The organism is Parabacteroides caeci (genome assembly GCF_023656795.1).
GTDB classification, from domain to species: Bacteria; Bacteroidota; Bacteroidia; order Bacteroidales; family Tannerellaceae; genus Parabacteroides; species Parabacteroides segnis.
Genome location: NZ_JAMOKT010000009.1, coordinates 1 through 57,671, shown reverse-complemented (window position 1 = coordinate 57,671; position 57,671 = coordinate 1). Strand labels below are relative to the sequence as shown.

37 protein-coding genes (1 of these 37 running past the window's edge) are annotated in these 57,671 nt (G+C 43.1%); 11 read left to right on the top strand and 26 right to left on the bottom strand.

Going from position 1 to position 57,671, the window contains the following annotated elements; genetic code table 11:
- Positions 1 to 1,521 carry the 3' portion of a 2,3-bisphosphoglycerate-independent phosphoglycerate mutase gene (gpmI, locus tag NBH15_RS06530; protein ID WP_128132976.1) on the top strand. 3 nt of this gene lie to the left of the window's left edge, so the window shows 1,521 of its 1,524 coding nt (coding positions 4-1,524); its start codon lies beyond the left edge, outside the window; the stop codon is at positions 1,519 to 1,521.
- Positions 1,522 to 1,642: 121 nt separating this feature from the next.
- The gene (locus NBH15_RS06525; RefSeq protein ID WP_128132977.1) at positions 1,643 to 2,236 is read left to right on the top strand and encodes a DUF3109 family protein; all 594 of its coding nucleotides are present in this window, start codon (positions 1,643 to 1,645) and stop codon (positions 2,234 to 2,236) included.
- A 153-nt stretch (positions 2,237 to 2,389) separates the two neighbouring features.
- Here the strand turns inward: NBH15_RS06525 and glsB are convergent, their stop codons facing one another.
- Together glsB and glsA are read right to left on the bottom strand one after the other, a co-directional pair.
- Positions 2,390 to 3,355, bottom strand: coding sequence for a glycine N(alpha)-acyltransferase GlsB (glsB, locus tag NBH15_RS06520; protein ID WP_128132978.1), 966 nt, complete (start codon positions 3,353 to 3,355; stop codon positions 2,390 to 2,392).
- Positions 3,356 to 3,367: 12 nt separating this feature from the next.
- Positions 3,368 to 4,195 carry a lyso-glycine lipid O-acyltransferase GlsA gene (glsA, locus tag NBH15_RS06515; RefSeq protein WP_250822234.1) on the bottom strand — a complete coding sequence of 276 codons (828 nt, stop codon included), beginning with the start codon at positions 4,193 to 4,195 and terminating at the stop codon, positions 3,368 to 3,370.
- A gap of 453 nt (positions 4,196 to 4,648) precedes the next feature.
- Here glsA and NBH15_RS06510 point away from each other — a divergent pair, with 453 nt between their 5' ends.
- Both NBH15_RS06510 and rprY read left to right on the top strand, forming a co-directional pair.
- Positions 4,649 to 6,202, top strand: coding sequence for a sensor histidine kinase (locus NBH15_RS06510; RefSeq protein WP_009859905.1), 1,554 nt, complete (start codon positions 4,649 to 4,651; stop codon positions 6,200 to 6,202).
- Positions 6,203 to 6,204: 2 nt separating this feature from the next.
- Positions 6,205 to 6,936, top strand: coding sequence for a response regulator transcription factor RprY (rprY, locus tag NBH15_RS06505; RefSeq protein WP_244050621.1), 732 nt, complete (start codon positions 6,205 to 6,207; stop codon positions 6,934 to 6,936).
- A gap of 136 nt (positions 6,937 to 7,072) precedes the next feature.
- Here rprY and NBH15_RS06500 read toward each other — a convergent pair whose 3' ends face one another.
- From NBH15_RS06500 to NBH15_RS06395, 22 genes are all read right to left on the bottom strand, one after another.
- Positions 7,073 to 8,494, bottom strand: a complete 1,422-nt coding sequence (locus tag NBH15_RS06500; RefSeq protein WP_244050620.1) for a carbon starvation CstA family protein — start codon at positions 8,492 to 8,494, stop codon at positions 7,073 to 7,075.
- Between the two features lie 189 nt (positions 8,495 to 8,683).
- Positions 8,684 to 9,136, bottom strand: a complete 453-nt coding sequence (locus tag NBH15_RS06495) for a GatB/YqeY domain-containing protein (RefSeq protein ID WP_009859907.1) — start codon at positions 9,134 to 9,136, stop codon at positions 8,684 to 8,686.
- 21 nt (positions 9,137 to 9,157) lie between these two features.
- Entirely contained in the window at positions 9,158 to 10,525 is a 1,368-nt protein-coding gene (gene ftsZ, locus NBH15_RS06490; RefSeq protein ID WP_244050618.1) for a cell division protein FtsZ, read from the bottom strand.
- 30 nt (positions 10,526 to 10,555) lie between these two features.
- Positions 10,556 to 11,902 (bottom strand): cell division protein FtsA, encoded by a 1,347-nt coding sequence (gene ftsA / locus NBH15_RS06485; protein ID WP_244050617.1) that lies wholly within the window; start codon positions 11,900 to 11,902, stop codon positions 10,556 to 10,558.
- 5 nt (positions 11,903 to 11,907) lie between these two features.
- The gene (locus NBH15_RS06480; protein WP_186960626.1) at positions 11,908 to 12,636 is read right to left on the bottom strand and encodes a cell division protein FtsQ/DivIB; all 729 of its coding nucleotides are present in this window, start codon (positions 12,634 to 12,636) and stop codon (positions 11,908 to 11,910) included.
- Positions 12,633 to 14,018: a UDP-N-acetylmuramate--L-alanine ligase gene (murC, locus tag NBH15_RS06475; RefSeq protein WP_244050616.1), complete on the bottom strand. Its 1,386-nt coding sequence runs from the start codon at positions 14,016 to 14,018 to the stop codon at positions 12,633 to 12,635. The genes NBH15_RS06480 and murC overlap by 4 nt, the downstream gene beginning before the upstream one ends.
- Before the next feature lie 91 nt (positions 14,019 to 14,109).
- On the bottom strand, positions 14,110 to 15,222 hold the full coding sequence (gene murG, locus NBH15_RS06470; RefSeq protein ID WP_250822233.1) for an undecaprenyldiphospho-muramoylpentapeptide beta-N-acetylglucosaminyltransferase: 1,113 nt from the start codon (positions 15,220 to 15,222) through the stop codon (positions 14,110 to 14,112).
- Positions 15,219 to 16,523, bottom strand: a complete 1,305-nt coding sequence (locus NBH15_RS06465) for an FtsW/RodA/SpoVE family cell cycle protein (RefSeq protein WP_046146136.1) — start codon at positions 16,521 to 16,523, stop codon at positions 15,219 to 15,221. Before NBH15_RS06465 ends, murG begins: the two co-directional genes overlap by 4 nt.
- Positions 16,524 to 16,647: 124 nt before the next feature.
- Complete coding sequence (gene murD, locus NBH15_RS06460; RefSeq protein WP_244050614.1) at positions 16,648 to 17,982, bottom strand: UDP-N-acetylmuramoyl-L-alanine--D-glutamate ligase; 1,335 nt, start codon at positions 17,980 to 17,982, stop codon at positions 16,648 to 16,650.
- Between the two features lie 15 nt (positions 17,983 to 17,997).
- Positions 17,998 to 19,257 (bottom strand): phospho-N-acetylmuramoyl-pentapeptide-transferase, encoded by a 1,260-nt coding sequence (gene mraY, locus NBH15_RS06455; RefSeq protein WP_044215089.1) that lies wholly within the window; start codon positions 19,255 to 19,257, stop codon positions 17,998 to 18,000.
- Positions 19,258 to 19,348: 91 nt separating this feature from the next.
- On the bottom strand, positions 19,349 to 20,821 hold the full coding sequence (locus NBH15_RS06450) for a UDP-N-acetylmuramoyl-L-alanyl-D-glutamate--2,6-diaminopimelate ligase (RefSeq protein WP_244050613.1): 1,473 nt from the start codon (positions 20,819 to 20,821) through the stop codon (positions 19,349 to 19,351).
- Between the two features lie 43 nt (positions 20,822 to 20,864).
- Positions 20,865 to 23,033, bottom strand: coding sequence for a PASTA domain-containing penicillin-binding protein (locus NBH15_RS06445; RefSeq protein ID WP_244050612.1), 2,169 nt, complete (start codon positions 23,031 to 23,033; stop codon positions 20,865 to 20,867).
- A gap of 2 nt (positions 23,034 to 23,035) precedes the next feature.
- Entirely contained in the window at positions 23,036 to 23,389 is a 354-nt protein-coding gene (locus tag NBH15_RS06440) for an FtsL-like putative cell division protein (protein WP_009859918.1), read from the bottom strand.
- A 79-nt stretch (positions 23,390 to 23,468) separates the two neighbouring features.
- Positions 23,469 to 24,386 carry a 16S rRNA (cytosine(1402)-N(4))-methyltransferase RsmH gene (rsmH, locus tag NBH15_RS06435; protein WP_244050611.1) on the bottom strand — a complete coding sequence of 306 codons (918 nt, stop codon included), beginning with the start codon at positions 24,384 to 24,386 and terminating at the stop codon, positions 23,469 to 23,471.
- Between the two features lie 388 nt (positions 24,387 to 24,774).
- The gene (locus NBH15_RS06430; protein ID WP_244050610.1) at positions 24,775 to 26,778 is read right to left on the bottom strand and encodes a glucosidase family protein; all 2,004 of its coding nucleotides are present in this window, start codon (positions 26,776 to 26,778) and stop codon (positions 24,775 to 24,777) included.
- A gap of 136 nt (positions 26,779 to 26,914) precedes the next feature.
- Complete coding sequence (locus NBH15_RS06425) at positions 26,915 to 28,132, bottom strand: DUF2264 domain-containing protein (protein WP_250822232.1); 1,218 nt, start codon at positions 28,130 to 28,132, stop codon at positions 26,915 to 26,917.
- Positions 28,133 to 28,137: 5 nt separating this feature from the next.
- Positions 28,138 to 29,226: a glycoside hydrolase family 88/105 protein gene (locus tag NBH15_RS06420; RefSeq protein ID WP_250822231.1), complete on the bottom strand. Its 1,089-nt coding sequence runs from the start codon at positions 29,224 to 29,226 to the stop codon at positions 28,138 to 28,140.
- Positions 29,227 to 29,323: 97 nt separating this feature from the next.
- The gene (locus NBH15_RS06415; protein WP_244050607.1) at positions 29,324 to 31,252 is read right to left on the bottom strand and encodes a RagB/SusD family nutrient uptake outer membrane protein; all 1,929 of its coding nucleotides are present in this window, start codon (positions 31,250 to 31,252) and stop codon (positions 29,324 to 29,326) included.
- A 14-nt stretch (positions 31,253 to 31,266) separates the two neighbouring features.
- Entirely contained in the window at positions 31,267 to 34,641 is a 3,375-nt protein-coding gene (locus NBH15_RS06410) for a TonB-dependent receptor (RefSeq protein ID WP_250822230.1), read from the bottom strand.
- Between the two features lie 329 nt (positions 34,642 to 34,970).
- On the bottom strand, positions 34,971 to 36,005 hold the full coding sequence (locus tag NBH15_RS06405) for a FecR domain-containing protein (RefSeq protein ID WP_250822229.1): 1,035 nt from the start codon (positions 36,003 to 36,005) through the stop codon (positions 34,971 to 34,973).
- 62 nt (positions 36,006 to 36,067) lie between these two features.
- Positions 36,068 to 36,646 carry an RNA polymerase sigma-70 factor gene (locus tag NBH15_RS06400; RefSeq protein ID WP_250822228.1) on the bottom strand — a complete coding sequence of 193 codons (579 nt, stop codon included), beginning with the start codon at positions 36,644 to 36,646 and terminating at the stop codon, positions 36,068 to 36,070.
- Positions 36,647 to 37,124: 478 nt separating this feature from the next.
- A complete protein-coding gene (locus tag NBH15_RS06395; RefSeq protein ID WP_250822227.1) occupies positions 37,125 to 40,241 on the bottom strand; it encodes a DUF6383 domain-containing protein in 3,117 nt (1,038 codons plus the stop codon).
- Positions 40,242 to 40,902: 661 nt separating this feature from the next.
- Between NBH15_RS06395 and NBH15_RS06390 the strand changes: the two genes are divergently transcribed.
- The 7 genes from NBH15_RS06390 (at position 40,903) to NBH15_RS06360 (ending at position 52,770) form a co-directional block, all read left to right on the top strand.
- On the top strand, positions 40,903 to 41,544 hold the full coding sequence (locus tag NBH15_RS06390) for an HU family DNA-binding protein (RefSeq protein ID WP_250822226.1): 642 nt from the start codon (positions 40,903 to 40,905) through the stop codon (positions 41,542 to 41,544).
- Between the two features lies 1 nt (position 41,545).
- Positions 41,546 to 42,532: a GSCFA domain-containing protein gene (locus NBH15_RS06385; protein ID WP_250822225.1), complete on the top strand. Its 987-nt coding sequence runs from the start codon at positions 41,546 to 41,548 to the stop codon at positions 42,530 to 42,532.
- Positions 42,533 to 42,535: 3 nt separating this feature from the next.
- Positions 42,536 to 45,001, top strand: a complete 2,466-nt coding sequence (locus NBH15_RS06380) for a bifunctional UDP-N-acetylmuramoyl-tripeptide:D-alanyl-D-alanine ligase/alanine racemase (protein WP_250822224.1) — start codon at positions 42,536 to 42,538, stop codon at positions 44,999 to 45,001.
- 1,202 nt (positions 45,002 to 46,203) lie between these two features.
- A complete protein-coding gene (locus tag NBH15_RS06375) occupies positions 46,204 to 49,503 on the top strand; it encodes a SusC/RagA family TonB-linked outer membrane protein (protein ID WP_250822223.1) in 3,300 nt (1,099 codons plus the stop codon).
- A 12-nt stretch (positions 49,504 to 49,515) separates the two neighbouring features.
- Complete coding sequence (locus tag NBH15_RS06370; RefSeq protein WP_186961094.1) at positions 49,516 to 51,033, top strand: RagB/SusD family nutrient uptake outer membrane protein; 1,518 nt, start codon at positions 49,516 to 49,518, stop codon at positions 51,031 to 51,033.
- Between the two features lie 250 nt (positions 51,034 to 51,283).
- A complete protein-coding gene (locus NBH15_RS06365; protein ID WP_046146122.1) occupies positions 51,284 to 52,141 on the top strand; it encodes an enoyl-ACP reductase FabI in 858 nt (285 codons plus the stop codon).
- Between the two features lie 23 nt (positions 52,142 to 52,164).
- On the top strand, positions 52,165 to 52,770 hold the full coding sequence (locus NBH15_RS06360; RefSeq protein ID WP_048316542.1) for an L-threonylcarbamoyladenylate synthase: 606 nt from the start codon (positions 52,165 to 52,167) through the stop codon (positions 52,768 to 52,770).
- 68 nt (positions 52,771 to 52,838) lie between these two features.
- Here the strand turns inward: NBH15_RS06360 and NBH15_RS06355 are convergent, their stop codons facing one another.
- Together NBH15_RS06355 and NBH15_RS06350 are read right to left on the bottom strand one after the other, a co-directional pair.
- Positions 52,839 to 54,497, bottom strand: coding sequence for a SusD/RagB family nutrient-binding outer membrane lipoprotein (locus NBH15_RS06355; protein WP_244050600.1), 1,659 nt, complete (start codon positions 54,495 to 54,497; stop codon positions 52,839 to 52,841).
- Positions 54,498 to 54,509: 12 nt separating this feature from the next.
- Positions 54,510 to 57,548, bottom strand: a complete 3,039-nt coding sequence (locus NBH15_RS06350) for a SusC/RagA family TonB-linked outer membrane protein (protein WP_250822222.1) — start codon at positions 57,546 to 57,548, stop codon at positions 54,510 to 54,512.
- Positions 57,549 to 57,671: the final 123 nt, after the last annotated feature.

The window sequence follows — 57,671 nt, the reverse complement described above, 5'->3', positions numbered from 1 at the left end:
AGCAAGAAAGCACTTTTACTAATCTGCGATGGCTGGGGAATCGGCGACCGTGGTAAAGATGATGTAATCTACAACACTCCCACTCCTTACTGGGACGAACTGTTGAAAACATACCCAAACTCTCAGTTGCAGGCTTCCGGCGAAAACGTTGGTTTACCTGACGGACAGATGGGTAACTCGGAAGTTGGCCACCTTAATATCGGTGCCGGCCGCATCGTTTACCAGGATCTGGTGAAGATCAATATCGCATGCCGCCAGAACACAATCCTCGATAACCCGGAGATCAAACGTGCTTACAGCTACGCCAAAGAAAACGGCAAACAGATCCATTTCATGGGACTGGTTTCCGACGGTGGTGTACACAGCTCATTGGAACACCTGTTCAAACTGGCCGACATCGCCAAAGAATACGGAATCGACAAAGCATATGTTCATTGCTTTATGGACGGTCGCGACACGGACCCGAGAAGTGGTAAAGGCTTTATCGAACAGCTGGAAAACCACCTGCAAACAACAGGCGGAAAGATCGCTTCCATCATCGGCCGTTACTATGCAATGGACCGTGACAAACGTTGGGAACGCGTAAAAGAGGCTTACGACCTGATCGTGAACGGCACGGGTAAACCTTACGAAGATATGGTTCAAGCAATGGAAGAGTCATACGCAGAAGGTGTAACAGACGAATTTATCAAACCGATCGTACACGTAGAAAACGGTAAGCCGGTAGCGACTATCGAAGAAGGAGACGTTGTGATCTTCTTCAACTACCGTAACGACCGTGCCAAAGAACTGACAATCGTCCTGACTCAGCAGGATATGCCGGAAGCCGGAATGAAGACTATTCCGAACTTGCAGTATTTCTGTATGACTCCGTACGATGCAAGTTTCAAAGGTGTTCATATCCTGTTCGACAAAGACAATGTAGAAAATACACTGGGCGAATTCCTGGCATCAGTCGGCAAAACACAGCTGCACATCGCTGAAACAGAAAAATATGCACACGTTACTTTCTTCTTCAACGGCGGACGCGAAACTCCGTTCGAAGGTGAAGACCGTATCTTGGTTCCGTCTCCGAAAGTGGCCACTTACGACCTGAAACCGGAAATGAGTGCTTTCGAAGTAAAGGACAAACTGGTTGAAGCCATCTACACAAAGAAATATGACTATATCGTTTGTAACTATGCGAATGGCGACATGGTAGGCCACACCGGTATCTATTCTGCCATCGAAAAAGCTGTTGTTACTATCGACGCTTGCCTGAACGACACAGTCGAAGCAGCCAAAGCTAATGGTTACGAAGTAATCATCATTGCCGACCACGGTAATGCCGACCATGCTTTGAACGAAGACGACACACCCAACACTGCTCACTCTTTGAATCCTGTTCCATTCGTTTATGTAACAGAAAACAAAGACGCTAAAGTAGAAGACGGTATCCTGGCAGACGTTGCTCCTTCAATCCTTCATATCATGGGTCTGAAGCAACCGAAAGAAATGACAGGAAAATCATTGATCAAATAAGTATTGTAACCAATAGTAACTTTTCCCCTCTTGAGAGGGGGCAGAGGGTGTGTAAACTTTAACAACAAACCCTCATGTCCTCCCTGAAGAGGGGTATTTATTACCTCTCCCTGATAACAAAATGATCCAAATAGACGACACTCTGGTCAGCCTGGACCTGATCGAGGCAAATTTCATCTGCGACCTTGCCCAGTGCAAAGGTATCTGCTGTGTGGAAGGTGATTCCGGTGCCCCGCTGGAGAAAAGCGAGATTGCCAAACTGGAGAAAGCGCTTCCGGTCGTATGGAACGACCTGTCACCCGAAGCCCAAGCAATTATCAACAAACAAGGCGTAGCCTATATCGACTGCGAAGGTGATATCGTCACCTCCATCGTTAACAACAAAGATTGTGTATTTACCTGTTATGACAGCGACGGTACTTGTAAATGTGCTATCGAGAAAGCCTATCGTGAAGGGAAACTGTCCTTTTACAAGCCGGTATCCTGCCATCTCTATCCTGTCCGTGTAACCCAATACAAAGATTTCCGGGCTGTCAACTACGACCGCTGGAAAATATGTAAAGCGGCAGAAATATTAGGACAAAAAGAGAAACTACCCTTATATAAGTTCCTAAAAGAACCGCTTATCCGCAAGTTCGGCGAGAAATGGTATGAAAGCCTGGTCGAAGTAGCTGAGGAGTGGAGAAAACAAAAGGAACAGGAAAAATTGGGTTAGTGCCAATAATAGATGTGCCTGTTTATGGAACACGGATAACGTGTCTTCTGTCAGACTATAATAGTATAAAGACTGTTTTTGACGTCCTCATAAATATTCACGAGGGCGTCAAAAACATTTATGAGGCCCTCGTGAACAGAAATCATCCCTAGGTTATTCCGCTTTTCTTATCAGGTCAGCCGTCTGGCCTTCCTCTTTCAGATAAGTTTCTATATGACGCTTTTTCTTGTCTTCCAGGATCTCATTGATCGCAATCAGGATACCGGTCTCTTCCACATCCCCAAATTCATGGTTGATGGCCGTCCCGAACACGCGCATCTTCGGTGAAAGGCTCATATAGGCATTCACCAGCGGCGGCACATTGATACCGAATTTACGTACTTCCTGATTCAACACCTTATAATTGTCCTTGAAGTTATCATAACGGAACAACTCCTTCATCTTCTCGATATCCGTATCTGTCTCTAACGGATATACCGGAATCACCAGTTTATCCGCATCCGGAAAGTGCATCCCCAGAAAATAAAGAATCATATTACGTGCTTCCGTATTATACGTATTATACATCGTCACCTTCCCGAAATAATATTGCAAACTCGGATCGACTACCGATAAGGCTCCCAATCCATCCCACAAATTATCCAACACAAACAATCCTTTTGCGCCGGCACGTGTAGACTGATATTCCAGGGTAACGAAAGAACGGCCCAACTCGACCGTATAAGGAAGGAACTCTTTATTAAACTTTTCCGAAAAATTGAACAGATGCGAAGTAGCCAGCATCGGCTTCCCGTTCTCATCGAACTTGACATCCGAACCGCACAAGAAACGATAACCACCCAGGATCTGCTCATCTTCCGGACTCCAGACAATCAACTGCCGATAAGCGTCCTCCATCGTATCGAACTCGTCGATATCTACCGGGAACCCCGTTCCCCCACCATAGTAACGAAATGCGATTTCCCGCAGACGCCCGATCTCCTGCATCACGTGGGGAGCGTCGTGGGCTGTAACAATATATATTTCATTGTTTGACTTATTCGTGCTGCGAAGTTTCTTTTCTTTCGTCAACTCCGACTTCAGAAGAGCACGATCAATCGGCTTAATAATGTCTTGCATATATTATAGAGTCTATGTTTTCCTGAGATTATAAGCAAGCCCCTTCACCCACTCAGCCCATTCGGCCGGCTTCTTGCTGCTATCGAAAGTCTGCCACGGGACAGGCTTGCCAAAATGGATACGGAACGTTTTATGCTTAGACCGGAACATCTCATCCGGCAAATAAATCATTTCATAGTTCATCTTTATACCCAACCTCTTGCGCAGATTTGCCAACCGGTAGAAGAAATTAGAGTTTCTTCCTTCGAAATATACCGGAACGACATCCCGCTGATGTTCGACTGCCTTCTGGATAAACGATTTCTTCCAGTCGGTATCCTGTATCTGTCCGTTTATCTTACGCGAACAAAGTCCTGCGGGGAACGTCACGATCTGATTTTCGGAAGCATAAGCCTCGTCGATCAGCCGGGCATTGTTTTTACCCTGCGCACCATGTTTGTTGATAGGGACAAAGATGGACCTTAGATTTGACAAGTAGAGAAGCAGGTCATTGACCAGATAACGGATCTTTCCGTCATAATGCTGTCCGATCACTGCCGAGAGACAGATACCGTCAAGCCCTCCCAACGGATGGTTGGAAGCAAAAATATAGCGGCCTTCCGCCGGGATGTTCTCTTCGTTCACCAGTTCCAGGGTCAGGTCAAAATAACCGATCAGTTCCTGCATAAAATCAACCCCATCCTTATCATGATAACGGGTTAGGATATCATTCAGTTCGTCCTGATGAATGGTACGGATCAGATAATTGACAATAAAACCGGGTATTTTACCGACCACGGAGGGCGCTTTCTGTTGTAATACCTGTTTTACATCAATTTGTGTAATACCTTCTTGTGCCATCTTGCATAACTCTTGTCAGCAGCAAAGATATAGCTAATAATTAAATTTGAATGCATTCGGCAAAAGTTTTTAAGAAGTTTCAAGTACTTAGGCCATATGTTCTTTACTGCCGGATAAAATAAAAGGGTATCTGTATCCGTTATACATTATATTATCTATCCCGTATGCATGAATATGGAGATGCGAATTCTTCCATCTAAATTCATATTTTTTGCATAAGTTGAAACAAAATAATCAATAATTATGTTTTTATAAACAGGAATGAAGATGCAGATATATACACAGATAGATGTTAATGAGCATAAACGGTTGTTTTAAAAGCCAATAAGAAGAAAACGGGATCACCAGATAAACTATTTTTAATATAAACAGCCCGCTATTTTTACCTTTTTTGTGTAAATATTAAACTAAAATGAGCGTTATTTGTTCTGTTAAAAAGAGAAAGTATTTAGAATGAGGAAATCTACGATTTGGTTACTCGCAGTTGTGATGGCATTTGCTTTTGCTGGTTTGCTTTTCCTACAGGTTAAGTACGTGAGCATCATACTCAAAAAAAGCAGCGAGCAATTCAATGAAACAGTCAAAAGAAGCCTGCACCAGGTCTCAAAAAACCTGGAGTTGGATGAAACGCAGAGATATCTGGAAGAAGATCTTAAGCGTGACGAGAGTTATTATCTGCAAAATAACCAGGATCCCCAAGAGATTGCTCAGACAATCACCCAGCAGAAATTACAAATAAAGGACGCCAACGGTAATATACTGCAAATAGATCAGCTACACAGTTTCAGTCAGAAATTCGAACCGCTGTCATCGCTGGACAAAAAACAAACGTCCAATAATATTATCAGTACTTCCCAGGATCTGCAAAAAACACTTATGCGCCGTCTTAAATATCAGAATGCTTTGATGCAGGAAGTTTTGGTGAATATATTAAATACGGCAAACCTTAAACCGATTCAGGAGCGTGTCGATTTTAAGAAGTTGAACAATTACTTAAAATCAGAATTTATTAACAATGGTTTGAACCTGCCGTTCATATTTTTTGTTATAAACAAAGACGGGAAAACCGTGTACCAGAGTGGGGAAATAAAGAAGGAACCTATTGCGTCTGATATAATTACGTACGTATTGTTCCCGAACGATCCTCCCTCAAAGCTGAATTATCTGAAAGTATACTTCCCTACAAAAGGTGACTATATTTCAAGTTCTGTAACATTTATTGTACCGTCTGTTCTTTTCTCGCTGATACTGTTGGTAACATTTATCTTTACCATATATATTGTATTCCGCCAGAAGAGACTGTCAGAAATGAAGAACGACTTTATCAACAATATGACGCACGAGCTGAAAACTCCGGTTTCCACAATCTCGCTGGCGGCACAGATGCTGAAAGACTCGGATATAACGAAAAGCCCCGATGTATTCAAACATATATCAGGCGTGATAAATGATGAAACGAAGCGATTAGGCTTCCTGGTTGAAAAAGTGCTTCAGATGTCGTTGTTCGAACGGCAGAAAGCAGCATTCAAACTGAAAGAAGTAGATGCAAACGACCTGGTGATCAGCGTAGCGAACACCTTCGTCCTGAAAGTAGAAAAGTATGATGGCTCACTCGACATTGACTTGCAGGCAACCGATTCGTCCATCTATGTAGATGAAATGCATATCACCAATGTATTGTTTAACCTGATGGACAACGCAGTGAAATACCGCCGTCCAGAAGTGCCGCTTACATTGATGGTAAGAACCTGGAACGACAACAACGGAAAGTTGCTGATCTCCGTTGAAGACAATGGTATAGGAATCAAGAAAGAATACCTTAAGAAAGTATTCGACCGCTTCTTCCGCGTACCGACAGGGAATGTACACGACGTAAAAGGTTTCGGTTTGGGACTGGCTTACGTCCGTAAGATTATCGAGGACCATAAAGGTACGATCCGTGCTGAAATGGGCCCCGGAAATGTAGGAACAAAATTTATTATTACTTTACCTCTTATAAAAAGTTAGTTATGGAAGAAAAACTGAAAATCTTCTTTTGTGAAGACGACGAAAACCTGGGTATGCTATTAAGAGAATACTTACAGGCAAAAGGTTATGTAACAGATCTTTTCTCTGACGGAGAAGCTGGTTACAAAGGTTTCACCAAAGGCAAATATGATCTTTGCGTATTAGACGTGATGATGCCGAAAAAAGACGGTTTCACTCTTGCACAGGAGATCCGTTCTATAAATCCTGATATTCCAATTATTTTCCTTACAGCAAAGACGATGAAGGAAGACATTCTGGAAGGATTCAAGATCGGTGCAGACGACTATCTGACAAAACCGTTCAGCATGGAAGAACTCTTGCTTCGTATCGAAGCAATCCTTCGCCGTGTGAAAGGCAAGAAGATGAAAGACATTCCTTTCTACAAGCTGGGTAATTTCTTATTCGATACGCAGAAACAAACGCTGGCTATCGGTGACAAAGTGACTAAGCTGACTACTAAAGAATGCGAACTGCTGAGCCTGTTATGCGCTCATGCGAATGAAATTCTGGAACGTAATTATGCACTGAAAACTATTTGGGTAGACGATAACTACTTCAACGCCCGTAGTATGGATGTGTATATCACTAAACTTCGTAAACTGTTGAAAGATGATCCCGGAATCGAAATCATCAACATCCACGGTAAGGGTTACAAACTGATCACTCCTTCAGGAGAAGAACAGGCCCGCGAAGAAGGTATCCAGATACTTTAATGAACATATCCCGGAGAAATACTAGCCAAAAGCTAGCTCTTCGGAAGATAAAATAAGAAAGGCATTGCTGCTCGAAAAAGTTGGCAATGCCTTTTTTATGTTGATTGAATACTTGCTCCGGAAGCAACAGTCTGAGTTAATACTCTACTGTTTTATTTTTATTTTTCCACCAAAGGAATACCACCAGAGTTATAGCGGTGATAATACAACCGATAGTTTGTGAAACAGTAACATCCATTCCCAGACCTTCGGGGGCGACAAAGATATAAGTCGAACAAACGGCTGTCATAAACAGGGCCGGGATCAGGGTGACGATGTACAGTTTTTTGGAACGCGTCAGGAAGACTGTCAGTGCCCAAAGGGTAAATACGGCCAACGTCTGGTTTGTCCAGGCAAAATAACGCCAGATCATATCGAAGCCGTCCTTATCTTTCAGGCTATAGAGCAATATACCGATCGCCACAATAAACAAAGGTATACAAATCACCAGACGGCTTACCATGCTTTTCTGTTCCTTATGCAGGAAGTCGGCTACAATCAAACGAGCCGAACGGAATGCCGTATCACCGGAAGTGATCGGAGCGGCAATAACTCCCAGGACAGCCAGGATACCTCCGACCGTACCCAGCCATTCTTTAGTGATACTATCTACAATTACAGCAGCATTACTTTCTCCCATTCCGTTATTATGATAGAAATAAGTTGCGGCAGCCGCCCAGATCAGGGCAACAATACCTTCCGTAATCATCGCGCCAAAGAAGACGGGACGTCCCATCTTTTCGCTCTTGATACAACGGGCCATCAACGGACTTTGTGTCGCATGGAACCCGGAAATAGCTCCGCAAGCAATACTTACAAACATTATCGGGAAAATAGGTAGATTCTCCGGATGCTTATTGGCTAACCCGTCCGTCAACTCAGGCAGGGGCGGATGGTTCACAAACAACATCACCAGAATGCCGACTGCCATAAACAGCAGAGCTGCGGCAAACAACGGGTAAATTTTTCCGATGATTTTATCAACCGGTAACAATGTAGCCAGGATATAATAGATAAATACCACGAATATCCAGAATGTAGCATCAAGATACTCCGGTGTCAGTTTCGCCAGCAAACCGGCCGGACCGGCTACAAAAACGGCACCGACCAATATCATCAGGACCACAGTGAAGCCGCGCATGAATTGCTTGAAGTTATTTCCAAGATAACGCCCGATAATCTCCGGGAGGCTTTCCCCGTTATGACGTAATGAAAGCATTCCCGCCAGGTAGTCATGGACAGCTCCGGCAAAGATCGTCCCCAAGACAATCCACAGGAAAGAAGCCGTACCGAACTTTGCGCCCATAATAGCACCGAAGATCGGACCAAGGCCGGCAATGTTCAGAAACTGAATCATAAAAACTTTCCAGGAAGACATCGGAATATAATCGACTCCGTCCTGATGGGTGTAAGCTGGGGTTGTACGGGAAGGGTCCACCCCGAAGATACGTTCTATAAAAGAACCGTAAATAAAATAGCCGGCAATAAGAGTTGCCAGGCAGCAGATAAAGGTTATCATTATAAAGAGTTATTAGAATGTTGGTCTATTCAGAAAAGGATATTTATCGATACACAAACGGGATATCCTGATGGTTTAGTTAGTATAAGATATGAGTGTTGATTTAAAAACTGTTTGTAATCGATTCCCCTCTCAAGAGGGGAATCAGTTACTCCCGTCACTATAAACTGATAACTCACATTTTCTATATCAGCTATTCAGCAAACGTTTTACCGTTTCAGAGATAGCACGTCCTTCCGCTTTACCGGCAAGGGCTTTAGAAGCTACGCCCATAACCTTACCCATGTCTTTCGGGCCTGCGGCACCCACCTGGGCAATAATGGCCTTCACCTCAACTTCCAGTTCTTCGGCTGTCATTTGCTTCGGAAGGTAAGTTTCAAGCACTTTTACCTGCGCCAGTTCGGCTTCAGCCAGATCGGCGCGACCTTGCTGAGTATAAATTTCAGCTGAGTCTTTGCCCTGTTTTACCAGCTTCTGAATAATCTTCAACGCATCGGCATCCGTCAGGGTATCGTTGGCTCCCGGAGCTGTCTTAGCTTCCAGGAAAAACTTCTTTACATTTCTCAATGTTTCGAGGGCAACTTTGTCTTTTGCCTTCATTGCGTTTTTAATGTCTTCACTGACTTTTTCAAACAAATCCATATCTAATTTCTTTTTTAAGAATTATCGGAAACTTATCACCTGCTTACCGCCCGTATCGGGTTTCTTCCCTTCGCTACGCGGCGCCGAAGGAGTCGTTGTCGCAGAAGATGAAACCGGGATCTCGCCGCCCATCACTTTGGAACGGGCACGGGCAATCACTTTCGGGTCACGGTTATAAGTAGGATTATCTTCGATCAGGGCGATCAGGGCATCGTCGTCCAGTTCATCCTGATTCAACACGACCGCTTTTGCACGGGCGGCCACACGGCGCATACGCTGGCCGGAAGCTCCGTAATATTTGTCGATCAGGTCTTTTTCGGCACGTTCCTTGTTCAAGCGTTCTTCTTCCAGACGCAGCTCCTCTTCGGTCATGCGGCCTTGCTCGATCTGACGCTTTTCGGCGATCTGAGGAATGTCTTCCATACCGAAACCGGTGGCAAGGATAGTCATTTTAACCTTTGTCCCCAACGTATTGTCGATTGCCGTACCCCAAATCACTTCGATGTCGCGTCCGAAGCGTGACATGAAATCGTGTACGTCATTCATTTCTTCCATACGCAGCTCAGCCTCTTCGCCAAACGATACGTTGAACAATATCTTTTTAGCATTGAACACGTCGTTGTTGTTCAGCAGCGGAGAGTTCAGAGCATCTTCTATTGCCTGACGCACACGACCTTCCCCTTCACCGAAACCGTTACTCATAAGAGCTACGCCACCGTCTTTCATAGTAGTATTGACATCGGCAAAGTCGAGATTGATAATACCCGGAAGAGTGATGATCTCGGCAATGCTCTTAGCGGCAATCGTCAAGGTATCATCGGCTTTTCCGAAAGCATTCGTCATGGTCAGGTCGGAATATATTTCACGAAGACGTTCGTTGTTGATCACCAGCAGAGCATCTACGTTCTTACTGATCTCTTCCACCCCGTTCAACGCCTGAATGATTTTGCGTTCACCTTCAAAGACGAAGGGGATTGTAACGATACCGACCGTCAGTATTCCCATATCCTTGGCAAAACGAGCGATTACCGGAGCGGCTCCCGTTCCCGTACCACCACCCATACCGGCAGTGATAAAGACCATCTTGGTACCGTCGCTCAGCATCTTGCGGATATCTTCCATACTTTCCTCGGCAGCCATCATGGCACGTTCGGGTTTGTTTCCGGCTCCCAGTCCCTGGGTGATATTACGCCCCAGCGGTACTTTGACCGGCACATCCGAGCGGTTCAGCGCCTGGTTGTCGGTGTTACACAGAACGAATGTAACATCATGTATACCTTCTTTGTACATGTGGGTAACAGCGTTACCACCACCGCCTCCAACACCAATTACTTTGATGATCTTAGGAGTATCTGTCGGATAATTGAAACTTAATATTGTGTCGTCCATTGTCTTCCGGTTTTATTACATTCGCTGTTGTTACTTTATATCGTCTTCGTCATCAAAGAGACTTTTACCAAACGTATCTATTCCCTTAGTCAGGCGTCCGAACAATCCGGGGCCTTTCTTCTTTTCCGGTTTCTTCTTAGGAGGCTCGGGAGCTTTCTTTGGTCCATCTTCAATCGGTTCCTCAATCTTCTTCTCCGGTATAGGATCTACCTTGGGCGGTATATAAAGGGCACAGTTTATTGTTCCTCTTGCCAGCAAACCGACAGCAACGGCATATTCGGGATTGTTGGCAATCATTTCCCCGCTTTCCACGATACCCTTACGCACGGCAGAATAACGCACGTCCATCTTCAAACGTTCGCGAATCACCTCCGGCAAGTTCTTCAGGGCGGCACCGCCACCGGTGATGATGATCCCCGCACCGAGCGAGTTCATCAGGCCGGTTGCTTCAAGGCGGGCATATACATTTTCGAGAATCTCCTTCATACGCGCCTCGATTACATTATTGAGGTCAGCGAGTTTGATCTCGCGCAATCCCATGCCATCAGCAGAACTTACCTGAATGCTCAGGTCGTTGTCTTTCTCCATCAAGGCACTGCCATAGGTCAGCTTTACGCGTTCTGCTTCGGCTTCAACCAGATGGAGACTGGTGATATCGCGGGTAATCAAATGGCCTCCGAAAGGAATGACGGAGAGGTTCACCAGCTGTCCGGCTTTATAGACCGTCAGCGTAGTCACTCCGGCACCGAAACCGATCAGGGCACAGCCCAGGTCCTTTTCATTGTCAGTCAGCACCACATCGGCCAAAGCCAGCGGCGAAACGACAATGTCGGCAATTTCTATTCTGGCACGGTCGGCAATACTGTTGATTACATAACGTTTCAACGAAGGCCGTCCGACAATCAGCTTATAGCGAGCTTCAATCCGGGTACAGGGAATGCCAACCGGATTAGGTTCAGGTTTATCGTCTAAAAAATAGGTAGGAGAAACGGCAGCCAGCACATCCAGCATATCCGGATGATAATTGCAGCATTCCTCATACAGGCCGCTGATGACCTCTTCCGTCACCACCCCGTCGGTACCCAATATCCGGGGAACGGTATGGTCGATAGAGCGCAACGACTGCCCGCCGATGCCGACATAAACCTTTCCGATGCGGGCACCGCCAAGTTTATTTTCCAGCTTCAGGATGAGTCGTTTAATCTTATTTGCTGTTTCTTCCACATTATATACACATCCTCTTCGTATACAGGTAGCGGAGTTCTCAACTTCGTAGGCAATAATCGAGAGGGCCCCCGTCGGGCTCTTCGTTCCTACCATACCGACCATGTGAGAAGAGCCAAGGTCGATGGCTGCTATAAAGTCTGTGTATGCCATATCATCTATCTTTTAGTACAAACAATCTGATCTTTGTATTTTAAATTTATTATACTGTATTTCTCCCAACCGACTTTCGGTATGACCTTGTCATAGAAGAGCCGGAGATTATCCAGCTTTTCCTGGAAATCGTCGAAAGTACCCAGTACAATACGGTGGTTCCCCACCCGGGGAATCAGTTCCACTTCGTTGTCAGGATGAACATAAATCTGTTCTATCTGATTATTCCAGAACTCATTCTCCTGCAAAAATAATGCAAATTTGTATAAGTCGGTTACCGCCAGCTCTTTTTCGACATATCCACTTACCAAAGGGACATCGGCGACGTAACGGAAACTGACCGGCATCGTAGTGCCGAGGTTATCCACGTAAAAGTTTCCCCGGGAGCTAATCACACGCAAGATAGGTATTTTTTGCTCAACTTCAAGCTTTACGATCCCCGAAGGTGTCTTATAGGCTTCGATACGGGCAATCATTTCGTTTTTTTTGAGTTCGGTTTCTATCCTGTCGGTGTTGATTGCATCCATAGGCTTCTTGATCGGGTTCAGATCAGCCTTTTTAAGGATCGTCACCAGATCGCTTTCGCTTACAAAATGTTTGTCGAGACTGTCTTTCACCACAACCTGAAGGTCCTGGCATACCTTATCCTGCCTCATTTCACGGAAGAAGAAGGATACAAACACGATGTAACAAAACAACAGTGTAGCGACTACTATGGAAACTATACGAATCACAATTTCTTATCCAATATTTGTTTAACAGGTTCGATCAGCCGGTCTATGTCGCCGGCTCCAACCATCAATACAACCTCAAACGTATTTGCCTCCTTCTCCACCAGGTCGAGCAGTTCGCTTTTACGAATCAACTTCTTGGCTGAGATGGTGACAGCATCGAATATGATTTCCGAAGTCACCCCCAGAATAGGCTCTTCACGTGCAGGATAAATATCCAGCAGGATCAGTTCGTCCAACAACGACAGGCTGGCGGCAAAGTCGGGAGCAAAGTCGCGTGTCCGGGTATACAGATGTGGCTGGAAGATACCCGTTACCTTGCGCCCGGCATAAAGTTCCTTCACAGATTGGATACTGGCAGCCAGTTCAGCCGGATGATGGGCATAATCGTCGATCAGGACGATAGCATCTTTCTTCAGATGGAAGTCGAAACGGCGTTTCGGACCAGCAAAGGAAGCCATGCCTTTTCTTATTTCTTCCGGAGTCACGCCGTTCAGCCAGGCAAGGGCAATAGCGGCAACCCCATTCTCTATATTTACTTTAACAGGAACACCCAGCTGAATGTCGGCAATACGGATATCCGGGCCAACGAAGTCGAAGTGGATCTCACCGTTTCCGATACGGATGTTTTCAGCATAAAAATCAGCTTCTTCTGCTCCGGTATAAGTATAGAGTTTCACACCCTCTTTCAGCCGGGGCGTCACGTTGATACCTTTCTTCATGAGCAGGCAACCGTCGGGACGGATCAGCGAGGTGAAATGTTCGAAACTTTCACGATAGGCTTCTGCCGTGCCGTAGATATCCAGATGGTCCGGGTCGGCGGCAGTGATGACAGCCATATAGGGTGTCAGCCAGTGAAAAGAGCGGTCGAACTCGTCTGCCTCGATCACGGTCAGGTCACTTTTATCGGACAACATCAGGTTACTGTCATAGTTCTTCAGGATACCTCCCAGGAAAGCATTACAACCGACATGTGATTGTTTCAGCAGGTGGGCAAGCATGGAAGAGGTCGTTGTCTTACCATGTGTTCCGGCAATGCAAAGTCCACGCGAACAATTGGTGATTTCGCCTAAGACACGGGCGCGTTTCATGATCTCGAAACCGTTCTGACGAAACCAGGCCAGCTCCGTATGCGTCTCGGGAACGGCGGGCGTATAGACAACCAAAGTCTTAGCCGGGTCCTTAAAAGCATCCGGTATCAAGGAGATATTATCTTCGTAATGAATAACGGCACCTTCACGGTTCAACTGTGCGGTCAGGTCGGACGGAGTCTTATCATATCCGGCTACTTGTTTTCCTTTTGAAAGGAAGTAACGGATCAGGGCACTCATCCCGATTCCTCCGGCTCCGACAAAATAAACGGCCGTTATCGTATTTATATTCATATTACCTTATATATTATGTATAGTGACTGGCTTTAACACCCCCCCTGCCCCCTCTCAAGAGGGGAAAGGGTACTCCCGTCGCTATAAATGTTCATCTATTTTTATCTATAATCTTTACTATCTCGTCAACAATACGGTCGGCACTCTGATGCTGGGCCAGTTGCTCTATATCACGACTCAACAAAGCCAGTTGCCCATCGTCGTGTACCACTTCAAGCGCCCTGGTTACCAGTTGCTGTTCAGCATCTTTATCTGAAACCATGATCGCTGCATCTTTGTTTACCAAAGCCATGGCATTCTTCGTCTGATGATCTTCCGCCACGTTGGGGGAAGGAACCAGGATGACAGGTTTCTTCAACAAGCAAAGTTCAGAAATAGAACTTGCTCCGGCACGGGAGATGATCAGGTCGGCAGCCGAATAGGCATAATCCATACGGGTGATAAAGTCGGAGCACCAGATGGGCATGCCGCGATAGGCTTTCAAATGCTTGGTGGCTTCGCTGTAATAATAACGCCCCGTCTGCCAAATCACCTGCACGTCGGAAGCGAACAATTTATCCAGGTCACCTTGTATGCTGCGATTGATCGTGCGGGCTCCCAAGCTACCGCCGACTACCAATATCGTTTTCTTTTCCGGAGAAAGACCAAAGAAAGCCAGCGCTTCCTCTTTCCTGTCGGTCGCTTCTTCCAGGTCCTTGCGGACAGGGTTTCCGGTAATCACAATCTTGTCGGCTGGAAAGAACTTCTCCATACCGTCGTAGGCGACACATATCTTCGAGGTCTTCTTTGCCAGCAACTTATTGGTTACTCCGGCATAAGAGTTTTGCTCCTGTATCAGGGTCGGAATGCCCAGCGAAGCCGCCATCCACAATGTCGGGCCGCTGGCATAGCCGCCCACTCCCACTGCAATGTCCGGACGAAACTCGCGGATCGTCTTCTTCGCCAGTCCGAGGCTTTTACGCAGACGGTTGAGCACTTTTATATTATTGAGCAGGTGGGCACGGTCGAAACCGCTCACCGGCAAACCTACTATTTCATAGCCGGCGGCCGGAACCTTTTCCATTTCCATCCGGTCTTCCGCACCTACAAATAAGATTTCCGCATCAGGAAAACGTTTCCTGAAAGTATTGGCAATAGAGATAGCCGGAAAGATATGTCCTCCGGTTCCGCCACCACTTATTATTATACGGTACTGTTCCTTCATTCTCTTGATTTTGTCTCTGTTACTACTTCTTCTGTCTCAGGCTGTGTGTCGGGCACCCAGTTGGAGATTTCTTCCTCCGTGATGGCTGGGGCAGCACCGGCGCCTTCGGTTTCATCTTCTTCCGGAAGTTCATCTTCCTCATTACCCATATTGGCTCCGAAACGGCTTACACTCAGGATGATCCCGAAATAAATACAGGATATCACCGTCGAAGTACCACCGCGGCTGACCAACGGCATCGGCTGGCCGGTTACCGGTATCAGGTTGACGGCCACCGCCATATTGGCAAGCGCCTGCACGACGACCAACAGGCCGCACCCGAGCACCAGGTATTTGGGAAAGGCTTTCTCGCACTTTCGCGCAATCATCCCGACTCGCACCAATAACATGATATAAAGCATCAGCACGAATACACCGCCTACCACACCCAATTCTTCAATAATGATCGCATAAATAAAGTCGGAATAGGCCTGAGGAAGAAAATCCCTCTGCTGACCATGACCGGGCAACTGTCCGAACACCCCTCCGCGTGCAATCGCGATCTTTGCATGAGAGACCTGGTAATTATCGTCGGTAATCTTATATACTCCGTTCTCGTCGGTATCCGATTCATGCCCGTCAAAGAAACGCTCCAAACGTCCCTGCCAGGTGCTGAAACGGTCCGGCAAATATTGGGTCACCCCAGCCGGCGTAAACCGCAGCAAGACAACGAAGAGGATAAGTGCCAATATCAGGACACCCGCCAGCTTCCCCAACTTCATCAATGGCAACTGGCCGATGAACATCATCAGGAAACAGACACCGAACAGCATAAACGCCGTCGAGAAGTTTTCCGGAAGAATCAACACACAGGTCACCCCCACCCCGATCAGTATGTATTTGAATATCTGGTCGTCGGTAAACCGGCTCCGCTTACTGAGCAGGAAGGCGATAAACACAATGGAGGCCAGCTTGGCAAACTCCGAAGGCTGGAACTGTATGCCGAATATCTCCAGCCAGCGGTGTGCATCGTTAGCATTGATCCCGACAAAGGGCGTGACAAGCAACATCAGCACCGAGACGGGCAGCAACAATATAAACGCCGGAAAGAACCGGCACGGGACATTGTGCAACAGCAAAACCAACACAAACCCGCCCAGCAGGAAAGTGGCATGACGAACGATCGGCGCCCAATGATTTGCGTTCTTGTAGGCAATCGTACTCGTGGCACTGAACACCTCAACAACCGAAATCAGGCACAGGAACATGAAGATGATCCATATCACCCGGTCGCCCTTAAATAATTTACTTGCCAGATCCATTCTATACTTGTCTTTTATTCAAATTAAAACTACGGCAATCTCCGGATTCCCGATATTTATATTTCCGATGACCGGAAGAGCACTGTTCCGACCATCAGAAGAGTGTTGTTCCACCCATCGGAAATTAAAGACTGCGCACGCAGGCCTTGAACTGGTCGCCGCGGTCTTCGTAACTCTTGAAGAGGTCGAAGCTGGCGCAACACGGGGATAACAAGACCGTATCTCCCTTTTCTGCCATTTTATACGCTTTGTTTACCGCTTCTTCCATCGAGCGGGCATCTTCTATCTGCGCTACTTTCCCATCGAAAAAGGCATGTAGCTTGGCATTGTCGACCCCCAGGAAGATCAAGGCACGTACTTTCTGTTTCACAAGTTCTTCAATCTCGGAGTAGTCGTTCCCCTTGTCTGTCCCGCCCAGTATCAGTACCAGCTTGGTAGTCATACTTTGCAAGGCATACCAGCAAGAGTTTACGTTTGTTGCTTTCGAATCGTTGATATAATCTACTCCGCGTACACGGGCAACCTTTTCCAGGCGGTGTTCCACCCCGGTAAAGTCACTCAGTGAAGCCCGTATATTCTCATTGTGGATATCGACCACCTTGGAGGCGATACCCGAAGCCAACGAATTGTACAGGTTATGTGTACCCGTTAATGCTAATAAGTCCTGATCCATTGTAAATGTTCCGTTTGAGGTTTCAATTACTATTTGCTTATTATCCGTATATCCCTTCACGCCGTCTTCATGTGTTTCGGCGAATGGGTAAAGAGTAGCCGCAGGATGGCGCTTGGCAATCTCGCGGGCAATGATCGGGTCGTCGTTCCAGAAAATAAATGCATCTTCAGACGTCTGGTTCTGAATGATGCGGAACTTGGCGTCCACATAATTCTGCATCTCGTAATTATAACGGTCCAGATGATCGGGCGTTATATTCAGCAAGATAGCTATATCCGCTTTGAAGTCGTACATGTTATCCAACTGGAAACTGCTCAGTTCGATGACATAGACCGCATGCGGTTCTTCTGCGACCTGTAAGGCCAGGCTGTTACCGACGTTTCCTGCCAACCCGACGTCCAGTCCGGCTTCTTTCAGGATGTGGTAGGTCAGCATGGTAGTCGTTGTTTTCCCATTGCTACCGGTGATACAGACCATTTTCGAGTCGGTGTATCGTCCGGCAAATTCGATCTCGGAGATAATATGCGTCCCCTGCGCTTTCAGCTTTTGGATGATCGGAGCCTTGTCGGGTATTCCCGGGCTCTTGATGATCTCGTCGGCATTCAGAATGTCGGCTTCGGTATGCTGTCCCTCTTCCCAACGGATTCCGTGGGTGTCCAGCATCTCCTTATACTTGGGTTTGATAGACGAAAAGTCGGAAACGAACACGTCAAATCCTTTCGCTTTCGCCAACACGGCAGCACCTGCACCGCTTTCTCCTCCCCCTAATACAACAATTCTTTCCACGTTTATATATATTTATTATCTCATCTTCAATGTGACGATCGTAATAACCGCCAGAATAATACCGATCAACCAGAAGCGCACCACGATCTTCGATTCGGGCACTACATTGAACGGTTTTTGTATCAACGCCTGTATGCCTGCATTCCCTGCTTTCTGGAAATGATGATGTAATGGCGTCATTTTAAATATGCGACGACCTTCGCCATACTTCTTCTTTGTATATTTAAAATAAGCAACCTGTGCCATCACCGAAATACTTTCAGCAAGAAAAATACCACAAAGAATCGGGATAAGCAACTCTTTACGGATAATTATGGCAAACACTGCTATAATACCTCCCAGCGTCAAACTACCCGTGTCGCCCATAAATACCTGTGCCGGATATGAATTATACCACAGGAAACCGACTGTCGCCCCGATAAAGGCAGCAGCAAAGACCACCAGTTCTTCCGCCCCCGGAATAAACATGATATTCAAGAAGGAAGCAAACTCGAAGTGAGACGACATATAAGCCAATATCCCCAGAGCAACCCCAATAATCGCTGAACTTCCGGCAGCCAGTCCGTCCAACCCGTCGGTCAGGTTCGCCCCGTTTGAAACGGCTGTCACCACAAAGATAGTCATCAGCACGAATACCAGCCACGCTGCTTCTTCCTTATAATCGCCCGCCCAGCTGACCAGTTGGGCATAATCAAAGTTATTGTTCTTCAGGAACGGGATCGTTGTCTTGGTCGACTTGGTTTCCACCGTATGATAATGTACTTCTTCAATCACATTATCATGACGCACCTCCATATTTTCTTTAATTACGACATCCGGACTCATAAACAACACCAGTCCGACAATCAACCCCAGACCGATCTGTCCGACAATCTTGAACTTGCCGTGCATCCCTTCCTTATTCTTGCGGAAGACTTTGATATAATCGTCAGCAAAACCGAGAGCACCCAGCCAGACGGTTGTCACCATCATCAGGATTACGTAAATATTGTTCAGCTTGGCGCAAAGCAATGTCGGGATCAAAATGGCAATGATAATAATGATACCTCCCATTGTCGGCGTACCTTTCTTACTCATCTGCCCTTCCAGTCCGAGGTTACGCACAGTTTCACCGATCTGCAATAACTGCAAACGATCGATGATCCGGCGGCCGATCGCTGTCGAGATGAACAAAGAGAGGATCAACGCCAGTCCGGAACGGAATGATACATACTTAAACATCCCCGCCCCAGGGAGATCCAGCTGATCCAGATAATTAAAAAGATAATACAACATAAAAAACTTCGTTTTCAGTTGACAGTTGACAAGTGACAGTTGACAGTTATTTGTGATGAACATTTAACTGTCAACTATCATCTGTCAACTGTCAACTATTAAATATATTTCTTATTACTTCGCGGTCGTCAAAATGATGTTTCACACCTTTTACTTCCTGATAATCTTCGTGTCCCTTGCCGGCAACAAGGATCACATCGCCTTTCTTCGCCAGCATGGCTGCCGTTTTGATGGCTTGCATACGGTCGGTGATACAGAGCGTACGTTCCATATCCGCCTTGCTTAGTCCGGCCACCATATCGTTGATGATATCGTCCGGTTCCTCAAAACGGGGGTTATCGGAAGTCAGGATGACCTGGTCGCTCAGCTTGGCGGCTTCCTTTGCCATCAACGGGCGTTTGCCTTTGTCACGGTTTCCTCCGGCACCCACTACGGTGATGATGCGGCCTCTGCCATTCAGCACCTCATCGATACCGTTCAACACATTCGTCAAGGCATCCGGTGTATGGGCATAGTCGACAATTGCCGTATAACCCTTCGGAGACTGTATCGTTTCAAAACGACCAGAAACCGAATGAAGCGTGCTTAACACAATCAGCGTCTCTTCCGGATCTTTGCCCAAAGAAACGGCAGTCCCGTAAACAGCCAGCAGGTTGTAGGCATTGAATCGGCCTACGAAATGAACAACCACCTCACGGCCGTTAATAATCATCTCAGTTCCTTCAAAGTGCGATTCAAGAATCTTTCCTTTGAAGTCTGCCAACGTACGCAACGAATAAGTCAGCTTCTTTGCTGCCGTATTCTGAAGCATTACCAAGCCTGATTTATCGTCGGCATTCGTCAAAGCGAAAGCGTTGGCAGGCAGGTCATCGAAGAATTTCTTCTTGGCTTTCAGATAATTCTCTACTGTTTTATGATAATCCAGATGGTCGCGTGTCAGGTTGGTAAAAATACCACCGTCGAACGAGAGACCACTGATACGCTTCTGGTCGATCGAATGGGAACTGACTTCCATAAAAGCATATTCGCATCCGGCTTCCACCATCCGTGCCATCAGGCTATGAAGGGTGATCGGGTCAGGTGTCGTATGATCAGTCGGAATCGCTTCGCCATCAATGTAATTGCATACAGTTGAAAGCAGGCCAACCTTATGTCCCATCTTACGGAACATTTCATATAATAAGGTAGCGATAGTCGTCTTACCGTTCGTTCCGGTAACGCCCACCAGCGTCAATTTATCCGAAGGATTGTCATACCAGGTCGAAACCAACTTACCCAATGCATCTGCCGAATCCTTCACCCGGATGAAAATGACATTTCTCCCGGAAGGATTTCCATTTTCTTCCGAAAGGGATGGAATTTCCTCGCAGACTACCGCTACGGCACCTTTGGCAATGGCCCCGTCGATATAAGCGTGACCGTCGACTGCCGTGCCTCTTACCGCCACGAACAAAAAGCCGTCTTCCACCTTACGGGAATCAGACTGGATACCTGCGATTTTTACATCATCTGTTCCAACGACTTCCAGTACATCCAACGTATGAATCAATTTCTTCAGTTCCATATTCTATCTGTTTACGGAGAGGTCCGGAAACCTCTCCTTTCTATTATTTTAATGTTAATCGTATTGTTTGTCCTTTGGCTATCCGTGTACCTGCTCCCATCGACTGGGAGGAAACACGTCCCATTCCATCCAATACAACCCTCAACCCGGCACTTTCGAGCAGGAAAACCGCATCTCTAGCGCCCATTCCGATCACATTCGGCACCAGGCCCTCACGGATTGTCAGATCACGCAGATGAAGTTCTTCTTCGCCTTCTTCACGCTTTGCGACAACCCACTTCGTCTCCAGACTGTCTGTATTTACATTGACATCGAGTTTATCCAATACATTTTCCAGTGCCTCCAGATTCCCGTTCTTTGCAGCCGGCAATATCACAGCCAATGAATCACGTTCCATATCACGCACATCAAACGACATATGGCTGGCATATACTTTCTCCGCAATGGCTTTTACCACGCCCCCGGACATCGTTCCACCGGACGGATAACCGATACGCGGACGACGGATAACGACAATGCAGGAATATTTCGGCTCATCGGCCGGGAAATATCCGCAAAAAGCAACCTGGTGCCCGCTTGTACGGTAAACACCGCCCGAAGCAATCTGCGCCGTACCTGTCTTTCCGGCTATACGGATGATATCCGAATGAACGGCTTTACCGGTTCCTTTCTCTACTACGCCCAGCAACATATCTTTGATAATCGCCAGTGTGTTATCCGAGCAGATGGAAGATTTCAACACCTCTGTCGAGAAACTCTGCACCGTCTTTCCGTTGTGCATGATCTCTTTGGTGAACATCGGGCGCACCATCTTTCCGCCGTTTGCAATGGCATTGAAGAATGTCAGCGTATAGATAGGCGGTATCTGCGTTTCATAACCGAAAGACATCCAGGGCAATGTTGTCTTCGACCAGTACAAGGTGGTATCGTTCGGCATACGTATCTTGGCACGTCCGGCTCCCGGGATTTCCAGGTTCAGCGGAATAGTCAGCCCCAGCTTATACAATCCTTCCACATATTTAGTCGGGTTCTTTTCGTATCCTTTCAGAATAATCTTCGCCACACCGATATTCGAAGAATACCAGATAGCCTGCTCCGCCGAGATACGACCGTAACCGCCTTTATTCATATTATGGTCGGTCATACGGGCACCTTTATACATATAAATACCTTTACCCACATCTACCGTATCGCTTGGCTGGCAGATTCCGTCTTCCAATGCTACCATCATAGAGGCGACTTTGAAGGTCGAACCCGGCTCTATCTCATCCGCTACTGCATGGTTCTTGGTTTCGGCATAAGCACCTTCACGGATACGGCCCATATTGGTGATCGCTTTCACCTCTCCTGTCGCCACTTCCATGACAACGGCTGTTCCGGATTCTGCGTCGATCTTCTTCAACATATCGACCAATGACTTCTCGGTTATATCCTGGATATTGATATCGATCGTAGTACGAATATCCATACCATCGACCGGTTCTATCTCAACAACATTCGTCCATCCGCCACCAACACGACGAACCGAACTCACTCCGGGTTCTCCCCGAAGCAAAGAGTCGTACTGCAACTCCAACCCGTTCTTTCCCTTGGTCACCCCTCCGGCTTCAATCTCACCGTAAATATCTCCGATAGTACGGGATGCCAGTGTCCCAAAGGGTTTCTGGCGCTGCACCATTTCTTTTGTATAGAATCCGCTCTTATAACGACTCAAACGGAGAAACGGGAATTTCTTCATCTCTTTCAGGTCGATATAAGAAGCACGCCCCTCATAAACGGGATACTGACGGCTTTTGCTATTCAGTCCGCGAAGTAGATGCGCCTTATAACCGGCCGGCGTACGGTTCTTAAATTTACGTGACAGATAAACGGAAAGCGAATCCACCCCGTTCACCTTCGAATTCCGGAACGTATCGACAGAAAATCCGTCGGCACGGAAGTCAATATAGGTATAATAACGAGGCACACTTGTAGCCATCAACTTTCCATCAGAAGAATAGATGTTTCCACGTCCGGGTAATATCAGACGGTTCGGGCGTTTCTGGCTTTCGGCCACCTTCTCCCATTTCTCCTTCTCCACAAAAGCTGTATCAAACGTGCGAAGCAATATGCCCACTGCTATAAGCCCCAATAATAGCACGACAAGAAAGTAACAGAATAATATACGGTTACTTTTCGGGGCGATTTCTATTGGTTCATTCTCTTCTGCCATATTTATTTGTATAATTCATACGGCGGAGTTTTGGCTCCTTCCAGTTCAATACCTTGTTCTTCAATCAATAATTCTACTTGCGACTGGCGGCTGTTGCCCGTCAGTTCCGATGAAATAGACAATGCCTCAAAACGAATGTCGCGCAAACGTTGTTGCAGGCGGTCGATCTCCCTTAGTTTCTGCATGCAGGTGTAGCGGTTGCCGATGAAGAAAAATATCATTATCACAACAAGCACAATCATTCTTGTGTGTTTAACGATAAAATCCTCGTTCAGGATACCACCGCCCAGCACATACAAAAGAGAAAGACGTTTCTCTTTTTTCTTTGACTTTTTACGTTGTTGTTTTTCCTCCATAACTCCCTTTTTTAGTTGACAAGTGACAGTTGACAGATATTTGTCGCAAACAAAACTGTCAACTGTCATCTGCAACTTGTCATCTTTTCTCCGCTATTCTTAATTTGGCACTTCTCGACCGGGGATTTCTTTCAATCTCCTCGTCGGAAGGCACAATTACTTTATTATTTACCATACGAAATGGCGTTTGTACGTTTCCGAAAAAGTCTTGTTCACTTTTTCCTTCAAAATTTCCTGTTTTCAGGAAGTTCTTTACCAACCTGTCTTCCAGAGAGTGGTAAGTGATTACAACCAAACGTCCGCCGGGCTTTAAGACCTGGAGGGTTTGTTGCAGCATTTCTTTCAGGGCACGCATTTCGTCGTTCACTTCGATACGAAGGGCCTGGAATGCCTGTGCCAGGAACTTTTTCTCTTTGTCTTTTCCGGTAAAGGGTTTAACCAGTTCCAGAAAGTCTCCGATTGTTTCTATCTTTTTGTTTTCACGTGTCCGAACAATCAATAAGGCCAACCTGCGGGCAACTTTCAGTTCACCGTAAAGGTAAAAAACATCGGCCAATGCTTCTTCCGTATAGTTGTTTACGATATCGGCAGCCGTCTGGCCGGCACGGGTGTTCATACGCATATCCAACGCTCCGTCGAAACGGAAAGAGAAACCACGGTCTTTATCATCGAAATGATGAGAGGAAACGCCCAGGTCGGCCAATAGCCCGTCCACTTCGCCGTCTACGCCGTGATAACGCATAAAATTATACAAATAACGGAAATTACTACGAACAAACACAAAACGGGAGTCGTCAGGAATATTATGTTCGGCGTCGGCATCCTGATCAAATCCGTAAAGTTCGCCTTCGCTATCCATCCGTTTCAGGATTTCGCGTGAATGTCCGCCACCTCCGAAGGTCACATCCACGTAGATACCCCCTTCTTGAATATTCAGGCCTTTCACGCTTTCATCGAGCATCACCGGTACATGATAGCTAGTCTCTTTCTCTTCCATTTTCTGTTTTACACGTTAAACTTTCCCTTAAACAAAAGTACCCTACTTCGTTGGCAACGGGCACTTTACTATATTTGTGGGTAAAATTAAACATTTATCAAATTACCTTCCAAGAAATATATGAGAAAAGTACAAAAAAGTTATCAACAGGTAAGGGAGACCTACTTTTCTCTTGATAGAAAAGTAGGCAAAAGATCAAGGCTGCACCCAAACAATAGTGTGGTTCTGCAATGGAACAAACAGGGAGATAAATACAATTTCCTCCCAAGAAGCCGGAGTTTCCTCGGGAGGAAATCAGAGTTCCCTGCCCAGGGAATTGTAATTTCCCAGGCAGGGAACGCCAGTTTCCAAAACAGGGAACTACGAGGAAACTGTAATAAATTAGTAATCAGTCTAGTTTAACAGAAACGACTTCTCCTTCTTTTATGGCTTTATGTAATAGTGTTTTTCCCTCGGATTTGACAGTAACTAACTGTTTTCCATTCTCACGGAGCACTTCGATATCGAATGTTGTATTAAATGCTTTTATTTTACGCAGGTTCATACTGTTCCATTCCGACGGCAAACGGGGAGTAAAAGTGAAGGATTTCAGTCCTGTCGGACGGATGCCAAACATTCCTTCTGTGATGATACGCCCATATAATCCGCTTTCTGCGGAAAGATGACGCTGACTTCCTTCCGGCCAGGCTTCGATAGCATAAGGTACGTGCTCACCTAGCAGGCGTTGATTGGAATAGAATTTCAGATATTCTGTTGCCTTCTCGGTTGCTCCACAGGCATATACGCCTCTCAAAGCATAAAGGGTGGAACGGTCCCAAAATGTTTCACTTCCTGCTTGGGTCAACAAACCGTTTTCCGTCCACAGGTGGGGAGAGAACAGGGCATTGATCGTACCTTCTTTGCGGTCAAAGATTCCAACAGTCAGAGGAATACAAATCCAGGAACGGAGGATATCGTTTCCTTCATAATATTGATACGTGTCAAAGCCTTCGACTTTGGCTCCGAAATAGTTTTCCATATTTTCCCGAAGGTCTCTTGCCTGTTTTTCATAAGCACTCAATACAGAAAAAGGCTTCTTCAAATCTTTTCCCAGATAGACAGCCGAACGCAACGCATCGTAATACAACGAAGAGGTACAAAGATTGGCTTTTCCGGCAGGAAAACGTCCTTCCAGTTCATCCGAATCGGAGGCGACCACACCTTTATCATTCAGGTTACGATGGCAATACTCCAGACACCATTCAATCAGAGGCCACAGCTCTTCGGCTTCCGCCTTGTCACCTCTTGCCAGGGCATAACGGGAAGCTCCGTAAGCGACCATTGCCGCATCACCACGATCGCCGGCCCCACCCCAGACATCAATACCTTCTGCGATGATTGAACTCGGTATCTTTTTGTACTCCGGATTCATGAAACGGGCAAAATGTTTAAACGAATTAAGGGCCGAGCCATTTCCGGCTTCATATCCGAGATAAGGGAAGAAGGGATTGATATATTCCGCCTGGTCGTTTGCCCAGATAGCGGCATAATATGACTCACCGCCAGGACCGTGCATCAATCCGCCTTTGGTATCGTAAATACTTTCAGCACCACGTATTTTGGCAAAGGCAAACATGGTATTGACAACAGGGTCCGGTGTTTCGAGAATCAGGTTATCCCAAAAGCCTGCAATCAGTTCTTTCCGCTCCTGAAGTTCTTTTTCCACATCGGGTTTCAATTCTGCTTCACCGTTTTTATAGCCGGTGATGGCAGCATAGAAAACAAGTTCTTCTTTCGGCTGAAGCTGCTTGGTCGCTGCCCCAATAATTTCCGAGACTAATTTATAACTGCCGTCCACTCCTTTTTCCGGGTCTGTGCTAATCACGGCACGCGATTCGGGCACTTCCACCGTAAGAGGCGAACTGCCTGTATTCCGAAGGATATACTTTTCATAAATGGCCGGTTTCGCCACCGCCGGGAAAATGATGCGTGTCAGTTCAGCCTTTGCATTACGCGATAATCCGATAGTACTCTCTACCGTCATTTTTCCATCCAGCGTAATCTTATTCACCTTTTCTCCGGATAACGATTGTCCGTTCACCGACACCATGTCCGTTGCATTCCAGGCAAAACGGCGCATCAGGCTGGCATGTGTATTGTTCGGGATAGTGCGCAACATGGGCCAAACCATACTTTTATTCAGTTCAAAAGAACCGTCCGCATTCACCCCGTAACGGAGCACAGTCGAAACTTTCAACCCGCTCATCTCAATATGGTCATAATGAGGGATACGGTCTTTGACATTCCAGGAGATACTGCCGTCGGGGTTGATCGACCAACGGTTTTGAGCAGAAAGAGTTCCGCCACAAACAAGGGTCCAGAATAAAAACACAAATAAAAATAACTTCTTCATAATACTATTGCTCTGTTTATCTTTTAATTGTGCAATGTATGAAAAAGTATTCACAAAAAAAATGAAGCTATAGGAAAAGTCTGTAAATAACACACAGACTTTTCCTGCAACTTCATTATCCTTCTAAAACTTGATTCTATTTAATTGCGCCGTCACGCCGCATCGATTTACCCGACCATATTCTCTGCGACGACCATTCTGCCGAAGGCTGAGACCAAAAAAGATCATCTGCCGGTAAACCTAAAGGCAAGAAGACAAATGCACATAAATACGTGCTACCGGTAGAGACATAGCTATCGGCAAGTTCCGGCTGATGGCCGCAAACACCAAGTGTCAACCACCCGTTTTCATCAAATGTCCCAGGAATAAGCTGGCGTTTCATCACAGCAGTAAGAGCACAACGAACCTGTCCTGGTGCAATATAGAGCGGAAGTTCTTTTCTTAATGCAACCTGCGAAAGCGCCTGGAATGCACCAAAGCGATAAGCAACCGATCGACCGATAATGGGATAAGTTCCTTCCGGTGATATCATTTTTTCCTGTTGTTCTGCATATCTTATCAGCCTCTTCCGTTGTACGTCATAGAAGTTTTCCGGATCCATATTCTTCTCACGCAATACTTCCAGAACATCCATCAACATCGGTTGGATTACATAGCTGTTATAATAATCAAAATGGAAATTAGGACCATCTCCATACCAACCGTCCCCTTTATACCATTCTTTATGTTTCTTCAAGGCATATTCAATCGGTCCCATTTCACATTCTCCGGTAAAATGAAGTAAAGCTGCTTCTATCGTAGCGGAGAACATCAGCCAATTACTTTCACCCGGTTTGATTTTTCTGGAAGATATAAAATTCTCTATGATTCTCTTCCGGGTTACATCATCCAGCTGTAACCATATTCCTTCTTCGCTTCGCAATAAACCTTGAGCAAAAAAGGCGGCATCGACCAACGGCTGTCCACCCGGCCCATCAAAACGAAGGTAATCGGGCAAAGCCGGATCCATCGCATTCTTTATTGCTCTTATGACCAATGCACGAAACTCTTTCCGTTGTTGTCCTTCATCCGTATTATCATCCGGCAAATTTAACCAGGGAGCAATACCACAGAATGAACGTCCCAACGCTTCCAGATGAGTTACACCAGCTCGCTGTCTTTCATGATACATCTCGACCGGCATGTTTTTCCTTAATGTATTCTCACTCAGATTTACATATACAGGTCTTACAATCTGCAACATTGTCTCCACCCAATATTTTCTAGCATCTTTCCCTGTTGATTGGGCTTGACCTTTGGGAATAGTAAATATAACTAAATATAAAAGGAGCCCTATTATTATTTTCGATTTCATTTCTTCTATTTTTCGTTATTAAATTTCAACATTTCCTTTCCTGCCAACAGAAATGCTCCCACACCATAAACTTCAGTCATATTAGATGTCACATCCTGGGGAGCTGCCGCTATCGGTTGGACAGAACCGAGTTTTCCTTCTTCATTGACATAACTTTTTAGAGCCTTCCATCCTTTTACGACAGCATTCTTATAATCCTTGCCTTCCAGTATATTATTATTTATCCCCCAGGCCAAACCATAGACAAAAAAGCCGGAAGCGCTATTTTCTGCCTGTGGATAAGCTTTATGGTCATACATACTGGCGTGCCATGAGCCTTTCTTATCCTGACAACGGATAACAGCGGCAGCCATTTCTTTATAAATATTCAAATAATAATTATATGTATAATGATCTTTGGGAAGATGTTCCAGTATAAGTGCCAATCCTCCGAAAACCCATCCATTACCACGTCCCCAGAATACTTTTGAACCGTTTTTCTCTTTTTTACCCAGATAGTTCTTGTCCCTGAAATACAGTCCGTCATCCTTACTGAATAAAGAGTCGGTTGTCAATTTGTATTCACGGTCCATATACTGAAGATATTTTTCATCCTTGGTCAGATTATACATTTCCACAAATACGGGCGGAGCCATGAAAAGCGCGTCACACCACCACCAACGTTTATTAGCGACCTTCTCGGCAGTCCACAAAGGCTCGTCCGAAGGATACCATACTATCTGATCCAATCTTTTCCGGACATTGTCGATCATTGCAGGATCTTTATATTTCCGATACATACCGACATACATTTGTGCCACACAAAGATCATCCGCATGATACACTCTTGGCAAAAAATCCCAGGAATTCTTTTGACCTATTCCCATCAGAAAATCATAATACTTTTTGTCATCGGTATAGTCAGCCCATTCAATCATGCCACGATAAAGGGCGCCGTTTGTCCAATCGAGATTCTTATGTTTAACTTTAGCGAAGTTATCTATTTGCCAGCCGGCAACCCGGTCGATAAGCTCCCGGTCATTCTGTTTATTCTTTCCTACCGCTACTCCTGCAATAAAAAGATAGCAGAAGACAGTAAATAAAACTTTTTTCATCTATACTTTTATTTAAGATTATCCAATATGATTCGGGAGCAAATATACTTAAAATACATGCTCCCGAATATCATTTCTATCCAATTAAATCATACGATTAATTGCTATATTCTGTTTCTGCCGCCATAGCCTCTTCTAAGTTATCAAACGGAGCAACATTGTATTCATAACCGGCATATCCCTTATTCTGGTTGATACGTCCTTCACGGTTTGCATCAATAGTACCTTGAGGTATCGGATAAAAGATATGATAAGGAGCAATCGTATATTCCACACCGGAACGTGTTTTTATACCTGAGTTATAGAAATTATTGTATTTAGAAACCCGTTGCCACCAATAGCTATTATCAGAGATTGTTTCTTCTGTATACGTCTGTCCAAACTCATCGGTTTGTCCGGTCAATGCGAAAATATAGGATACACGACTTAATTCAACATGACGCCATTCTTCCAGATACAGTTCACGCGCTCTTTCGTCCATGACAACTCCCATATTCATTTCTCCTGCGGTGAAAAGTTTTGAGCAATGGGCTCTTTTACGAATTGTATTCACATCCTCAGCCGCTTTGGCCGCATCTCCTTTCCACATATAGGCTTCTGCTCTCAAAAGATATGTTTCTGCCAGACGGAACATATACCAGTCGGCTTCTCCTCCTTCATAATTATTACTATTTTCATAATTAGGATCTTCTACCCAAGTTTTGTAATGAGGCCAGTTAAACCAATTTCGTATAGTATCAGTACACAGCAATTCTCCGTTATCACCATACAAACGAATGTTTTTTCCGGCATACGGATTTCCGTCCGTGAATAATTTAGGATGATTGTATTTAAATTTCTCCATAACCATCCAGTTACCCGATTCAACATTATGGCGCAAATCAGTCTGATCATCCAACCACAAGCCATATTGATTATAATTGGTTGGACGCATACGAGCAACTCCACGACCATAAGTTTTCTTATAGTTGAAGTGAGTCGTTGTAATATCCATACCTTGTTTTCCATCCGGAGTCATGATTCCGATAGCACCAGCCGCCGGCCAAAAAGGAACGGTGTTACGCATTGTCCTAATACGTATACTAGTTGAGGAAGATTCGTTGCGACAAATCATACAGAAGATTGCTTCTTTGTTTGTAGCAGCCATTTTATTTTCAGGTCTGTGTAAATCCCAAATAACATTACGCGTAACAGGATGAACATCCGGCATCGGATTAATAAATGTTCCGAAATTATCTGTCATCAAAGAATATCCCGAACCAGTAATCAGTAAATCAGCTTCCGCAATAGCTTTATCAAACTGTCCTGTTGCCAAATAACATTTGATTAACAAGTGACGGCAAGTACCTTTATTAACCATACCGGCTAAATCGGCTACTTCCGGTACATGCTGGACTGCATACTCCAAATCTTTTGTAATCATATCCAGAATAACCGAACGTTGCGTGGATTTATAATCAAATTTAGGACCTTGAACCTCTCTGGTAAACAAAGGTACATCTTTGAATTGAAATACCACATTAAAGTATCTATAGGCTCTATGGAAATAAGCTCTCCCCAGCATTTCGTCGTGTAACTGAGGATCCAACCCTTCTACATTATCAATATTTGTTATTATGGAATTCGCATATTTAATACCCGAGAAGGTTTGATCCCAAAAATATCCGTATCTTATTGTAGAAGCATTGTCCGCTGCAGAGGGCTGCATCAATGTGATAAGGTCAACGCCAACACCCGGAATTGAAGGTTGATCCGTTGTTCCATTAACAGCCATCTCCGAAAAGAGATATTCTGATGTGAAAGGAGCTCCATCGGCATTTTCCCAGTGAAAAAACATATTTCTTAAATGTTTATCACAAGTAGCCAAAGCAGATTCAAGACCTTCTTTCGTTGTAAAAGTCTTTGACGGCTCATAGAAAGAAAGCGGGTCCGGTTTCAAAAAATCTTCGGAGCATCCCGACATTATCAAGGCAGTAGAAGACACTGCTGCAATCAATATATGTTTGATATATTTCTTATTTTTCATATTTCACTGTTTTTTTATAAAGTTACACCTAAACCAAAATTGAATGAAACAGGAACTAAATTTCCGTATTCAGGATCATAATATTGCCATTCTTTTGTCCAACAAGCAACATTGCGGACACTTCCCGATACACGCAAACCTCCAATATGGAATTTAGACAGGTACTTTTTAGGAACATTATATTCTAAAGCAATACTTTCTAAACGGATAAACGATTTATCAATAATGCGCTGTCCTCCACTGGCCACATTCGAAGCCCCCAGACGTGCATAATTATTGGTCGGATTATCAGGAGTCCAATATTTCAGCTGATAAACGTTCTGACGTTCAGCCTGATACCCACTATTTATAAATTCTTCAGAACCTTTATGCCCCCATTTGGAATAAATGTTTACGGACACATTAAAATTCTTCCAAAAAGTGAAATCATTCCTGAACGACCAGCGGAAACGTGGAGAGGTAGAACCCTGAAATACTTTATCTTCGTTTGAATATCTTCTATTTTCAACATCATATATATCTTTAAATTTAGGGTCTCCCGGTACTTGTTTATACTTTGCAGCTTCCTCTTCTTCGCCTACCTGCCAGATTCCTTCATATTGATAATTCCATATTTCATTAATATCCTTACCAATAAACCATTTATTTTTTTGGTCATCCACTTCTTTACGTCCTATCACATTGCCATTTTCATCCACCACATCTTCAAAAGTATAATATAGATGCACAATCTTATTTCTGTTCAAAGAAAGATTGATGCTAGAACTCCATTCGAAGTTTTCGTTTTGAATGTTCAGTGTATTCAAAGTCAACTCAAAACCTTTATTCTGAACTTCCCCCAAATTGGTCATAATACTGGAGAAACCGGTAATATTCGACAAACTCTGATTCATAACCAAATCGGTTGTAGGCATGTTATAGTACTCTAAACTACCTGTAATACGATCATTCAGGAAACCATAATCCAGACCAAAGTTCCAAGAGGTCGTTCTTTCCCAACGCAAATTCGGATTTGCCATACGGCTGACATACAACATAGAGATTTCTTCTAAAGAACCGTTTGAACCAATATAAGCATAAGGACCCGATCCGGTTGTCAAGTTAGAAAGTGCATCATATATTCCGACACCACGATTACCGTTCGAACCCCAAGAAGCTCTTAATTTGCCACGACTCATCGGCTCCCAGGTAAAGAAATCTTCTTCCGTGAATGTCCAGGCCAAAGCCGCCGACCCAAAGATTGCTCTGGGATTTAATGTACCGAATGCAGAATATCCGTCACGACGGACAGATAACGTTGTCATATACTTATCATCATAGGCATAGAATAAACGTGCCAACAACGCATCACCCGTACTGTGAATATCGTCAGTAGAGAAAGAACTTTTCAATTTATCGGCACTATTTACATAATGTAAACCCAATGCATCGGTAGGAGTAAAATCCCTGGCATTTATTTTATCGGTCCAACGTCTATGTTCTTCCGCTTCCTGCGCTAATGTCAGGTTCACTTTATGTTTTTCAGCAAATGTATAATCCCAATTAATTGTATTATTCACCAACCATTCAAATCTCGACGTCTGTTCTCTGTTTACCGCACCGTTATGTTTGCTCTTCCACTCCGGATGTTGTGAAGATTCATGATAACGGTTATGATACCATTGGAAACGCGGAGTGAAATTCAATGTATAATTGATATTGAACGGCAGTTTGACTTTTGCTGTTAAAATAGTATTTAGCGTTGTATAGCCACGTTCCAAATCTTTATACTGTTTGTCAAAACGATAGTTATAGCCCATATTCAACGGATTCTCACCCATCGGATGCCATGCTAAACTTCCGTCATCTTCATACGGAGTAGAATATGGTGAGTTTTGCAGTAAAACATTTCCGGGAGCCACTGCCAAATTACCATCGGTACGATCCTGAAAATTCACATTAGCACCTAATGTCAGGAAATTACTTACAGTTGCATCCAATTTCAAATTAGAACGAATGCTCTTATAATCATCTCCTATAACCTGGCCTTTTGAATCCAGATAACCCATTGAAAAATAATAATTCATTTTCTCACCGCGACCAGAAATACTGGCATTATAATCCTGCTTAAAACCTGTACGATATGCTTCATCGTACCAATCATAGGTATTACCTGCAAAATAGTTTTCTTTTTCCTTATCGAATAATCCTAAACGACTTAACCATATTTCATCATCTGTGCCCTTGTCGACAGACATTGCTCTCCATTCATCAAGCGTCAATCCATATTTTGCCAAATTTTCAGAAGTAGGTTGTCTATACTTTCCGGGATTAACAAAACCTGTCTGGCTATCAAACCAATCAGAACGGAAGTCCAAATATCCGTCAGCATCATATACTTTACGCTGTCTGCCCATGGCTGTCACCCCCCAGTTAGCATCGAAACGAACACTCGGTTTATCTGATTTTCCTTTTTTAGTCGTAATGATTATAACACCATTTGCAGACTTAGCACCAAAAACGGCTGCGGAAGAAGCGTCTTTCAAAACATCTACCTGTTCAATATCCTGAGGATTAATTTCTGATAGTTCACCAAAGAATATAACATTATCAACCACAATCAAAGGATCATTATTTGCAGATAACGAACGCTGGCCACGAACCTGCAAAGAACCTCCGCCTTTTGCAGAAGAACTGACTCCGACATTCAGTCCGGGAACCCCAGTACGCAAAATATCCTGCACCGTAGTAATACCTTCTTTGAGCAATTTGTCGGGACGAACCTGGGAAACCGCTCCCGTAAGGTCTTTCTTACGCATCGTACCGTAACCTACTACTACAACCTCATCCAGTGTTTGAGTATCTTCCTTCAATTCGATAACAATATTTGTATTGTTTCCGACCCTAATTTCCTGAGAAACATAACCGATATAAGAAACAACAATAGTGGAAGAAGGAGAGATATTAATCGAGAACTTACCGTTCAAATCGGTAACCGTACCATTCGTTGTCCCTTTTTCAACAACATTCACTCCGATTATCGGCTCTCCATTCATATCGACCACATTACCTGTTATAGCCTTCGATTGAGTTACCTGCATAAATATACCTTTCTTATTCAGTACTATGTGCTTATCGCTTATGGTATAAGAGATATCGGCATTTTCAAACAGGCCGTCCAGAACTTCTGCAATAGGCTTTTCTATTGTAGATACAGTCACTTTATGGTTTACATCCACAATATTTTTATTGTAGAGGAAATGATATCCAGTCTGTTTTTCAATACTATTTATCACATCTTCTATTGTGGCATTTTCCATGTGTAAATTTAAGATGGCGTTTTGAGAATATGTATTCGTTGCCATAGCCAATGTTACACTCGTAAAAAGAAATAAAACGAACAATCTCATAACACGAAAAATTTTTATGACAAAACTTTGCCTTTCGATTTTTTTATCCGAAATGGAATTCATACTTTTGTTTGTTTAGTTAGAAAAATAAGGTTGACTAAAAACTTTTTTAATGACTGAACTATCAAAAGGAAAGGTGTGCGAGACCTTTCCTTTTTTTGTTTAATCACATATTAATCATATATATCACAACATCTTTATGTCATAGGCAATTAGATTTTAGGGTGAACAACTCGTTTTATATCCTCTCATCATATAAAAGACGTTTCAGCTATTTTTTCCCACATAAGGGATAATGTTTTTTTTCAAAAAAATAAAAGGTGAATGAATCACCTTTTATCTCTATAAACTTCTATCGTTTGTTTTTCATAAGTATTATTCTTATCCTTCACTCTTTTATTTTGTTTAAAAGATAAAGGGGCACTTAATCGTAATAATCGTAAAATCTCGTCCAACGACTCATATTCGAAAGTAGCCCGGTAAGGAGCATCCGCCAAAGTCGGATCTTTCAGTTCTATATTCACATTGAAGGTCAGCCCCAGACGCTTAAAGACGTATGAAAGAGGATCATCCCTAAATATCATCAATCCATCCTTCCAGGCACACCATTTGTAAGGATCTGTCTTTATTATCTGGCAACGATTTGTCTGACTGTTAAAAGAGGCACGTTCTCCCGGTACCATCGCAACAGGTGAAGAGTTCCCAAAAGCAACGTCAATCTTTCCGTTTACCATTGTGACAGAAGTGATAGAATCCTTATTGTATGCTTCTATATTAAAAGCCGTACCAGTAGCTTTAAGGATTACTTGACCGGTTTTTACAATAAAAGGATTTTCCTTGTCCGACTGTACTTCAAAATAACCTTCGCCATTCAAATACACATCCCGTTCTCCTTTTCGGAAAACCAAAGGATATTTCAACGAACTTCCGCCATTCAACCAAACATTGGTTCCATCAGGCAAACGGACTTCAGAGAAAGTTCCATGAGGCGACTTTACCTCCTGATATTCTATTGTATCATACAAACCGCTATCTTTATCCAGATACAAATAAGTGCAGAATATCAATAAAGGTATAATGAGAATCGCTGCCGCACGTTGCCAATAAACTACCAATGTGCGAACCATATTCCTCTTTGTAGCTGCGATATTTGCAAGAATATTTTTCCTGGCTTCAAATACGTTAATCTCAGAAGGGTTAAAAGCGGGATTCATTACTTGCCAAATGTTACGCATTTCCTGAAAACAACGTTCATTATCAGAAAATTGACTCACCCAATCTTCCAGTTCACGACGCTCTTCATTTGTCGCTTTTCCTGAAAGATAAGCGGTTATAATAGATTGTATTTGATCTTTATCTGTCATTATTTCTTTTTTATAGTATTAAGACGTCCCGAAAACTTTTTTCCACATCGTTTGTAACTTTTTTAGGGAATACCGATTGAAAGTAAAAGGATAAAAAAATCTTTCAATTGTTTCCTCAACAGTTCTAATGTCTTACTCACACGAACCTCTACTGTTCGTTCCGATACATTCAATTTCTCTGCAATCTCCCTGTATTTCAAACCTTCAAAACGATTCAACTCAAATGCTTCTCGATATAAGTCAGGGATTTGTTGCAATGCATTATGAAGATGATCATGTAAATCGGAATACAATATATAATTTTCTGTATCATAGCAATCCAGTACACTATCCTTATAATTTTCCTCATACTGACGCACAACTTCCAAATGTCGGAATTCATCCAGGCAACTGTTTCGAACAGATCTTAACAGGAAAGATTTTAATGAGGTTTCTATCTGAATGTTCTTTCTTTCGTTCCATAACTTCAAAAAGATGGATTGGACGATATCTTCACAGACTTGTTTATTTTTTATAAAGTTCCCGCCAAACAGCACTAAATCAACATAATATGACTGAAAGATTAATGAGAAAGCTTCTTCATTATCCTGCTTAATTGCGGACAACAAATATTGCTCTTGCGACAAATCTAGTTTACTCATTATAAATCACTTATCAGACGTTTTTTACTTAAATTAACTGACTAAATTAATCGGTCGTTTTTTTTAGTCACGCAGCTAAGGTAAAGACATTTTTTTAGTTCTCATTAATGATTAACACAAAAAGTACTGTAAATAGGTGATTTAGCCCCTACTTCTAAAGTTTTTTTATCGCAATATTTCACTTATCCCTTCATCCGATTTCATGACTAATTAAAACGACCGTTTTTTCTAGTCATTCGATAATATTCAACCAAACACAACCAACAAAGCCCCTACGACACAAGATCGCAGAGGCTGTTTTTTTCTGTATTCCTTCCTCACGGGAGAAATTACAGTAAGAACTTTATTTTATTACTTAATATTAATAACCACTTGTTCGCCTGTCACAGGGTAATTGATGGATAGTCTAGGCGTTGCATGCAACGCCTAGACTCCAACTCGTGGAAATTTTAGAATTTATTTTTGATTATAAATTATCTTATTTTACGATTGCCTTAACAGCAGCTTCGCCTTCAACAGCTACTACAACTACACCTGCAGGAACAGAGATTGTAGCTTCGCTAGAAGTGATTACTGTGTTAGCAATTGTCTGACCAAGAACATTGCTGATAGCAACAGTCTTACCTTCAGCACCCTTAATGATAACGGCACCGTTAGTTGCAACTACTGATACTTCAGAAGCGCTGATGCTTTCATTGTCTGTTGCCATATCGTCAGCAGCACCCTTTTCGATGTTGAAGATCAAAGCAGCATCACCACCAGTCTTAGCATCATCGAAAGAAGCATCCATAGCAGACAATACCAAGCAGTTATTCTGGTTCTTGATCCATGCTGCATTCTTCGGAGCTATAGGAGCTACAGCATTTGATTCGATCAAGAATGCGCGATCTTCTTCTACTTCGTTAGCAGCCTTAGTCGGGTCGATATAACGGAATGACCAAGTGTAGTTGTGATGTTTGTCTTCCTTAACAGTAGCTTTCATGTTAATAGAAGAGATCTTCTTAGCTTCAAGAGCTTTCTTAACATCATCCATATTCAGATCTTTTGTTGCAATATTTGCAAATGTGTTACCCAAGATATAGATTACGCTATCCTGTTCTACTGCATCTACGAAACCTACACGAACATATTTACCGAATTTGTAAAGTTGTTTTTCCGTAACAACTTCTGCATCTGTAGAGTCAGCGAAGCTAACCAACAGTTTGTAACGGTTGAAGCCTTCTACAGCCGGAGTTGCGTGGATACAATCTTCTGGTCCGCATTCTTCGCCAGCAGCATTCATGTGCTTGTGGTTAGTTGCATCACAAGGAATGTTTTCAGAACCTTCGTTTACAGTTTCGCTTACATAGATTAAGTATTGCGGTTTGATATTATACTGTGCAGATTTACCAATGTTGTACGGACGTACATTGAATGACAGACCAGCTTCAGCAATATTAGCAGCACCGATACCTAAGTAGCTCATACCTTCACGCTTGAAGTTTACGTTAGTTTCGTCCATCAAGTAGTCGTTTACGTATGCTTCTTTGAACTTCAAGAGCTTAGTTGCATCTTCATTACCTTCTACAGCGCCATCCAATTTAACATTGTTGAAACGACGATACAGAGGTTGGTCAGTTAAACCGATAGAGAAAGCAGATGTTCTAACTTCATCAATAACCTGTTGTTGCAACAGGGCAGTTAAGCTCTGGTCAGCAACACCGGCTTTAAATTTAAATGATTTATCTGTTTCTTCCAGATTTGCAGCATCAATAAATGCATAATAGCAAGTAGCATCCAATTGATTGTTTTCTTTGAAGAAGAATTTGCTTGCAGCAGTTTTATCTGTGATCACAAAGTTATTTTCTTCACCTAAAGCAATAACAGCATTCTTAGTGTGGATTGTATAAGACTCTCTCTTCAACTGAGCCAAACCATTAATTCTCTTTTTAACGTCTGCTGTTACTTTATAACCATAATCAGCTGCTACGTTACCATTAACCGGTTTGATTTCGAAATAAGTCGGAGTATCCTGCAATACATTCAATTTGTTGCTACCAGCCACCTGAGCAATGTATTTTTCCATTGTATAAGGGTTGAAGTAGTTGAATGCATAGTTAGTAATCATCAACTCATCCTTAGTCAGATATTTGTAACCAAGATGTTCATCTCCTAAGATATTTGCATCTGTAATTTTTGTAATAACTAAAGAGTCAGCTGCAAGATCTGCACAGAAATATTTAGAAGAACCGGTAGCCTGAGTAAACTGATAAGTTCCATTCAAGCTTGCATATTCACGGTTTGCAACTTCCACAGGAGAAGTAGCAGCGAAATATTCAGAAGTTTTAGTTTTCAGAACAACCCACTGGTAAGCCGGCATGTGGTCAACATTCTGTTCGTCAGCGTCAACGCTCACCCATTCTTCTTTTGCACCATCGATATGGATCGGAGATGCGTAATATTTATTAGTTTTAGCATTGCGGATGAAATATACACCGTCTTCCAAAGATACTCTGTCAGTATCGCTTTCTTTGCAAGAAGTGAAACCTAATACGATATCAGTTTCTTTCTTTTCACCAATTGTTACGACACGAATTTGATCTTCTTTTACCAAATCCTGAACTGTTACATAGTTCTTGTCATCAGCATTAGCAGTGATAGTAGTCGGTGTTGCTGCCTTCCAACCATCAGCAGTCGGAGCTTCAATGATAGTCTTCACCTGAATAACCAAAGAGTCATTTGTCGGGAAATAAGTGAATAAGAATTGACCATGCTCTTTCAAAGAGCTAGCTTTCAATGCATCCAGATCATTCATATAATTAAATGCAAGGAACATAGAACCAGTTGTGTTGATGAAAGCAGTATCAACAAACAAAGCTTTAGCGTCTTCTTTTCTTGTAATATAAACAAATTCGTCTTCTGCATCAGCAGCTAAGAAAAATTCCTGGCTGAACGGATTTTTCAAACTTGTTTTGTTTGCATCCGGAGTAAATGTCAGCTTAACGCCAGCATCTTCTTTCTGAATACCCAGTTTAGTGTTGATCTGCTTTGCATTCAAAGTAACAGCATCAGCTTTAACCAAAGAGAAAGTAGTAGTAAAAGTTGTAGCTGCATTACTTGCTAAGTCTTTCTTTAAAACTACAGTACCATTATCAACAACGAATCCTACTACAGAGTCTGTTGTAAAATAAGAATACAGAGGCTTTTCATTTACCAGAGTTTCATAAGTAGGAGAAAATGCCCAACCACTGACCTCACCACCAACTTCAGGAGCAACAGTTGTTGCTGTAGCACCAGCAGCAAATTCTTCCATTGTAATAGACAGCAATGCTTCAGCGCCTTTGTTTACAAAATCAAAATAAGGAGCTTTTCCCTTATTTTCTTCTGTAACAGTGACACACCACAAAGTACTTGCCACATTGTCAGCTTCAATAGCATCAACAACACTTAACTTTCCGTCTTCATTAATCGACAAGAACTGACCGCCGTCTGTTTTCAGTTGATACAAACCACTATTGGTTCCTTCAACTAAAGAAGTAACGTTGTCTGCTGCAAAAACAGATGTTGCACCTAACAATGCTACACCTGCCAAAAGAGTAGAAAACTTTTTGTTCATAATTTAAAATTTAATATTAATACTAAAGTGTAATAAGTTCAATTCACAATTGAAACGCCCCGCTTTCTTGATAAATGGCGAGTTTAATCGTTCCTTTAATCTCGCCATTTTTTTTAGGGGCCTTTCCTTTCGTTTGTGAAAGGCCCTGTTTTGTACATCGTTTGCTATTCGATTGATAAGAAAGCATATAGACAGATAAAAAATATCTTAAAAAGAATGGTTGGTATGAAACTAATTCTTACTTTTGTTGACGAGAAAAAAGGAACGTTTTTTCTCGTCACGGCATTTTCTCGACCATCTCCCTATTCATCAATCAATTACACGCTGTTTTTTCACACATTTTACATTCAATAATATTAATGTACGGGCGTACATTAATATATATCTATATAGCTTTTCTTTCAGCACTTTACAACACATACCCAATAATCCTACTAGAACTAAGAAAATGTACCGAATAATTAATTCTTTATATCAGGAGATTTATTACCTTTGGTACGGACTTTTAAATACGAAAGGAATACATTACATAAATGTAAAGCATACCTTACATATTTGTATTCCTAACCTTACATTTATGGAAAGAAATTGTTTCATAAATAAGATTAGGGAGAAAAATCCTTAATAGTCATAACGTTAAACCTTAAATATCAGGAGGAATATGAGTATTGAATACGACTTATTTGCCAATCCACCCAGGAATGGGGAAGAGAAGCCGACGTTACATGCCAGAGCTATCAATATCCAGACCGTCGATACCAACGAACTGGCGCGGATGATCGAGAGCATGAGCACTTTCACGACGGCCGATATCAAAGGGGCAATCAAGGCAATCAGCGAACGGTTGTACTTCTGTCTCAGTAATAGCCAGAGCGTACATCTGGAAGGGATTGGTACGTTTTCGGTGACGCTGAAATGCAAGCAGCAGGTGGAAAACAAAAAAGATATACGCTCGGCATCCATTGAGTTTAAGAACGTGGAGTTCCGTGCTGATCCGGAGTTGAAGAAACGTTTCCGGGGCGTTCGTATCGAACGGCGGGAAGGGACCGGCGAGAAAAAAAACTACAATGCCGATATCCGGCAGAAACGTATCCTGTGGTATATAAAAAACTATGGGACAATCAACCTGACGGTTGCTGCCAGCCTGAACCAATGCACGCGGCAAAAGACTAAAAAAGATCTGGAACAGCTGCTTGAAGACAATCAGATACAAAAGAGCTGGTGCGGAAAACGGGCTTTCTACACCAGGCGTTCGCCCCAGCAACCAACAGCCGGCCCGTTACCTAACGACCCAACGGAATAATATGGAACTATACACCGCTATCAAAATACCCAAGCCTCCTTTCTGGTTTTCCTGGCAGGAACGCATCTTACTGCTCGGTTCCTGTTTTGCGGAAAATATCGGGGCGAAGCTGGCTGAGAACAAGTTCAATGTCGATATTAATCCGTTCGGAACACTGTATAATCCGGCATCCATCGCTGCCGCATTGCGAATGCTGCTGCATCCGGAGCGGTTTACAGCAAATAATTTATTCCGGCACGAAGGCGTATATCATAGTTTTACGCACCACAGCCGTTTCTCTTCCACCTCGGAAACAGAGTGTCTGGAAAATATTAACGACAGGCTGTTTGCCTCGGCACAAGAAATCAGGAAGACCGGATATATGGTGATTACACTGGGGACTGCCTATGTCTACCGACTGAAAAGCTCCGGCCAGGTGGTGGCAAACTGCCATAAGCTACCGGAGAAAATGTTTAACCGCTCGATGCTATCCGTGGCAGAGATTGTGTCGGAATGGAAGGAATTGTTGCTCTCTTTATGGGAGCAATGCCCGGACCTGAAGATACTTTTCACCGTCAGTCCGATACGCCATTGGAAGGACGGGGCACATGGCAATCAACTCAGTAAGGCCACTTTGCTACTGGCAACCGATACGCTCCAGACGGCCTATCCGGAACGGATCGCTTACTTCCCAGCCTACGAAATCATGATGGACGAGCTGCGCGATTACCGCTTCTATGCAACCGACATGCTGCATCCTTCGGAGCTCGCTGTTGATTATATTTGGCAACGTTTTACAGAAAATTTCTTATCCGATGAAACGAAAGGCTTTCTTAAAGAATGGGCAGAGATCCAAAAGGCTATTAATCACCGCCCGTTCCAGCCCGAAAGTGAAGCCTATAAACGCTTCATCTCGCAAACTTTGTTAAAGATGAAACGAATTAACGAGAAATTTCCTTCCTTTGATAGTACAAAAGAGATGGAAATAATAAAGTCTAAACTAATGTAAAGAATGGAATACTCAATAAAAGAAATCGTCAGAATTATCGGTGCGCAGGCAAACAACTTGCAAGATAGCACCATCAGCATTTTGCTGACTGACAGTCGCCGGCTTTCTTTTCCGGAACAAAGTCTCTTCTTTGCCCTTAAGACAAAGACCAACGACGGACACAGATATATAAAGGAACTCTACAAACTGCGCGTCCGCAATTTTGTAGTGAGCGAAATGCTTCCGGAGTTCGAATCGCTCGGAGAAGCAAACTTCCTGGTGGTAAAAGACACGTTGAAAGCACTTCAAAAACTGGCTACCCATCACCGGAAACAGTTCAATATCCCGGTGATCGGCATTACAGGGAGTAACGGAAAAACGATTGTAAAGGAGTTCCTTTATCAACTATTGCACAAGGAATTCAATATTGTCCGCTCGCCGCGCAGTTACAATTCACAGTTGGGTGTGCCGCTATCTGTCTGGCAGATAAGCGACAAGAATACGCTGGGAATCTTTGAAGCCGGCATTTCCCAACCGGATGAAATGGAAAACCTGCGCCCGATCATTTCTCCGACTATCGGTGTTATTACCAATATCGGAGAAGCACATCAGGAAAATTTCATTTCCACCACGCAGAAATGCCTGGAGAAACTGACGTTGTTCAATGAATGCGAAGCCATTATATATGATGGGGATGATGCGTTTATATCCAACTGTATCGAATCGGCCTGCCTTTCACATAAGGCGATTGCTTGGAGCCGGACAGATTCCGAAGCGCCGCTTTACATCGAAAAGATCGAAAAGAAAGAGGCGGAAACAGTCATCCTTTGTACACTGCTCGGGCTAACTCAGAAATATGTCATTCCTTTCACCGACGATGCTTCCATCGAAAATGTGATCCATTGCCTGGCAGTAATGCTTTATTTAAAGCCGACCAGCGTAAATGATGCAAACAAATTTGCCAGGTTGGAGCCTGTCGCCATGCGTCTCGACGTAAAACAAGGCATCAACAATTGCATGCTGATCAACGACACATACAACTCTGATATCAACTCGCTGGATATCGCCCTCGACTTCCAGCAGAGCCGTCATGTGGACAAGAACCTGAAATGTACGTTGATCCTCTCCGATATCCTGCAATCAGGCACCTTGCCCAAGTCGCTTTACAAAAAGGTTGCCGACCTGGTTCGCCGTAAAAACATCGACCGGATTATCGGTATCGGACGGGACCTGAAAGAATACGGCAGTGCATTCGATATCGAAAAGGAATTTTACCTCAGCACGGATGAGTTCCTCAAATCACCGACATTCAAGAAATTCAAAGACGAACTGATCCTGATAAAAGGTTCACGCCACTTCCACTTCGAACGTATCTCCGAGTTACTGGAAAAGAAAGTGCATGAAACGATCCTCGAAGTAAATCTGGACGCGGTTGTGCACAACTTCAACTATTACCGTTCGAAGCTGAAACCGGAAACCAAGATGGTTTGTATGGTAAAAGCGTTCGGATACGGGGCAGGTTCATACGAACTGGCTAAAACGTTACAGGAACATCGTTGCGATTACCTGGCTGTTGCCGTTGCCGATGAAGGGGCGGAACTCCGTAAAGAGGGCATCTCAATCCCTATTATCGTAATGAATCCGGAGTTCAGCAGTTTCAATGTCTTGTTTGAAAACAACCTGGAGCCGGAGATATATAGCTTCCGCCTGCTGGATGCCATGATAAAGGAAACGGAACGCCGGGGAATCACCTCCTACCCGATCCATATCAAGATAGACACAGGAATGCACCGTCTGGGATTCCAACCGGATGACGTCCCCGCGATCTGTGAACGACTGAAAGAACAAAGCGGCGTAACGGCACGTTCTGTATTCTCCCATCTGGTGGGAAGCGACTCATCCATCTTCGATGATTTCACAAAGAAACAACTGGATACATTTACTCAGGCGGCTGCCGAACTGGAAAACGGCCTGGAGTATAAAGTCATCAAACATATCCTGAACTCTGCCGGCATCGAACGTTTCACGGACTATCAAATGGATATGGTCCGCCTGGGAATCGGACTATACGGTGTAAGTGCTTCCGGCATAAAAGGCCTGCGCAATGTCAGTACCCTGCGTACCACCATCCTTCAGATACAACATGTCCCGGCTGGCGACTCCATCGGTTACAGCCGTCGTACTTATGTGGACCGTGATTCACGTATCGCCATTATCCCGATCGGTTATGCCGACGGCCTGGACCGTCATTTCAGTAACCGGGGAGGCGAAGTCTCCATCAGTGGAAAACGCTGTCCGATCGTCGGAAATATCTGTATGGATGCCTGCATGATCGACGTGACCGACACAGACGCCCAGGAAGGCGACCCGGTCATCGTCTTCGGCGAAGAACTTCCGGTAAGCGAACTGTCCGACAAACTGAAAACTATACCTTACGAGATACTTACTTCAATTTCTCCACGGGTAAAAAGAGTTTATTACAGGGAATAACTGTACATTATCAAATAATAAAATCCCGGATATAAGATTGGTTATACCCGGGATTTTTATTTTTTATTCTTCTCCCAAAAACAATTCTGACATATTATCAATAACAATTTTCAACCAAAAGCCAATTAGTTCTTTAAACAACTAATTAGACGTAGTTCACACAAGACTCTGGTCGATCATTACAAGCCCTCTCCTTTATCAAGAATAAAAAAGGCTGTATTCCGCCATTAGGACATCCTGTCAGAGCGCTGATACAAAGCAAACTACACGAAATTGAATAATATTCTACTCTCCTATTCATAAGTCTCATTTTACAAAAAAAATCAGATTGTTGTATTACTTAAGTAGGAATCAGGTACTAACTGGAACTTTTCTTCATTTTTACTTTGCCCCGTCAATATCATATTTAATATTTAAATACAATGCAAATATAAATAAATATTTTTAATAATAAATACTTTAAATGAAAATATATTTCATATTTACCTTTAAAAGGCTTTCTTGAAGAATACTCCAAAGACAAAAAATAGTATATCATATGCAGACACATCTCCTCAGATATTACATACTTCTGCACATGTTACTTGAAATACAAGGCGTATATAAACAATCGCCTAAAATATCCACAAAATCAACTTTAAGGTTCGCACTATACCAGAGTCTTGTGTGAACTATGTTAATTTAATATTTAATATTATTTGTTTCAATACTCAAATAACAAAACAAATAATATCTCTGACACACAAACTATACACACTAAAAGAATTAAGTATTTATCAACACAATCGGAGGAATAACAGAACAAATACCTCCTTCAAAATATATAATATTTTATACAATAATACCCAAAACATATTGCCCTTAACGTTCAGAATAATTACCTATAAGTTACCGGAAATATCATTTATACTATCAGCCAAGAAGTTTTTAGGATTTGAAAACAAATATCCAAACCGATTAGGTTTTAAGAAATTTATTTTTACCCAACAAAAGGGAATAAAGAATACACATAAAAATCATATTGTCTCACTAAAAATCTATGCCTATGGATATTAGAAAAATCACAAAACATCATTCCTAGCAAAACAAATTAAATGAATTGTTCACACAGCGATAAATTATGCTGGCTTAATCCATTGATATTATCAATCAAAGAAAAAGATAAAAAAAACTTTTTACTATAAACTAAACATAAAAATATTATGAAAAGAAATGCATGGATTCTTTTGCTTATTACCCTACTACCTGTTATGGCATGGGGACAAAACAAAATAAGCGTCAAAGGAATTGTTTATGACAACTATAACATGACCATACCGGGGGCATCTGTCGTCGAGAAAGGGACACAGAACGGAACTGTCACAGATATGGACGGTAATTTTACGATACAAGTAAATGCCGGTTCCAAAATAGAGGTCTCTTTCATCGGATATAAAACGATGGAAGTAACTGCTACCGACAAACAAATACTAAAAGTAACTTTAGCGGAAGATTCACAACAACTGGAAGAAGTGATCGTTACCGGTTACGGAGGAACACAGGTTCGCTCTAAAGTAACCTCGGCAATATCTAAAGTAAATGAAAAAGACCTGGTCATTGGCATAAAGGCTAACCCGGCAGCAGCATTAGCAGGAACTGTTTCCGGACTGGTTGTACAACAAAACTCAGGAAAACCAGGAAGTGTACCTACTGTTGTTCTACGTGGAGGCGCTTCGTTAAACGGAAGTGGAAGCCCTCTATATGTTATTGATGGTATTGTACGTACAATCAGTGACTTCAATCCGGAAGACATAGAATCGATGGAAGTTTTAAAAGACGCTGCTGCAACCTCCATTTATGGTGCCCGTGCTAATAATGGTGTAATCCTCATCACAACTAAAAGAGGTAAAAAAGGGAAGGCGGAAGTTTCTTTTAAAGCGAAAGAAGGATTGAGTTATATGGGATATTTACCTGAATTCCTGAATGCAGGAGATTACCTTCACTGGCAGCGTATGGGCATTAAAAATGCGGCCTCTTCGGGAAACTCCACTACCGAAAGCTGGATGTCTTTATTAAAACAAGCCAACGGTTACGGTACCGGCAACTTAATCTATGACCCGAACACAGGAGTTGTTCTGGACGGAAACAAGGATGCCAGAGCCATCTATAGCACGATGATCTTAAATGATCAAAACCGTTACAAATTAAATCAAGGGTGGCGAACGATGACAGATCCGGTATACGGTGATGAATTACTGTACACCGAAACAAATTTTCGTGACGAAGCTTTCCGTAAAGTAGCACTGACACAAGACTATAATATTTCAATCACCGGTGGAAACGACAAGGCTTCTTATTATTTAGGACTGGGATATTATAATGAAAAAGGATTTCCTATCAACACCTGGTACAAACGACTTAACGCTACATTAAATGCTGATTACAAAGTGACTGATTGGTTTACTTCATACTCCGGCTTTTCTTTTGCAGATGCACGTTGGCGTGATCCGGTCAATATGAACCAAAGCATTGCTGAATATTTCGGTCGCATGTTGAGTGTACCGCCTACAATGCGTGGATATAATGAAGATGGAGAATTGTTAATGGGGGTACACTCTAAAGATGGTAATCCCAATTTTAATGCCGGCAAATTCACCCGAAAAAATAATACAGACAAAATGTCTTTCTCACAAACATTCAAATTCGATATTACTAAACATATTTATTTAAAACTGGTCGGTAACTGGTATTATAACGAAGGTTTTTATGAATCGATGGATAGGGATTACATGGAAAGACCGGGAACAATCAATACAACCCGATCCACCAGTGCCAAATTCGAAAGAGAATTGACTCAAACCTATAATGTACTTGCCGGTTGGCAACAGAGTTTTCAGAAGCATAATTTCGATGCTTTAGTAGGCTATGAATTTTATGACTGGAGAAAAAAAGGATTCTCTGCATCCGGCCAGCAAGCTCCGACAGATGATTTCATGGACCTGGGATATACCAGTTCGGAAGCGAATAAAAGAGGTGTTGACTCCTGGCATGAACGCCAACGTATTATGTCAGCTTTCGGTAAAATCAACTACGATTATGATGGCAAATACCTGCTCTCTTTTACATTCAGAGAAGACGGCTATTCAAAACTGTTGGATAACCGATGGGGATTTTTCCCCGGAGTATCATTGGGTTGGAATATTCTGAAAGAAGACTTTATGGAAAATAGCCGAAATGTACTTTCTTTCCTGAAAGTGCGTGCAGGTTACGGCCAAAACGGAAATGTAAACCCGGATTATATCGGTAGTTATACATTACAAGGTTCTTATGGAACAAGTAGTAAATATAACGGAACTTTAGGTTTTGGAATGGGTAATTTGCCAACACCGGGAATCCGCTGGGAAAAGTCCGCAACATTTGATGCAGCTGTCGATGCCAGCTTTATGGAGAATAAATACAATCTAAGTGTAGGATTCTTCAATCGCATAACTTCCGACCTGTACGCCAATGTAGATCTTCCCGGATCATCAGGCTACAATACAATTCTGACAAACAACGGTTCCGTCCGCAACAATGGTTTGGAAATAGATGCAAGTGTAAAGATTATCAACACAAAAGACTGGAAATGGGATATTGGTGGCAATATCACTTTCATCAAAAGTATTGTTACAAAATTACCGGACAATGGCAACCTGAACAACCGTCAGGGAGGTCAGCAGGTTTACAGCGGCAAAAAGCTGGAAGACGGCACTTACGAAAAGATCTGGATCGGTGGAACCCAGGAAGGCCAACGTGTCGGTCAAATGGTAGGCTATATAGCTGAAGGCATTTACCAAAGTGAAGATGAAATCAACCGGTCAGGTATAAAACAAGATATTACGACCTATTATGGAGATGCCTACAGCCCGGAAGAATATGCCAAACTATCTCCTGAGGATCAAGCAAAAAATTATAAACTCGCCCCTGGGGATATCAAATGGAAAGATATAAACGGAGACGGCATTATCGACCAGTATGACCAAGCGTCTCTTGGCAACCAGGTCCCTAAATGGACAGGTGGTATCAACACTACTGTTGCATGGAAAGGGTTAACTCTTTACGCTAAATTAGATTTTGCTTTAGGGCATACGATCTACGATAATATCCGCCCCGGATTCTTGTCGAATAACCAGGGAGAATTTAATACACTGGAAGATGTAAAAGATACGTGGACACCAGAAAACACTGGTGCCAAATATCCACGATACGATCGTGCTGACGGTCTTATAAAAAACAACTACAGGGGTAGCACTCTCTTTGCTCATAAAGGCAATTATTTATGTTTTCGTGATATTACGCTTAGCTATGCCCTTCCACAGAGTCTGATAAGTAAAGTGAACGTACAAGGACTTACCTTTTCTGTCACGGGACAAAATCTGGGCTATCTGAAATCCAATGTATATACTCCGGAAGGACGCGGATTCGCAGACTCCGGTTATCCGTTACCTATTTCAATTGTATTTGGTGCACAATTAACTTTCTAAAAATGAAGAATTATGAAAAATATTATTAACTATCTCACTATATGTATAATGCTGATACTTGCATCATGTGACTCACTGGATATCGCTCCGGAAGATTACTATGCGGAAGGCAATTTCTGGAAAAACGAATCACAGGTTAACGGATTCATGTCCGGTATGCATACAAGTTTAAGGAATAAAGCCAACACATTCTTTCTAATGGGAGAACAAAGAGGCGGCCTCTTTATTGAAAACGGAACTTTTGGAACAGGCATGGATAATGTGAATATGATTATTCACAATTTAAAGGAAAGTTCTCCCGGATTTTCCAACTGGGACGGTTTCTATGGCAATTTGGTTAATGTAAATATGTTTATCTACAAAGTGGAAAGCGGATTACCATTCTTATCCAAAGAGAAAACAGATTTTTATTTAGGACAAGCTCATGGAATCCGGGCATATTACTATTTCTATATGCTCCGAACCTGGGGGGGAGTTCCTCTGGTTACTGAACCGAAAGTTGCAACAGGTGCAACTAGTCCGAATGAATTATACACAGCCAGAAGTACAGAAGCTGAAATTTTAGATTTCTTGAAAAAAGAAATCAATCTATCCGAAAGTTATTTCAAGGATGATAATTTCACATTAACATCCAAACGCGAAACATGGTCGAAGGCAGCAACGCTAATGCTAAAAGCAGAGATATACTTGTGGGCGGCAAAAGTAAAAACCGACGGGAACCCTCCTGCATCCCCCTCTGATGATCTTACTACAGCCGCACAGGCCCTCACCGCAGTGGAGGCTTCCGGTAAGTTTGGTTTACTCTCTTCATTTCAAGATATTTTTGCTTACAACAATAAAGGGAACAATGAAATTATCCTTACTTTACATTATGAGAAAGGAGAAGCAGAACAGAATTTGAGAAGATTCATGTATGATATCCCAATGATGGCCAGTTGGTATGATAAAGAAGGGATTCCGATGAACGACCCATTAAATGTAGGTGATAGATGTATTCTGGCGAACGAATACAAATGGGATTTGTTTGAATCATACGATGAAAATGACACTAGAAAATATACGACATTCATGGATTTCTATAATCAGGATAAAACACAACACGGTGTCGTATTACGTAAATTTCTGGGAACAGTTGACAATAATATACGTAACTACAGCGACGACATGCCTCTGTACCGTTATGCCGACTTATTACTGATGAGAGCTGAAATTAAAAACATGCAAGGATCAGACCCTTCTGTTGAAATCAATAAAATCAGAGAAAGAGCATATACAGGAAATGCTTATCCCAGCTATACAAATAAGAGTTTTGCAGAAAACGAGTTGGCAATACTTTCTGAAAGAGATAAAGAATTTGTACGTGAAGGCAAAAGATGGTTTGATGTACGCCGTATGCATGATGCCTCTGGTAATCCGTTAGCATTCACACAAAGCGGACTAAGCCAATCAGAAGCTTATAAATTACTTTGGCCGATTGATACGGGAACTATGACAAAAGATCCATTGGTGAAACAAACCGAAGGATATTAATCGATTTATTAATTATGATATTAACTTTTACGCTTTTTCAGCATAATTGATCCTTATTCCGCATTACAATCGGAATAAAAATGTACCTCCCAAGAAGATCTTTTTCATTAAATACTTCTTGGGAGTCTTTTTTCAGAAAAAGATACATGCTTGTCAGTATTCTTGGACTGAAACCACTGTTTATGATAAAGAAGTTGCCCATCTTGCACATTTTATGTACTTTTGTGCCGTAAATAAATTAAATAAAGGTATGAGTCATAATTTATTGAAAGGTAAAAGAGGCATTATCTTCGGTGCGCTGAACGAGATGTCGATTGCCTGGAAGGTGGCAGAAAAGGCTGTGGAAGAAGGGGCAACTATTACATTAAGTAATACGCCGGTTGCCGTACGTATGGGTGAAGTTGACGCCCTGGCTAAAAAGCTGAACGCTGAAGTGCTGCCGGCAGATGCCACTAGCGTGGAAGATCTGGAAATGGTATTCTCAAAATCAGTAGAAATACTGGGAGGAAAAATAGATTTCGTATTGCACTCTATCGGTATGAGTCCGAACGTGCGCAAAAAACGTACATACGATGACCTGGATTACGATATGCTGGGAAAGACATTGGATATATCCGCCGTCTCTTTCCACAAGATGCTCCAGGTAGCCAAAAAGCAGGATGCTATCGCCGATTGCGGTTCGGTACTTGCTTTATCGTATGTGGCAGCACAGCGTACTTTCTTCGGTTACAACGACATGGCGGATGCCAAGAGCCTGCTGGAATCGATTGCACGCAGCTTCGGTTATATTTACGGACGCGAAAAGGGAGTACGTATCAATACGATCTCTCAGTCACCGACCCTGACAACAGCCGGTAGCGGAGTGAAAGGTATGGATCATCTGATGGATTTCTCCAATAAGATGAGTCCGCTGGGTAATGCATCGGCCGAAGAATGTGCAGATTACTGCATCGTAATGTTCTCCGACCTGACCCGCAAGGTTACTATGCAGAACCTTTTCCACGATGGTGGCTTCTCAAGCATGGGCATGAGCCTTCGCGCCATGAACCAGTACAGCAAAGGATTAGAAGAATTTACCGACGAGAACGGAAATATTATTTACGGCTAACCAGCCGTAAATAGCTGACAGTTATGCTAATAAAAATATACCCCGAAAATCCCAATCCGAGGGAAATAGACAAGGTTATCGACGTCCTTCGCGACGGAGGCCTGGTCATTTACCCGACCGACACAGTATATGCGATCGGCTGTGATGCGCTGAATGTCCGCGCAGTTGAAAAGATCTGCCAGATGAAAGGTATCAATCCTCAAAAGAGCAACCTTTCCATCATCTGTTACGATCTTTCCAATTTGAGCGAATATGCCAAAGTGAGCAACACGGCATTCAAGCTGATGAAGAAGAACCTGCCCGGTCCTTTCACCTTCATCCTGCCAACAAGTAGCGAATTGCCGAAAATATACAAAAACAGGAAAGAAGTCGGTATCCGTGTACCGGATAACAATATTATCCGGACCCTAGTAAAGGAGCTGGGAAACCCTATTCTGACCATGTCTGTTCATGACGACGATGACGTGATCGAATATTCGACCGATCCGGAGCTGATCCATGAAAAGTATGAAAATACGGTGGACATCGTTATCGACGGTGGCTACGGTGGTTTCGAAGCCTCAACGGTTGTAGATTGCACCACGGATGAGTTTGAGATTGTACGCCAAGGGAAAGGTATATTAGAATAAAGCAAAAAGGCTTCCTGCATTGAAACAGGAAGCCTTTTTTATTTTAACTATCTAACAGAATCTGCAATTTAGAAGTTCCCCACATTTGCTTTATCCCACCAGACACGAGTACCGCCAATATCGCCGGTAAATTTTCCACTTGAGTTTTCCTGATTCAACAGATCAATACCTTTCTGTAATTCTGCATTATTTGTATTGATTTCAATTTCAGAATAAATCAGACGGCGAATTTGTTCATCCGTATCAATTGTTCCGTTACTACTATTGACGCGAACCGGGAATAGTTTAGGATAACCTGTACGGCGATATTCAGCCCAGGCTTCTGTAGACAACGGGAAGTTTGCCAGCCATTTTTGCGTAATGATACGCTGCAGCTTTTCTTCATTGCTCGCACCATCATTCCATTTAACCGGCACTGTATTCATTGCTTTATAACTATTTTTAGAGTCAATCGGATCTACGAAGTCAATCTGCGTTGTAGTACCATTGATGTAATTCTCGATATCTTGTTCAGATATATCAACCGTTCCATTCACATAAGCCTTTTTGTATTTCAACTCATTATTAATAGAGATACGGATACCTTCTTCATACAAATCCTTGGCATTACCACCCATACTCCAACCACGCAAAGCACCTTCTGCACGCAGGAAATAAGCTTCTGCCACCTTCATTACCGGGAACGGAGTAGCATAAGAACAAACGACACTTGAGAAACCACCCCATTTATTCGGCTTCGAAGGTAATTCACAACCCGCACGTATGCCCAGATACTTAGTATCTACAGCTATTTTAGATCCGTCTTCGGCAGCAATTTCCTGAGTATTCTTCGTTATATACAACGGCGTACGAGGATCCTTATAACCTTCCATAATAGTTACCAAAGATGCATTGACGCCACAATCTCCCCATTCGAACATACGGGTCAATTCATTACTTAGACCCTGATCGATCAGAATATCTTTATCGGCAGAGGTCAGAACACCACCCTGATACGCTTCTTCCGCTTTCTGTTTTGCCAAAGTCGGATTCGCTTTTACAATACGCATCGCAATACGAAGTTTGAACTGGTTAGCAACCTTTATCCATAAAGAGCGGTCACCTTTGCACCAATAGTCAAACTGTTGCATGTCTGCTACGGCTGAAGTTCCATTTTTGAAACCTTCTATTGCTTCATCCAGCAAAGTGAACATACTATTATAAACACTTTCCTGTGTATCATAAGCAAAAGCCACATCATTGCCATCCAATACAGACTGATAGGCAATAGGTCCGTAAGCATCTGTCGTCATCAGCATACCGTAAACCTGGACAACACGCATAACGGCAGCATAATCTTTGATACCCTTTTCATCACAGGCATTGATCAGACGGCGGGTATTATTGAAGATATGCAGATAAAAATTCTCATACATACCGCCACAGAAACCACGGTTCAATTTATAATCGGCATTCCCGTTACCTCCAAAGTTGTGAGGGGTCATGAAATAACCGCCAAACAGATCAACACTCAGGTTTGTCCAGAACTGGAACATATTCTGCTGCGGAGCATATACATAAGTAATCGGTTCTATGAACTGAGCCTCAAACGGCATGTTATCCGGATCGACTTCATATTTATTGGTATTCAGTTCCTCAAAATTATCAGTACAACCGACAATCATCGTGCCGCAGGCAATAGTCAGGCCCAAAGCGGCTGCATATTTGAATAATATATTTAATTTCATAGATAATCAAGATTAGAAGTTTAATTTCAGATTAAGACCAATACTACGGGAAGAAGGCAACGCAAACATATCAACCCCTTGCCAACCGTTTCCGGTACCGGCTGATACATCCGGATCCATCGGAGCATCTTTGTAGAAGAAGAACAGGTTACGGGCGATCAAAGACGCATTCAGATTCTTTCCGATACCGAAAAGGTTACGGAACGTATATCCGAAAGACAACTCACGCAAACGGACATTTGTTGCATCATAAACATACAACTCATTAGCATACTGCGAATTGAAGTTTGTTGCACCTACTACGGAATAGAATTTCTGAGGATCGAAAGTTACTCCTTCAAACACAACACCACCATTATCGCGGGCAGCACCAGAGCGTTCAGAAACACCCCAACCATCTAATGTTGCTTCGGTCATAGACATTACTTTACCACCCACCTTTGCATCGATCAAGAATGACAAAGTGAAATCTTTATAGTGGAATGTATTGGTCCAACCCATATTTACTTTAGCATTCATATCACCGACATATTTCAGATCCTGAATACCGTCACCACCCAACTGGGGAGCACCGTTTTCAGAAACAACAGGTTTACCGTTGTCATCTCTTTTGATCTGACGAACATACAAGTCACCATAATGGCCGCCTTCCTTCAGGATCACTTTTGCTCCGCCATAATCAGCCAGGGTCAAACCGTCAGGTAGTTCATCCACTAATTCCTTAATCTCATTCTCGTTATAAGCAAAGTTGAAGTTTGTACTCCAGCTAAAATGATCGGTAAACTGATTATGCCAACCCAAGCCAATTTCAAAACCCTGGTTCTGCACATTACCGGCATTTACATAACGATTTCTCAGACCTGTTTCCCACGGAGCTGAGATTGAGAAGAACTGGTTCTTTGTATTTGTCTTATAATATGTAAGATTCACATCTAGGCGATTCTGTAGGAATGTTCCGTCAAAACCAACTTCCAGAGAATTTGTCTTTTCCGGTTTCAATGTTTTGAACGGTGCATTTTCGGGAGGCGTCAAAGCTCCCTGGTCACCTAACTCATAACGCAGGTTCGTCATAAAAATAGGAACGTCATTACCTACCATTGAGTAAGAAGCACGCAACTTAAACATATTAACACTCTTGCCAAAGTCAATAAACTTATCCAGCAAAGCACTGGCACCTACTGACGGATAGAAGAAAGAAACACCATCCGTATATGCCAAAGCAGAAGACCAGTCATTACGGGCAGTTACATCTAGGAACAAACCTTCCTTATAACCGAACTGAGCAGTCGCGAATACAGAATTCAAACGTTTTTCTTTCAATGATTCAGTCGTAGTCATCCGGTAATAGTTAGCCGGAGAGAAGATATTCGGATAATAAGCACTACCAGTCGGTTTGCCATCTACAACCGAGAATTTGGAGTCACCCCAACCGATCAAATCAACACTGGAACCAGTTGTTTTCGTAAAACTGCTACCAGCTGTCACCGATAAAGTATAAGTATCTTCCCAGCTCTTATTATAGCTTGCCAGAATATCTCCATACATCTGCTCACTGAAAATACGGGAATCCTTCATGGTACCCATCTGGTTACGTCCGCCTGTACTGGAAGCATATTCATTATATATCCATTTCTCATCGCCACGTTCGTAACGCAAACGGCCGGTAACGGAAAGACCTTCCATAATATCATATTTAACACTACCCCCGAATTCATAACGGTTACGGTTTGAAGTCGGTTTCTGACGGTTCACCATCCAGTAAGGGTTGGAGAATTGTTCCTGGGCAACATTCGTCCAGTTCTGGACATTTGCGTTCAAAGAAGGTTTATACACCTCGTAATTATTTTTGTAATTATCCCAGTCTTCTCCTCTCGGGAACAGATAAGCACCGGTAACCGGATTACTCAGAAAACCGGCTGCTGCCTGATTCTCAATATCCTGATTATTATAGCGGGCACTTACATCAATATGAACTTTCTTCCATAGGTGGAAACCGACTTTAGCCAACAGGTTATGACTCATATAGGTATTTTTCGGTGTTACACCGTGAGAAGCTACATTCGCATAAGAAAAATAAGAAGAGATGTGTTCATTACCACCACTCAAAGCAATTGAATTGTTGGTAGTGAAACCAGTCTGATAGAAATCTTTTGCATAATTTGGAGCAGTAGTCGACAATTTGTCCCCCCAACTGAATGTACCCTCATTGCTCATTCCGTAAGAATTCTGGAACTTAGGCAACGAAGCAACTGTTTCCACTGTTGTATTGCTCGATACATCGATCGACACTTTACCCGACGATGCCGATTTAGTAGTAATCATAATTGCACCGTTGGCAGCCACAGCACCATACAAAGCCGCCGCAGAAGCACCTTTCAATAAAGTTATCTGAGCAATATCGTCCGGATTGATCGTAGACATGGCATCACCACCATCACGACCTCCACCATAATTACTGTTTACCTGTGAATCAGACACATTCATCATCAAAGGTACCCCGTCTACCACAATCAACGGTTGGTTGCTACCATTAATAGATTTGTTACCACGAAACAGGATCTTGGAAGCACCACCCGCACCGGTAGAGTTCGGAGTGATCTGCAAACCGGCACTCTTACCCTGTAAAGAGTTAATCATGTTTACGTTCTTAATTTCATTCAAGTCTTTGCCGCCAACAGTCTGGGCTGCATATGACAACGTTTTCGATTCGCGTTTGATACCCATGGCAGTTACAACAACTTCGCCCAATTGTTCAGAATCGGAAACCATAGAAACATTAACAACAGAACGTCCGTTAACCGGTTCTTCTACTGTTTTCATACTCAAATAAGAAAATACCAGAATTGCATTTTCACCAACTTCCAGAGAATACTTTCCATCGAAATCAGTTACAGTTCCAATAGTCGTACCCTTTTGTAGAACATTTACGCCAGCAAGAGGCTCATTCAGTTCTTTGTCCATCACAACACCGCTTACTTTTCCTTGTGCCCACAGCACATTTGTACATATCCCAATGCAGAATAGTACCAACATAACAAAGCTCTTCCTCATAAAGTCAGATTGTTTAGGTGAATTAATAATGAAAATTTCCATAACACTTTATCCTAAAGTTAAATAACAGGTTTAACATTTACACACATACAGCCAGAACAAGAACTAAGTTCTACCAGAACT

Bases quoted from the DNA above. Each gene is read 5' to 3' on its own strand.
- ftsZ (WP_244050618.1), bottom strand. From the start codon at position 10,525: ATGGACGACACAATATTAAGTTTCAATTATCCGACAGATACTCCTAAG.
- murC (WP_244050616.1), bottom strand. From the start codon at position 14,018: ATGAATATAAATACGATAACGGCCGTTTATTTTGTCGGAGCCGGAGGA.
- NBH15_RS06370 (WP_186961094.1), top strand. From the start codon at position 49,516: ATGAAAAATATTATTAACTATCTCACTATATGTATAATGCTGATACTT.
- glsA (WP_250822234.1), bottom strand. From the start codon at position 4,195: ATGGCACAAGAAGGTATTACACAAATTGATGTAAAACAGGTATTACAA.
- NBH15_RS06425 (WP_250822232.1), bottom strand. From the start codon at position 28,132: ATGAAATCGAAAATAATAATAGGGCTCCTTTTATATTTAGTTATATTT.
- NBH15_RS06380 (WP_250822224.1), top strand. From the start codon at position 42,536: ATGGAATACTCAATAAAAGAAATCGTCAGAATTATCGGTGCGCAGGCA.
- rprY (WP_244050621.1), top strand. From the start codon at position 6,205: ATGGAAGAAAAACTGAAAATCTTCTTTTGTGAAGACGACGAAAACCTG.
- NBH15_RS06450 (WP_244050613.1), bottom strand. From the start codon at position 20,821: ATGGAACTGAAGAAATTGATTCATACGTTGGATGTACTGGAAGTCGTT.
- NBH15_RS06360 (WP_048316542.1), top strand. From the start codon at position 52,165: ATGCTAATAAAAATATACCCCGAAAATCCCAATCCGAGGGAAATAGAC.
- NBH15_RS06445 (WP_244050612.1), bottom strand. From the start codon at position 23,033: ATGGCAGAAGAGAATGAACCAATAGAAATCGCCCCGAAAAGTAACCGT.
- NBH15_RS06500 (WP_244050620.1), bottom strand. From the start codon at position 8,494: ATGATAACCTTTATCTGCTGCCTGGCAACTCTTATTGCCGGCTATTTT.
- rsmH (WP_244050611.1), bottom strand. From the start codon at position 24,386: ATGGAAGAGAAAGAGACTAGCTATCATGTACCGGTGATGCTCGATGAA.
- mraY (WP_044215089.1), bottom strand. From the start codon at position 19,257: ATGTTGTATTATCTTTTTAATTATCTGGATCAGCTGGATCTCCCTGGG.
- NBH15_RS06375 (WP_250822223.1), top strand. From the start codon at position 46,204: ATGAAAAGAAATGCATGGATTCTTTTGCTTATTACCCTACTACCTGTT.
- NBH15_RS06415 (WP_244050607.1), bottom strand. From the start codon at position 31,252: ATGAAAAATAAGAAATATATCAAACATATATTGATTGCAGCAGTGTCT.
- NBH15_RS06350 (WP_250822222.1), bottom strand. From the start codon at position 57,548: ATGAGGAAGAGCTTTGTTATGTTGGTACTATTCTGCATTGGGATATGT.
- NBH15_RS06420 (WP_250822231.1), bottom strand. From the start codon at position 29,226: ATGAAAAAAGTTTTATTTACTGTCTTCTGCTATCTTTTTATTGCAGGA.
- ftsA (WP_244050617.1), bottom strand. From the start codon at position 11,902: ATGGCATACACAGACTTTATAGCAGCCATCGACCTTGGCTCTTCTCAC.
- NBH15_RS06495 (WP_009859907.1), bottom strand. From the start codon at position 9,136: ATGGATTTGTTTGAAAAAGTCAGTGAAGACATTAAAAACGCAATGAAG.
- NBH15_RS06390 (WP_250822226.1), top strand. From the start codon at position 40,903: ATGAGTATTGAATACGACTTATTTGCCAATCCACCCAGGAATGGGGAA.
- NBH15_RS06400 (WP_250822228.1), bottom strand. From the start codon at position 36,646: ATGAGTAAACTAGATTTGTCGCAAGAGCAATATTTGTTGTCCGCAATT.
- glsB (WP_128132978.1), bottom strand. From the start codon at position 3,355: ATGCAAGACATTATTAAGCCGATTGATCGTGCTCTTCTGAAGTCGGAG.
- NBH15_RS06365 (WP_046146122.1), top strand. From the start codon at position 51,284: ATGAGTCATAATTTATTGAAAGGTAAAAGAGGCATTATCTTCGGTGCG.
- NBH15_RS06395 (WP_250822227.1), bottom strand. From the start codon at position 40,241: ATGAACAAAAAGTTTTCTACTCTTTTGGCAGGTGTAGCATTGTTAGGT.
- NBH15_RS06410 (WP_250822230.1), bottom strand. From the start codon at position 34,641: ATGAGATTGTTCGTTTTATTTCTTTTTACGAGTGTAACATTGGCTATG.
- NBH15_RS06465 (WP_046146136.1), bottom strand. From the start codon at position 16,523: ATGGATCTGGCAAGTAAATTATTTAAGGGCGACCGGGTGATATGGATC.
- NBH15_RS06525 (WP_128132977.1), top strand. From the start codon at position 1,643: ATGATCCAAATAGACGACACTCTGGTCAGCCTGGACCTGATCGAGGCA.
- NBH15_RS06440 (WP_009859918.1), bottom strand. From the start codon at position 23,389: ATGGAGGAAAAACAACAACGTAAAAAGTCAAAGAAAAAAGAGAAACGT.
- murG (WP_250822233.1), bottom strand. From the start codon at position 15,222: ATGAAGGAACAGTACCGTATAATAATAAGTGGTGGCGGAACCGGAGGA.
- NBH15_RS06510 (WP_009859905.1), top strand. From the start codon at position 4,649: ATGAGGAAATCTACGATTTGGTTACTCGCAGTTGTGATGGCATTTGCT.
- NBH15_RS06355 (WP_244050600.1), bottom strand. From the start codon at position 54,497: ATGAAATTAAATATATTATTCAAATATGCAGCCGCTTTGGGCCTGACT.
- NBH15_RS06430 (WP_244050610.1), bottom strand. From the start codon at position 26,778: ATGAAGAAGTTATTTTTATTTGTGTTTTTATTCTGGACCCTTGTTTGT.
- NBH15_RS06405 (WP_250822229.1), bottom strand. From the start codon at position 36,005: ATGACAGATAAAGATCAAATACAATCTATTATAACCGCTTATCTTTCA.
- NBH15_RS06385 (WP_250822225.1), top strand. From the start codon at position 41,546: ATGGAACTATACACCGCTATCAAAATACCCAAGCCTCCTTTCTGGTTT.